The organism is Neobacillus sp. Fa239 (assembly GCF_055395235.1).
Genome location: NZ_AP041611.1, coordinates 3,185,518 through 3,243,188, shown reverse-complemented (window position 1 = coordinate 3,243,188; position 57,671 = coordinate 3,185,518). Strand labels below are relative to the sequence as shown.

General features: G+C 39.8%; 61 protein-coding genes, 1 riboswitch and 1 other annotated feature (2 of these 63 only partly in view). Of the genes, 44 read left to right on the top strand and 17 right to left on the bottom strand.

Translation table 11 applies throughout. The features are described 5' to 3' along the window. The 4 genes from ACZ5XR_RS15745 to ACZ5XR_RS15730 form a co-directional block, all read left to right on the top strand. Positions 1–674, top strand: partial view of an ABC transporter ATP-binding protein gene (locus ACZ5XR_RS15745; RefSeq protein WP_464497239.1) — the 3' portion only. It extends 88 nt beyond the left edge of the window; 674 of the gene's 762 nt are visible here — the last part of the coding sequence; its start codon lies beyond the left edge, outside the window; its stop codon occupies positions 672–674. Next, a complete protein-coding gene (locus ACZ5XR_RS15740; protein ID WP_464497238.1) occupies positions 675–1,424 on the top strand; it encodes an ABC transporter permease in 750 nt (249 codons plus the stop codon). A gap of 360 nt (positions 1,425–1,784) precedes the next feature. After that, positions 1,785–3,239 carry an NADP-dependent glyceraldehyde-3-phosphate dehydrogenase gene (locus ACZ5XR_RS15735; RefSeq protein ID WP_464497237.1) on the top strand — a complete coding sequence of 485 codons (1,455 nt, stop codon included), beginning with the start codon at positions 1,785–1,787 and terminating at the stop codon, positions 3,237–3,239. A gap of 37 nt (positions 3,240–3,276) precedes the next feature. Beyond that, positions 3,277–3,462: a hypothetical protein gene (locus tag ACZ5XR_RS15730; RefSeq protein ID WP_464497236.1), complete on the top strand. Its 186-nt coding sequence runs from the start codon at positions 3,277–3,279 to the stop codon at positions 3,460–3,462. A 228-nt stretch (positions 3,463–3,690) separates the two neighbouring features. Here ACZ5XR_RS15730 and ACZ5XR_RS15725 read toward each other — a convergent pair whose 3' ends face one another. Both ACZ5XR_RS15725 and ACZ5XR_RS15720 read right to left on the bottom strand, forming a co-directional pair. Further along, the gene (locus ACZ5XR_RS15725) at positions 3,691–4,395 is read right to left on the bottom strand and encodes a DUF3298 and DUF4163 domain-containing protein (protein ID WP_464497235.1); all 705 of its coding nucleotides are present in this window, start codon (positions 4,393–4,395) and stop codon (positions 3,691–3,693) included. A gap of 189 nt (positions 4,396–4,584) precedes the next feature. Further along, positions 4,585–5,310: a class I SAM-dependent methyltransferase gene (locus tag ACZ5XR_RS15720; protein WP_464497234.1), complete on the bottom strand. Its 726-nt coding sequence runs from the start codon at positions 5,308–5,310 to the stop codon at positions 4,585–4,587. Positions 5,311–5,630: 320 nt separating this feature from the next. Between ACZ5XR_RS15720 and ACZ5XR_RS15715 the strand changes: the two genes are divergently transcribed. Then, positions 5,631–5,831, top strand: a complete 201-nt coding sequence (locus ACZ5XR_RS15715; protein WP_191273077.1) for a cold-shock protein — start codon at positions 5,631–5,633, stop codon at positions 5,829–5,831. 201 nt (positions 5,832–6,032) lie between these two features. Continuing rightward, complete coding sequence (locus ACZ5XR_RS15710) at positions 6,033–6,170, top strand: DUF3934 domain-containing protein (RefSeq protein ID WP_464497232.1); 138 nt, start codon at positions 6,033–6,035, stop codon at positions 6,168–6,170. A 154-nt stretch (positions 6,171–6,324) separates the two neighbouring features. On the opposite strand, the gene ACZ5XR_RS15705 is transcribed toward ACZ5XR_RS15710, so the two are convergent. The 3 genes from ACZ5XR_RS15705 to ACZ5XR_RS15695 form a co-directional block, all read right to left on the bottom strand. Then, on the bottom strand, positions 6,325–6,765 hold the full coding sequence (locus ACZ5XR_RS15705; protein WP_464497231.1) for a YaiI/YqxD family protein: 441 nt from the start codon (positions 6,763–6,765) through the stop codon (positions 6,325–6,327). Positions 6,766–6,849: 84 nt separating this feature from the next. Then, positions 6,850–7,833 (bottom strand): aldo/keto reductase, encoded by a 984-nt coding sequence (locus tag ACZ5XR_RS15700; protein WP_464497230.1) that lies wholly within the window; start codon positions 7,831–7,833, stop codon positions 6,850–6,852. Between the two features lie 47 nt (positions 7,834–7,880). Then, on the bottom strand, positions 7,881–9,068 hold the full coding sequence (locus ACZ5XR_RS15695; RefSeq protein ID WP_464497229.1) for an MFS transporter: 1,188 nt from the start codon (positions 9,066–9,068) through the stop codon (positions 7,881–7,883). A 167-nt stretch (positions 9,069–9,235) separates the two neighbouring features. Between ACZ5XR_RS15695 and ACZ5XR_RS15690 the strand changes: the two genes are divergently transcribed. From ACZ5XR_RS15690 to ACZ5XR_RS15675, 4 genes are all read left to right on the top strand, one after another. After that, positions 9,236–9,772: a TetR/AcrR family transcriptional regulator gene (locus ACZ5XR_RS15690; protein ID WP_464497228.1), complete on the top strand. Its 537-nt coding sequence runs from the start codon at positions 9,236–9,238 to the stop codon at positions 9,770–9,772. Positions 9,773–9,916: 144 nt separating this feature from the next. Further along, positions 9,917–10,066, top strand: coding sequence for a hypothetical protein (locus ACZ5XR_RS15685; protein WP_464497227.1), 150 nt, complete (start codon positions 9,917–9,919; stop codon positions 10,064–10,066). 131 nt (positions 10,067–10,197) lie between these two features. Continuing rightward, on the top strand, positions 10,198–10,773 hold the full coding sequence (locus tag ACZ5XR_RS15680; RefSeq protein ID WP_464497226.1) for a nucleotidyltransferase family protein: 576 nt from the start codon (positions 10,198–10,200) through the stop codon (positions 10,771–10,773). Between the two features lie 47 nt (positions 10,774–10,820). After that, positions 10,821–11,387 (top strand): GNAT family N-acetyltransferase, encoded by a 567-nt coding sequence (locus tag ACZ5XR_RS15675; protein WP_464497225.1) that lies wholly within the window; start codon positions 10,821–10,823, stop codon positions 11,385–11,387. A 39-nt stretch (positions 11,388–11,426) separates the two neighbouring features. Here ACZ5XR_RS15675 and ACZ5XR_RS15670 read toward each other — a convergent pair whose 3' ends face one another. The 3 genes from ACZ5XR_RS15670 to ACZ5XR_RS15660 form a co-directional block, all read right to left on the bottom strand. Continuing rightward, positions 11,427–11,738: a hypothetical protein gene (locus ACZ5XR_RS15670; RefSeq protein ID WP_464497224.1), complete on the bottom strand. Its 312-nt coding sequence runs from the start codon at positions 11,736–11,738 to the stop codon at positions 11,427–11,429. A gap of 84 nt (positions 11,739–11,822) precedes the next feature. Then, positions 11,823–12,584 carry an SDR family NAD(P)-dependent oxidoreductase gene (locus tag ACZ5XR_RS15665; RefSeq protein WP_464497223.1) on the bottom strand — a complete coding sequence of 254 codons (762 nt, stop codon included), beginning with the start codon at positions 12,582–12,584 and terminating at the stop codon, positions 11,823–11,825. Positions 12,585–12,644: 60 nt separating this feature from the next. After that, positions 12,645–13,562 carry an AraC family transcriptional regulator gene (locus ACZ5XR_RS15660; RefSeq protein ID WP_464497222.1) on the bottom strand — a complete coding sequence of 306 codons (918 nt, stop codon included), beginning with the start codon at positions 13,560–13,562 and terminating at the stop codon, positions 12,645–12,647. A gap of 427 nt (positions 13,563–13,989) precedes the next feature. On the opposite strand from ACZ5XR_RS15660, the gene ACZ5XR_RS15655 reads away from it, so the two are divergent. The 10 genes from ACZ5XR_RS15655 (at position 13,990) to ACZ5XR_RS15610 (ending at position 24,992) form a co-directional block, all read left to right on the top strand. After that, on the top strand, positions 13,990–14,841 hold the full coding sequence (locus ACZ5XR_RS15655) for an aldo/keto reductase (protein WP_464497221.1): 852 nt from the start codon (positions 13,990–13,992) through the stop codon (positions 14,839–14,841). A gap of 92 nt (positions 14,842–14,933) precedes the next feature. After that, positions 14,934–15,806, top strand: a complete 873-nt coding sequence (locus ACZ5XR_RS15650; protein ID WP_464497220.1) for an aminoglycoside 6-adenylyltransferase — start codon at positions 14,934–14,936, stop codon at positions 15,804–15,806. Positions 15,807–15,888: 82 nt separating this feature from the next. Next, a complete protein-coding gene (locus ACZ5XR_RS15645; RefSeq protein ID WP_464497219.1) occupies positions 15,889–16,395 on the top strand; it encodes a YfiT family bacillithiol transferase in 507 nt (168 codons plus the stop codon). 154 nt (positions 16,396–16,549) lie between these two features. Continuing rightward, a complete protein-coding gene (locus ACZ5XR_RS15640; protein ID WP_464497218.1) occupies positions 16,550–17,041 on the top strand; it encodes a hypothetical protein in 492 nt (163 codons plus the stop codon). A 151-nt stretch (positions 17,042–17,192) separates the two neighbouring features. Further along, positions 17,193–17,657 (top strand): VOC family protein, encoded by a 465-nt coding sequence (locus tag ACZ5XR_RS15635; protein WP_464497217.1) that lies wholly within the window; start codon positions 17,193–17,195, stop codon positions 17,655–17,657. 157 nt (positions 17,658–17,814) lie between these two features. Further along, positions 17,815–17,953, top strand: a riboswitch (cyclic di-AMP (ydaO/yuaA leader). Between the two features lie 185 nt (positions 17,954–18,138). After that, positions 18,139–20,046: an APC family permease gene (locus ACZ5XR_RS15630; RefSeq protein ID WP_464497215.1), complete on the top strand. Its 1,908-nt coding sequence runs from the start codon at positions 18,139–18,141 to the stop codon at positions 20,044–20,046. Positions 20,047–20,350: 304 nt separating this feature from the next. After that, entirely contained in the window at positions 20,351–21,094 is a 744-nt protein-coding gene (locus ACZ5XR_RS15625; protein ID WP_464497214.1) for a DUF2161 domain-containing phosphodiesterase, read from the top strand. A gap of 39 nt (positions 21,095–21,133) precedes the next feature. Next, entirely contained in the window at positions 21,134–22,360 is a 1,227-nt protein-coding gene (locus ACZ5XR_RS15620) for a multidrug effflux MFS transporter (protein ID WP_464497213.1), read from the top strand. Between the two features lie 130 nt (positions 22,361–22,490). Beyond that, on the top strand, positions 22,491–23,258 hold the full coding sequence (locus ACZ5XR_RS15615) for a TSUP family transporter (RefSeq protein WP_464497211.1): 768 nt from the start codon (positions 22,491–22,493) through the stop codon (positions 23,256–23,258). 219 nt (positions 23,259–23,477) lie between these two features. Next, positions 23,478–24,992 carry a DHA2 family efflux MFS transporter permease subunit gene (locus tag ACZ5XR_RS15610; protein WP_464497210.1) on the top strand — a complete coding sequence of 505 codons (1,515 nt, stop codon included), beginning with the start codon at positions 23,478–23,480 and terminating at the stop codon, positions 24,990–24,992. Positions 24,993–25,066: 74 nt separating this feature from the next. Here the strand turns inward: ACZ5XR_RS15610 and ACZ5XR_RS15605 are convergent, their stop codons facing one another. After that, positions 25,067–25,834 carry a class I SAM-dependent methyltransferase gene (locus ACZ5XR_RS15605; protein ID WP_464497209.1) on the bottom strand — a complete coding sequence of 256 codons (768 nt, stop codon included), beginning with the start codon at positions 25,832–25,834 and terminating at the stop codon, positions 25,067–25,069. Positions 25,835–25,965: 131 nt separating this feature from the next. After that, positions 25,966–26,808, bottom strand: a complete 843-nt coding sequence (locus ACZ5XR_RS15600) for a COG4705 family protein (RefSeq protein WP_464497208.1) — start codon at positions 26,806–26,808, stop codon at positions 25,966–25,968. A gap of 518 nt (positions 26,809–27,326) precedes the next feature. Here ACZ5XR_RS15600 and ACZ5XR_RS15595 point away from each other — a divergent pair. The 3 genes from ACZ5XR_RS15595 to ACZ5XR_RS15585 all read left to right on the top strand — a co-directional run bounded on the left by ACZ5XR_RS15595 (position 27,327) and on the right by ACZ5XR_RS15585 (position 30,913). After that, entirely contained in the window at positions 27,327–29,492 is a 2,166-nt protein-coding gene (locus tag ACZ5XR_RS15595; protein WP_464497207.1) for a transglycosylase domain-containing protein, read from the top strand. A 203-nt stretch (positions 29,493–29,695) separates the two neighbouring features. Further along, positions 29,696–30,073 carry a hypothetical protein gene (locus ACZ5XR_RS15590; protein WP_464497206.1) on the top strand — a complete coding sequence of 126 codons (378 nt, stop codon included), beginning with the start codon at positions 29,696–29,698 and terminating at the stop codon, positions 30,071–30,073. A gap of 324 nt (positions 30,074–30,397) precedes the next feature. Next, the gene (locus tag ACZ5XR_RS15585) at positions 30,398–30,913 is read left to right on the top strand and encodes a hypothetical protein (protein WP_464497205.1); all 516 of its coding nucleotides are present in this window, start codon (positions 30,398–30,400) and stop codon (positions 30,911–30,913) included. Positions 30,914–30,952: 39 nt separating this feature from the next. On the opposite strand, the gene ACZ5XR_RS15580 is transcribed toward ACZ5XR_RS15585, so the two are convergent. After that, entirely contained in the window at positions 30,953–32,260 is a 1,308-nt protein-coding gene (locus tag ACZ5XR_RS15580; RefSeq protein ID WP_464497204.1) for an ATP-binding protein, read from the bottom strand. Positions 32,261–32,404: 144 nt separating this feature from the next. Between ACZ5XR_RS15580 and ACZ5XR_RS15575 the strand changes: the two genes are divergently transcribed. The 9 genes from ACZ5XR_RS15575 to ACZ5XR_RS15535 all read left to right on the top strand — a co-directional run bounded on the left by ACZ5XR_RS15575 (position 32,405) and on the right by ACZ5XR_RS15535 (position 40,006). After that, a complete protein-coding gene (locus tag ACZ5XR_RS15575) occupies positions 32,405–32,719 on the top strand; it encodes a hypothetical protein (RefSeq protein ID WP_464497203.1) in 315 nt (104 codons plus the stop codon). A gap of 500 nt (positions 32,720–33,219) precedes the next feature. Further along, positions 33,220–33,501, top strand: a complete 282-nt coding sequence (locus ACZ5XR_RS15570) for a hypothetical protein (protein ID WP_464497202.1) — start codon at positions 33,220–33,222, stop codon at positions 33,499–33,501. A gap of 232 nt (positions 33,502–33,733) precedes the next feature. Further along, positions 33,734–35,386 carry an AAA family ATPase gene (locus ACZ5XR_RS15565; protein ID WP_464497201.1) on the top strand — a complete coding sequence of 551 codons (1,653 nt, stop codon included), beginning with the start codon at positions 33,734–33,736 and terminating at the stop codon, positions 35,384–35,386. Between the two features lie 199 nt (positions 35,387–35,585). Next, the gene (locus ACZ5XR_RS15560) at positions 35,586–36,794 is read left to right on the top strand and encodes an MFS transporter (protein WP_464497200.1); all 1,209 of its coding nucleotides are present in this window, start codon (positions 35,586–35,588) and stop codon (positions 36,792–36,794) included. Between the two features lie 193 nt (positions 36,795–36,987). Then, positions 36,988–37,509 carry an NADPH-dependent FMN reductase gene (locus tag ACZ5XR_RS15555; RefSeq protein WP_464497199.1) on the top strand — a complete coding sequence of 174 codons (522 nt, stop codon included), beginning with the start codon at positions 36,988–36,990 and terminating at the stop codon, positions 37,507–37,509. A gap of 28 nt (positions 37,510–37,537) precedes the next feature. After that, positions 37,538–37,990, top strand: coding sequence for a VOC family protein (locus ACZ5XR_RS15550; protein WP_464497198.1), 453 nt, complete (start codon positions 37,538–37,540; stop codon positions 37,988–37,990). 219 nt (positions 37,991–38,209) lie between these two features. Then, a complete protein-coding gene (locus tag ACZ5XR_RS15545) occupies positions 38,210–38,350 on the top strand; it encodes a YrzI family small protein (RefSeq protein ID WP_464497197.1) in 141 nt (46 codons plus the stop codon). Positions 38,351–38,579: 229 nt separating this feature from the next. Continuing rightward, positions 38,580–38,819 carry a Spo0E family sporulation regulatory protein-aspartic acid phosphatase gene (locus tag ACZ5XR_RS15540; protein ID WP_464497196.1) on the top strand — a complete coding sequence of 80 codons (240 nt, stop codon included), beginning with the start codon at positions 38,580–38,582 and terminating at the stop codon, positions 38,817–38,819. 209 nt (positions 38,820–39,028) lie between these two features. After that, entirely contained in the window at positions 39,029–40,006 is a 978-nt protein-coding gene (locus ACZ5XR_RS15535) for a transglutaminase domain-containing protein (protein WP_464497195.1), read from the top strand. 296 nt (positions 40,007–40,302) lie between these two features. Here the strand turns inward: ACZ5XR_RS15535 and ACZ5XR_RS15530 are convergent, their stop codons facing one another. Beyond that, complete coding sequence (locus ACZ5XR_RS15530) at positions 40,303–41,166, bottom strand: processed acidic surface protein (protein WP_464497194.1); 864 nt, start codon at positions 41,164–41,166, stop codon at positions 40,303–40,305. 171 nt (positions 41,167–41,337) lie between these two features. On the opposite strand from ACZ5XR_RS15530, the gene ACZ5XR_RS15525 reads away from it, so the two are divergent. Then, positions 41,338–42,678, top strand: a complete 1,341-nt coding sequence (locus ACZ5XR_RS15525; protein WP_464497193.1) for an MDR family MFS transporter — start codon at positions 41,338–41,340, stop codon at positions 42,676–42,678. 49 nt (positions 42,679–42,727) lie between these two features. Here ACZ5XR_RS15525 and ACZ5XR_RS15520 read toward each other — a convergent pair whose 3' ends face one another. After that, on the bottom strand, positions 42,728–42,985 hold the full coding sequence (locus ACZ5XR_RS15520) for an HPr family phosphocarrier protein (RefSeq protein ID WP_464497192.1): 258 nt from the start codon (positions 42,983–42,985) through the stop codon (positions 42,728–42,730). 116 nt (positions 42,986–43,101) lie between these two features. On the opposite strand from ACZ5XR_RS15520, the gene ACZ5XR_RS15515 reads away from it, so the two are divergent. Together ACZ5XR_RS15515 and ACZ5XR_RS15510 are read left to right on the top strand one after the other, a co-directional pair. Continuing rightward, a complete protein-coding gene (locus tag ACZ5XR_RS15515) occupies positions 43,102–43,971 on the top strand; it encodes a proline iminopeptidase-family hydrolase (RefSeq protein ID WP_464497190.1) in 870 nt (289 codons plus the stop codon). A gap of 187 nt (positions 43,972–44,158) precedes the next feature. Continuing rightward, on the top strand, positions 44,159–45,397 hold the full coding sequence (locus tag ACZ5XR_RS15510) for an ATP-binding protein (protein ID WP_464497189.1): 1,239 nt from the start codon (positions 44,159–44,161) through the stop codon (positions 45,395–45,397). A 71-nt stretch (positions 45,398–45,468) separates the two neighbouring features. Here ACZ5XR_RS15510 and ACZ5XR_RS15505 read toward each other — a convergent pair whose 3' ends face one another. Further along, positions 45,469–45,810 (bottom strand): helix-turn-helix domain-containing protein, encoded by a 342-nt coding sequence (locus ACZ5XR_RS15505; protein ID WP_464497188.1) that lies wholly within the window; start codon positions 45,808–45,810, stop codon positions 45,469–45,471. A 186-nt stretch (positions 45,811–45,996) separates the two neighbouring features. Here ACZ5XR_RS15505 and ACZ5XR_RS15500 point away from each other — a divergent pair, with 186 nt between their 5' ends. Continuing rightward, positions 45,997–47,001, top strand: coding sequence for an asparaginase (locus ACZ5XR_RS15500; protein ID WP_464497187.1), 1,005 nt, complete (start codon positions 45,997–45,999; stop codon positions 46,999–47,001). A 58-nt stretch (positions 47,002–47,059) separates the two neighbouring features. Continuing rightward, positions 47,060–48,499, top strand: a complete 1,440-nt coding sequence (gene aspA / locus ACZ5XR_RS15495) for an aspartate ammonia-lyase (RefSeq protein ID WP_464497186.1) — start codon at positions 47,060–47,062, stop codon at positions 48,497–48,499. Positions 48,500–48,541: 42 nt separating this feature from the next. Here aspA and ACZ5XR_RS15490 read toward each other — a convergent pair whose 3' ends face one another. Beyond that, positions 48,542–49,015 carry a hypothetical protein gene (locus ACZ5XR_RS15490; RefSeq protein WP_464497185.1) on the bottom strand — a complete coding sequence of 158 codons (474 nt, stop codon included), beginning with the start codon at positions 49,013–49,015 and terminating at the stop codon, positions 48,542–48,544. 4 nt (positions 49,016–49,019) lie between these two features. Next, positions 49,020–49,469, bottom strand: a complete 450-nt coding sequence (locus ACZ5XR_RS15485) for a hypothetical protein (protein ID WP_464497184.1) — start codon at positions 49,467–49,469, stop codon at positions 49,020–49,022. 244 nt (positions 49,470–49,713) lie between these two features. Between ACZ5XR_RS15485 and ACZ5XR_RS15480 the strand changes: the two genes are divergently transcribed. The 6 genes from ACZ5XR_RS15480 to ilvA all read left to right on the top strand — a co-directional run bounded on the left by ACZ5XR_RS15480 (position 49,714) and on the right by ilvA (position 55,927). Beyond that, complete coding sequence (locus ACZ5XR_RS15480) at positions 49,714–50,622, top strand: metal ABC transporter substrate-binding protein (RefSeq protein ID WP_464497183.1); 909 nt, start codon at positions 49,714–49,716, stop codon at positions 50,620–50,622. 112 nt (positions 50,623–50,734) lie between these two features. Continuing rightward, positions 50,735–51,202, top strand: coding sequence for a flavin reductase family protein (locus ACZ5XR_RS15475; RefSeq protein WP_464497182.1), 468 nt, complete (start codon positions 50,735–50,737; stop codon positions 51,200–51,202). 146 nt (positions 51,203–51,348) lie between these two features. After that, on the top strand, positions 51,349–52,755 hold the full coding sequence (gene pabB / locus ACZ5XR_RS15470) for an aminodeoxychorismate synthase, component I (protein WP_464497181.1): 1,407 nt from the start codon (positions 51,349–51,351) through the stop codon (positions 52,753–52,755). Beyond that, complete coding sequence (gene pabA, locus ACZ5XR_RS15465) at positions 52,752–53,348, top strand: aminodeoxychorismate/anthranilate synthase component II (protein WP_464497180.1); 597 nt, start codon at positions 52,752–52,754, stop codon at positions 53,346–53,348. Before pabB ends, pabA begins: the two co-directional genes overlap by 4 nt. Position 53,349: 1 nt before the next feature. Then, positions 53,350–54,189, top strand: coding sequence for an aminodeoxychorismate lyase (gene pabC, locus ACZ5XR_RS15460; protein WP_464497179.1), 840 nt, complete (start codon positions 53,350–53,352; stop codon positions 54,187–54,189). A gap of 158 nt (positions 54,190–54,347) precedes the next feature. Next, positions 54,348–54,599 (top strand) — a binding site (T-box leader). Positions 54,600–54,655: 56 nt separating this feature from the next. Next, a complete protein-coding gene (gene ilvA / locus ACZ5XR_RS15455) occupies positions 54,656–55,927 on the top strand; it encodes a threonine ammonia-lyase IlvA (protein WP_464497178.1) in 1,272 nt (423 codons plus the stop codon). 32 nt (positions 55,928–55,959) lie between these two features. On the opposite strand, the gene ACZ5XR_RS15450 is transcribed toward ilvA, so the two are convergent. Beyond that, a complete protein-coding gene (locus ACZ5XR_RS15450; RefSeq protein ID WP_464497177.1) occupies positions 55,960–57,099 on the bottom strand; it encodes an MGDG synthase family glycosyltransferase in 1,140 nt (379 codons plus the stop codon). Positions 57,100–57,266: 167 nt separating this feature from the next. On the opposite strand from ACZ5XR_RS15450, the gene ACZ5XR_RS15445 reads away from it, so the two are divergent. Continuing rightward, positions 57,267–57,671 carry the beginning of an MFS transporter gene (locus tag ACZ5XR_RS15445; RefSeq protein WP_464497176.1) on the top strand. Its footprint extends 993 nt past the window's final position, so 405 of the gene's 1,398 nt are visible here — the first part of the coding sequence; it begins with the start codon at positions 57,267–57,269; its stop codon lies off the right edge, out of view.

Below are 57,671 nucleotides of genomic sequence, written 5' to 3'. Positions count from 1 at the left end.
GAGGCGAAATTTTCGCGCTGCTGGGCTCAAATGGAGCGGGCAAGACGACGACGGTCAACATCCTCTCTACGCTGATGAAGCCCGATAGCGGCGAATTAGGTATTTGCGGCTTTGACGTCCAGCGTCAACCGGATCATGTTCGCCAGAGCATCAGTCTGACAGGGCAGTTCTCTAGCTTAGACGGCATGCTCACAGGAAGGGAAAACTTGATGATGATTGCCAAGTTGCGGGGAGTTTCTAATCCCGCACAAGTCTCTGACAATCTGCTTGCAAGATTCAGCCTGACCGATTCTGCCAACCGCAGGGCGGACAAATATTCCGGGGGGATGAAGCGCCGGCTTGACATTGCCATGAGCCTGATCGGAACGCCAGCTGTCATTTTTCTTGACGAACCGACGACAGGGCTTGACCCTGAAGCGCGGATTGAAGTCTGGGATACCGTTAAGAAGCTTGCCGGTGGAGGCACGACCATCTTGCTGACTACCCAGTACCTGGAGGAAGCTGAACAACTGGCGGACCGTATCGCCATCCTGCATGAGGGAAAAATCATCACGACCGGAACCCTTACCGAACTCAAAGAGATGTTCCCGCCAGCGAAAGTGGAGTACATCGAGAAGCAGCCGACATTAGAGGAAATTTTCCTCGCGATCATCGGCAAAAAGGAGGAGATGTAAATGAAAAGCAATACAGGGGTATTACTTGGGCGTTTACTGCGCAACATCATGCGCAGCCCGGATACGATTATCACGGTGGCGATTACGCCGATTATGATGATGTTGCTGTTTGTCTATGTATTTGGCGGTGCCATAAAGACAGGTACGGACAACTACGTCAATTATTTATTGCCGGGAATCTTGCTGATGGCTATCGCCTCCGGCGTCGCTTACACTTCAGTAAGGCTGTTTACGGATGTAAAGAGCGGACTGATGGCGCGTTTCATTACGATGCCCATCAAGCGATCATCGGTCTTGTGGGCTCACGTGTTGACCTCTCTTGTTTCCAATGCGCTTACTGTCATGGTGGTTATCCTCGTCGCGCTCTTGATAGGCTTCCGTTCCAGCGCTAATATCCTGGATTGGCTAGCTGTAGCTGGAATACTCGGGCTGTTTACGCTGGCGCTGACTTGGTTGGCGGTCATTCCCGGATTGACTGCGGGGTCAATGGAAGGGGCGACAGCCTACTCTTACCCGTTGATTTTCCTTCCTTTTATCAGTTCGGCCTTTGTCCCCACCGAAACCATGCCTAAAATTGTCCGTGTGTTCGCTGAGAACCAGCCCGTAACTTCAATCGTGAATTCGATTCGTGCCCTCTTGTACGAAGGTTCGGTTGGCAACGGTATCTGGATCGCGCTTGCCTGGTGTGTCGGCATCATGGTCATCGCTTACTTCTTCGCCAGTCATGCATTTAAACGCCAATTAGGGTAAGTACATCAAGGGGGCATTCGTGGAACAAAGAGTTGCTGAGGCAGCTCTATTTTTTTTTGGATTAAAGAATTATATATAGGGGATTTTCAAAGGAAAAGGAGGATTTCTAAATCGATGTTCAAATAAGGACTGCCGTTTTTTGATAAAAAGAAAATAATTAATATTTAGAAATTTATGAATTGTTGTTGAGAAACGGATTTAGCTTTGCTAAAATGAAAAAGTATTAAAGGTGAATTTTTTTTGGATCTACCGGGACGTTTTTTGTCACACAGGGACACTATTCGTCCCAAGTAGGTCTTTACAAAATAACAGAATACACATTCTGTTTATATATAATTATTATTAGAGGAGGATTTTTTTATGGCGGCAAATGAAGTAACCTTATCCACTTATCAGTTTTACATGAACGGAGAATGGAAAGAAAGTCAGTCAGGTCAGACCATTGACATTATGTCACCTTACCTTTATGAAGTAATTGGAAAAGTACAGGCCATTACGAAGGAAGAAGTAGATGATGCTATTTGGTCTGCACATGATGCACAAAAAGAATGGGCAGAAACTCCTCTTCAACAACGTGCAAACTATTTATATAAATGGGCAGATGAATTGGTTAGCAGACAAGATGAAATAGCCGACACGATTATGAGAGAAGTGGGTAAAAGTTATAAAGATGCAAAAAATGAAGTGGTACGCACTGCGGATTTTATTCGTTATACCATTGAAGAAGCCTTACATATGCATGGCGAAAGTATGCGGGGAGACAGCTTTCCAGGTGGTTCGAAATCGAAAGTGGCAATTGTTGAGCGAATTCCACTTGGGGTTGTATTAGCAATTTCTCCATTCAACTACCCAGTAAACTTGGCTGCAGCAAAAATTGCACCGGCATTAATGGCAGGAAACGCAGTTATTTTTAAACCTGCTACACAAGGGGCTATCAGCGGTACGAAAATGATTGAAGCACTTGACGAAGCGGGACTGCCCAAAGGTCTTCTCGCCCTTGTAACTGGAAAAGGCTCTGTTATTGGAGATTACTTAGTGGAGCATAAAGGAATTAATATGATCTCCTTTACTGGTGGTACCAATACCGGGGTTCAATTAGCCAAAAAAGCAAATATGATTCCGCTCGTTCTTGAGCTTGGGGGAAAAGACCCTGGCATCGTCTGTGAAGATGCCGATTTGAAAGAAGCTGCAAAACAAATTGTCAGCGGTGCATTCTCATACTCCGGCCAGCGCTGTACAGCGATTAAGCGTGTACTGGTACATGAAAAAGTAGCAGACGAGCTGGTACGACTATTAAGAAAAGAAGTGGAAGATTTGGCTGTAGGTTCTCCTGAAGAGGGCAGTACGATTGTTCCATTAATTGATAATAAATCTGCTGATTTTGTTCAAATTTTGATTGCTGATGCGCTTGGGAAAGATGCTGAAGTTGTGATAGGAAACAAGCGGGAGCATAACTTGATCTATCCTACTCTTCTTGATTATGTTACAGATGATATGCGTGTAGCATGGGAGGAACCGTTTGGACCTGTATTGCCTATTATCCGTGTTTCTTCTGAAGCTGAAGCAGTACAAATTTCAAATGAATCTGAATACGGTCTCCAGGCAAGTATCTTTACAAAAGACGTGAACAGAGCATTTAGAATTGCGGGTAAGCTTGAAGCAGGTTCCGTTCAGATAAATGGACGTACAGAACGTGGTCCGGACCATTTTCCGTTTATCGGTATAAAAGGTTCAGGAATGGGAGTTCAAGGAATTCGCAACAGTATCGAATCAATGACAAGGGAAAAAGTAACAATTTTAAACCTTCAAGGATAATAGGTATGATTTATTTTTTTAAAATGAGGTGCCGTTATTGAAAACTAAAGAGGAAACCCTAGAAGATTTGAAAAAAGAATTGTTTAGAATTGGATCTACGAACCAAGGTAAATATGATTTGTTGAAGAGGAAAGGCCAAGTTTTAAGTACAACTATTTGCCGTCGGTTGAAACTAAGTTGGCCGGAGGTTGTTAATAAAACAGGGTTAAATGTATTAGATTAGTAAATAGAGTTTTACAGTAATAGAAACAACTTGAATCGTTCCGGAGATTTAGCTGGTTAGCACTATAAAAGAACTGCACAGCCATTTTTATAATGGTTGTTTTTTTTGCTGCAGTGTTATTCAAACGTCAGGTTCTGTCTCAATGGGATTTTCAAAAATTTCATCTTTTTCAAGAATAAAACATGGAGTACAAATAAAAAAAGCGTGAGAATCCTCACGCTTTACAGCTTATTTGTAAACCCAAGATGGAATTTTTACAACAGGTGTTCCAGCAGCATAAGCACACACTTCATACTCTTGAAACTGTAAATAAATACCATTTAAACCGAAATAAAATTGTGTGTTTTTAGTAACGAAATTGTCATTTTTTGAAACTAATAAAAACTGATGATAATATTTATTATTCTTTAAAGCATTATAGGAATAGTTTCTCACCTTCGTATAATTAGAAGATGTTCTAAGGATATCGTTAATTTTATATTGTTTTCCAGTAGTAAGACTGAAATTATAAGCGGTTAACGCTGTAGCACCGTGAGCACCACCAGCAAAAGTGTCATCACTATAAAGAATACTTATAAACCCTGTGGATTGATATTTTACTTTATAAGAACTATTCCAATAGTATCGGCATGTTTCCCCTGTGCAATAGCCATGTTTTTTATCGTATCTTTCTTGATTCATAGTCTGAACATATTCTTTGTATGATGTTTTAACAGCAGTTAAAAGGACACCATTAATTTTATTTTGTGCGGTTTTGCTCTTTAATCCAGACACTTGAGGATATTTTAAATTTTTTTTCCCTTTATAATAGTGGGTGAACACAATCACTTTTGTTGTAGCAGCCTCAGACTTTTGGATTGGAGATGCTGATCCGTAAATCCCCAGAGCAATTAAGAAAGCAACCAACACTTTTAAAAAACTACTTTTTACCATAATTCCCCTCCAATTTGTTAAATTCTAATCCATTATAAAAAAGAAAAATTTATAAATAAAGTATTTACTTTCCAAAAATTTCATGTTGTGTTTTAAAATAAATATTTACCAGAAAGTTTTATAAATAAAAAGATAAATGGCTTCCAAGACTGGAGGTAAGAGTAAAAACTGGGATCGCCGCGGGCGGTCCTATTTTGATTTTGTCGCAATTAATATAGATGTGGAAACCCAAGGTCCACTCCACCACCCGTGCCATCCGGCATTTTTTAGAGTGACGTTAACCATTCCTAAATCTTCCATAAAATATTTATATTCTTTTACCTTTCTTATATCAGCAATGATTAATTTTCCACCAATCTTGAGGACTCTATAGGCTTCTTTTAGAGCCTTTTCTCTATCAGATTTAAGTTTTATGTTATGGATGACCAAATTACTTGTAACAAAATCAAAGCTGCTGTCTTTAAAGGGAAGATTTCTAATATCCCCAGTTATTAATTCAACCTGATTATTGACACCTTCAATTTCGGCGTTTTCTTCAGCAATACGAAAGTCATTCCCTGATTGATCTACTTTCCTCCATATGTCGATTCCTGTGCCTCTTACGGATTTGCCCAATTTCTTAATAATTAAATAAAAAATGGCTCCACGGCCACAACCCAAATCTAAAAAATGAGAACTTTGATTTAGATTCAATTCAGAAAGTATTTTATTCCATATTTGATATTTACCCTTTAAGGTAGTATGCATATAGAAAGACAAGCAGACGAAACAAAAGAATCCAAACCACAAAAAGATATACGCCCACTTATATCCCATGGATACCAAAACAATCCCTATTAAAAAGAGGGCAATTGTGTAAATAGAGTAACTCACCGGAACCAAGGGTGCATCAATCCCATATTTAGCCTTGTTCATTTAACTTCACCACTATTCCAATATTTGTATAATTATATAATACTTGATGTAAAGGTGAAATTCTAGAATATAAAAGAAACACTCTGTTATCCCATTTAAGAGTTACAATAAGGAGTAAAGCTTTTTGAAAAATTGCCTAATAGGGGCAAGAGTTAAATAATTAGTCTTTGTTGCAAACCATTTCAAAAAATGCTATTCTAAAGAGGAATTATTTTTGTTCGGTGTAAAGGATAGTATTAGTAAAAACTTTTCGTCTTGATGATCACTGAGAGCAAGGATAGTAATACATTGTGTGCTAATCACACTGGGAGGCAACAAACATGGAAAAAGGTAAAGTAAAATGGTTTAATGGCGAAAAAGGCTTCGGATTCATCGAACGTGACGGTGGAGAAGACGTATTCGTTCATTTCTCAGCGATCCAAGGCGAAGGTTACAAAACATTAGAAGAAGGTCAAGAAGTGACTTTTGATGTTGAGCAAGGTCAACGTGGAGCACAAGCAGCTAACGTTCGTAAAGCTTAATTAAAATGCCAACACATGGACAGACTCTTTTTTAGAGTCTGTTTTTTATTTTTTCTTAGAAAAACAAATAACCCTACTCAAAATGAGCAGGGTACTTGAAAACAGTAAATCAAATGGTAAACCAATTGTAACATATAAATTGTAGATTTCCTAATTTCTTTGGATTTTTTTTACAAAGAGAAATAATAATGGGGTGATTATATGAGTAAAGCTAAAGGAAAAGGTGGAACCGGTAGAGGAACAGACAAGAAGGGTTGGAATCGTTGGCAAGCTGGTGTAAACAAAAAAAAGAGCGCAAAACCTTATATTAGTAAAGGTACAAAAAAAACGGATGTTTAAACTGACTCCACGAACAATAGTTAAAGTCACTGATACAAAATTTAGCGAATGCTGAATAAATGCATTATTTAATGACTCAACGTGTGCGAGCTCCATTAAAGGAGGTCGCTTTTTCTTGTTCAGCTAACGGAGATTAATATTGGACGGTTCTTATTTAACGTGAAATCGCTCTTTTAAAAAGTTCCTTAAATTTCTCCCTATCTTCTGATGTAAATGGCTTCGGCCCTTTTGTTCGCTTCCCGCTTTTTCGAGCCATTGCACTCAGATAACGGGATTGTAATAGTTGGTCAATGTTTTCATTTGTATAGCTAGACCCATTATGATGAAGGACCGCACATCCTTTTGCTAAACCTAGCGATGCAAGACCATAATCTTGCGTAACGATGATATCTCCTTTTTCTGCTAACTTCATAATCCGAAAATCCGCAGCATCTGCTCCAGAATCAACATAAATGGTTTCCACTCCTGATGGTTGTTTCACATTAGAGAAATGAGAAAAGCTAGTAACGAGGATAACAGGAATTCCAGCATTGGTTCCTTCAGAGATAATGATATCTTTTACTGGACAGGCATCGGCATCAACATAAATTTTCATTTTTAATTCTCCTCGTAAATAAGTTCTTTATGAGAAGGGTGCAGGATACTGCACCCTTTTTCTTCTTTCGAGATTAATGGTGTTTTACGACCATTTACCAGTTAATACCTCTGCACGGTCCGTTGCCGGTGCAGGGGTTCTTGATAAACGAGAAATGTCCGCATACATTTCCGGTGACATATTCAAATCGGCAGCTGCTAACGAATCTTCTAACTGATCTAAATTACGCGCGCCAATGATTGGAGCGGTAACAGAGGGATTGGCCTTTACCCACGCTACTGCTAAAGTTGCCGGTTTCACATCATGTTCCCCGGCATATTTGGTGAACTGTTCAGCTGCCACAAAATCCTCATGGGCACCGTAACGATCACCATAGCGTGCATCGTCTACAAGGCGGCCATGTTCAGGACGTTTGTTCACTCCGTATTTGCCGGTAAATAAACCGGCACCTAGTGGACTGTACGTAATAACTCCGATTTGTTCAGACTTTGCCATTGGCAAGATTTCTACTTCCGCTTGGCGTTTCACCAGGTTATACATCGGTTGGATTAATTCAAATCGAGCCAATTGCTCCTTTGCAGCAATTCCTAATGCTTTAGTGATCTGCCAAGCTGCCCAGTTACTAACGGCAGGGTAGAGGATCTTTCCTTGTCGCTGCAAGTCGTCTAGTGTGCGTAGTGTTTCTTCGATTGGTGTTCGTTCATCAAAGTCATGAACAAAATAAAAATCAATATAATCCGTTTTTAAACGGCGCAGGCTTGCTTCTATACCTTGGATGATATGTTTTCGAGATAATCCTTTTGCATTCACATTAGCACTGGTATTCCAAAATACTTTTGTCGTTAAGACAATATTATCACGTTCATGTGCAATGCATTCACCTAGAATTTCTTCAGAACGCCCACCGCTATAGACATCGGCAGTATCGAAGAAATTGATACCAGCTTCCCGGCAGCGTTTATACATGGCTTTAGATGTTTCTTCATCGGCGTTCCCCCCGAAAGACATCGTACCAAAACATAAATTTGAAACTTGAATACCTGTTTTTCCTACTGTGCGATATTCCATAATAAAAATACCTCCTGTTTTATATTTTTTCAATTAATACACATGAATCAAACCACTTTTTCGTACTTTTCTACTTTACTAGTAAGGGTAAATGAGACCATCGCCATAATGGCGGCAATTGCCACTGATGCAGCCCCAATCCAACTGATCGTTACCATCGATGAGCTTTTCACAGCAATGCCCCCAATTCCAGCTGCCGCCGCTATGCCTAGTTGTATACAGGAACCATACAGACTAAGCAGAATTCCTGATGCTTCCGGTGCAAGCCAGACCAGGTGATATTGCAATCCTGGTCCAGACGACCATGCGGAAAAGGACCATAACATCAGTAAGGGAACGGCGACAAAGGTTGATCTGGCAATAGTGGATAACAGCACAAGAGCAATCACATGGACAAGCAATCCACCGACAAGAGTACGAGGGTTACCAATCCGATCTGTCATAGATCCGCCGAACTTCGACCCAATTAAGGTCGCAATCCCGAAGGCAAAGAGGGCAATGCTCACTTGTTGTCCGCTCATGGATGTAACTGTTAGTAGGAAGGGAGCAATATACGAAAAGAGGACCGCATATCCTAATTGCCAAAAAAACGTTACACCAAGGCCCATTACGATTTTCGGGTTTTTCAATAGGCTGAGTTGCTTACTTAAAGGGACGACTGCCTCATTCGTATTTGCAGGAATTGTTCGCATGACTAGAAGGATGGCTATTAGACTAAGAAAACCAATACCCACGAAGATCAGCTTCCAATCGTAGGCAGTGGCAACAACTCGACCGATTGGTACGCCGATAATGATAGCAGCACTAAACCCAATGATAACTGTGCCAATAGCCCCTGCCTGACGGTCCGGTGCTGCCAATTTTGCTGCGGCAGTTTTGGCAGCAATAGCAAAAACACCGCTTCCCAGTGCAAGAATAATGCGAGAGACAATTAGAAATCCAAACCCAGGAAGGGTAATGGTCATTACGCTTCCGAAGACCATGAGAAGGAGAGAAAGCATTAATAACTTGCGCTGATTCATTTTGTTCGTTGCCATCACCACAAGGGGAGAACCGAATGCATTAGCCACTGCAAAAACCGTGATTAGCTGTCCTGCCACCGAAACCGAAACATGATTTGAGGAGGCCACCTTATCTAAAATGCCAGCAATGACATATTCCGATGTACTGACCATGAAAGTAATGACTGCCAGCATGTAAATTTTCCAGGTGTTTCCCAACCCGCAACGATCCATAAATAAACCTCCTGCTTCAAAAATCAATATTGATTGATTAATCAACATCTGTTTATAATTATAAAAAGATGTAGAATACATTCAATGGTTAAATCAACGCAATTCGTTGATTATTCAACAAATCCATCAAAATTGTTGATTATCTTTAAAAAAGGTTGGGGTCAAAAGTGGATAGAAGAATAGCCAAAAGCCAAGAAGCTATTAAAAATGCAGTGATCGAGCTAATGACTGAAAAAAGTTTTGATGACATTACCATCCAGGATATTTCCGACAGAGCAAACGTAAACCGGGGAACCATCTACCTACACTATACGGATAAATATGATCTGTTGGATAAGCTGATGGAAGAACATATTAATAAGCTAAGAGAAACATGTGAATGGGCATGTGAAATGGAGTGGGTAGAGGCGACCCAAATCTTTTTCGAATACTTTAAGAGTAATTATTTATTCTTCTCAACGATGTTAGCGAGTAAAGGAGCCCCGTCATTTCGCAGTAAGTTCCTAGCGTTTCTTATCGAAGAGTTCAAGGATGAGGTTGACACAGCAAAAGGAAAAAATCACGGTTTAAATGAAGATGTTATTGTTAAATTCACCGCAAATGCCTACGTAGGGGTATTGGAATCATGGTTAAAGGATGGAATGCCTTCTCCACCTAATGTTATGGCAAAAGAATTAGGCATTTTATTGGATAGGATTGTATAGGTTCTTTTCAAGTTGAAACACTGACTGCCATTCATAATGGCAGTTTTCTTTTTATACGAAGGGAGGCTTTATATGCCTAATTGAATAAAGTGTTCAATTAAGCACAAAATGAAAGGGAAATGAATATCGAAACAGGGGGAAAGTATGGATAAAAACAAAGAAAAGACACCAAATATTTCCGGAAGCTTTCAAATCATTGAAGATGGGCGAAAAGAAACAATTGAGAAATTGAGAAATGAGAACAAATTAGATGAAGAAACGGAATATTATGCACGAATATTTATGGAAGATTAAAGATTTTTTCATCGATCAGGAGCGTTTTCTGCCAAAGGCAGGAATGCTTTTTTTACGAACTTTTCTCTAGAAGGAAAATAAAATTCAAAGTAAAATAAATTTGGAAACAAAAAAACGTAAGGAGTTTAAATGTGAGTACATATGAAGACTTATTAATTAAGACCATATCGAAGAGTGAACCATTAACTAGAGTTTTTCAAGTTCTAAAAGAAATAAACCTGCCGTTTGAATATTATGTTGGTGCGGGGTGTATCACAAACACGGTTTGGAACGACATTTCAGGCTATCCTCTCGAATATGGTATATCAGACATCGATATCGTTTATTATGACCTTCAAGATTTGAAACTTGAAAGTGAAAATAAGCTTAAAGATATTTTGGTAAGTCGTCTTTCTGATTTGCCATTTAAGCTGGACGTCAAGAATCAAGCAATGGTGCACCTTTGGTATGAGAGCAAGTTTGGTTTTCACATTAAACCTTACCTATCGCTTGAAGCAGCGATAGATAGCTGGCCAACCACCGCAACAGCTTTAGGGGTCCGAAAAGAGCAAAATGGATTATATAAAATATATGCACCTTACTCCTTGGATGATTTGTTTTCAATGATCGTTAGACCAAATAAGCTGATGGTTACGAGAAAGATTTATGAAAATAAAGCTAGCAAATGGAAGGAAAAGTGGCAAAACCTTCAGGTCATTCCTTGGTAACCCTTTCGCTTTTGCTCGAAAATCTTGGACACGGGGAGTGGAGTAAATTGGAAAAATCTGAATCTATTTATGTGCGGTCAAATCGCCTGATTTTGAGACAATTTTCACAACAAGATGTTGAGCCCTTTTATTTGTACCGTTCGAGTCCTGAGGTGGCTAGATTTCAGTCTTGGGAAAATTATCAATATCACGATGCAGAAGTTTTCGTTAGAAAGCAATCGAAGTTTGTGCCAAATCAACCTGGTACCTGGTTTCAGTTTGCGATTGCATTAGTGGAGACTAATCATTTAATTGGAGATTGTGCACTACATACACGCTTGGATGAACCACGAATTGTCGAAATTGGCTTCACCCTCGCCGAAGAGCACCAGGGGAATGGCTGCGCCAGTGAAGCAGTGATATCTTTATTGAGTTATGTATTTAATGAACTTAAAAAACACAAGGTGATAGCCTTTACGGATGTTAGAAACGAAAAATCCATCCGGCTTCTTGAGCGTGTAGGCATGAGGAGAGAGGGACATTTCTTGGAAAATTACATGTCAAAAGGCCAGTGGGTGGATGAGTATCAATATTCTTTACTGCGGTCGGAATGGGAAAACAAATTAAATAAATAAGAAAAAAGTGAAAGACCGTTAAAGACGGTCTCTCGCTTTTTAAATTTTATTACTATATCCGTCATGGATTGCAGCTGTATTGCCGGCAATTTCCATACCACTATTTACATTTGATTCTGGTTCGATGGATCTTACTGAAGTCTGTATCGATGGTTCATCATCTGTATCTAAATACGGACTTCCTCCCGTATTATTAGCCTGAATGGAAGGGTCAGAGCTTTCATCCAAATAGGGACTTCCACCAATATGGTCAGCCTCACTTAAATGATTCCTACTTGTATCTAAATAAGGAGCACCCCCCTCAAAAGCATGATCAGCCATTTCTTCTGTTTTATTATCTTTTATGGACATATAAATTACCTCCTTATTATATTGTATGAGGTAGGAGATATATAAATCTGGAAATATAAGGAAGGAAATAGTCTTAAATTTATACTAATTCTTCTTTAAAGCAGCATAAGGAAAAACAGGGTCCTTCAGTTCAAATTCGTATGTAAGACCACTTACAAGTCCTAAAACCTTGTCACTATCATAAAGCTCAAGCATAAAACCGGCCATTTCTTTAGCGGTATGATACTTTGGTACAATACCCTCTAAACTAAATTCATTTACTCCAAACGCATGTTTTGCAAATTCTGTTTCAGTGGAAGCTGGAGCTAATACTTTAGCTTTCATTTTAGCTCCAAGACCTTTTAGTTCCTGAGCCAGACCTTCCGTAAATGCACTTACATAAAACTTCGTCGCACAGTATGTTACAGAATCTTGAATAATTCGGTATCCCCCTGCAGACGAAACATTAATCAGCTGCGATCCTTCAATATTTGCATAGTCACGAACGTAAAGAGAGGAAAGGATGGTTAGGGCCTCTATATTTAAGTGGAGCATGGTTTCGATCTTATTTAAATTTTGCTCTCCGATGGTAGCAAAATTACCAAAGCCTGCATTATTGATCCATGTTTCAATTTTGTAATCCTTTAGGCTTTCGTATAAGTCATATACATTTTTAGTAATGGATAAATCCGTTGGGAAGATGACAATATCCAAATCTGAGTTGATATTTGCAATTTCTGATTTTAAGTTCTCAAGCTCTTCTTTTCTACGTGCAACAAGGACCAAGTTTTTACCGCGTGAGACAAATGCCAGCGCGGTTTCATAACCAATTCCAGAACTGGCACCTGTAATAACCGTATATTTCATGAGGATCCCTCCTGAATTTGTGTGAGAATTCCTTTTAATCTTTATTCTGACCTCAATGATTTATGCGTTCGCCCTTTGAACGTATTTCTCCTTCATCTGTTTAATATCTTCTCTCGGCGGAAAACCAAACATACGGGAATATTCCCGACTGAATTGTGAAGGACTTTCATAGCCAACACGAAATGCGACATCAGCTGCATCTGTTGACTCGGAAAATAACAGACGGCGGGCTTCCTGAAGTCTCATCTGTTTTTGGAATTGAATAGGGCTCATAGCGGTTACCTCTTTAAAATGCCTGTGAAGAGAAGACACACCCATATTCGCTATTTCCGCAAGCTCCTCAATCCGTAAAGACTTATCAAAATTCTTCATGATATATTCGATCACATCACTTATTTGATGGGTCGAGCTTCCTTCAATGGCCATTTGCCCAAGGGTACCGCCATGTTGCCCTTGCAGAACCCGATAAATGATTTCCTTTGTCACTAGTGGAGCAAGTATTTGAATATCCTTTGGATTTTCTAGCAAACGAGTTAATCTAATTACGGCGTCGAGCAGAGATGGCTCAATCCGGCTGACATACATACCTCGTTTAGCAATTTCTTTTTGATTAACTTCACTCGGAGAATCACGTAACACCTCTAAAATTTGACTTGGCGTAAATTCAAGCTTAAGTGCCAAATACGGAAATTCGGAAGAGGCTTCCGTGACTTGTCCCGTAATGGGCAAGTTAACGGAGGCAACGAGATAATCGGCAGGACCGTACAAAAAGCACTCCTGTGAAAGCAATACTTCCTTCATTCCTTGAACGATAATGCAGAGAGAAGGCTTATAAACTCCGTAATTTGGACCGGTAACATTAGAGTAACGAGAGAAAAATAAAGACGGAATGGCAGTGGCATGAGAACCGTCCTGTTTTGTGTGCCGCTCAATGAGTTTGGCGAGCTCATCCTGCTTTTTAAAAATTTGTTCAGACATAAGAATCTCCTTGAACTTTTTTCTCGGTAGCTCCATTCTAATACTTATCGGTCTCTAGTGTAAGTGGTAGTGAGAGGATTAGGCAATGATTTGATACGAATAGGATAACGGCTTCTTTTTCGTTTGTTGCATAATAAGGTTGCTAAAGCTTATTCAATTACTGCAATGCCGAATATCTCTAGTATGGCTCAGTTGGTTGGGATCCAATATAAAACGTTTTAATGTGAAAAGATTCCCGGCACACGGAAATTGGAGCGATTGGAAGAAAATCTTAGCGCAGCAGTAGTAGTGCTAACTCCGGAGGAACTAATTGATTTGAACGACGCCTATCAAAGATCGAGATTTCAGGAGACCGCTATCCGGCAGAATACGCCAATAGAGTGGGCAAATAACGTACATTTTTAGGGGAAATTGAGGAGGATTTGAAATGCAAAAAGTCATTTTAAACAATGGTGTCGAGATGCCTATTCTCGGCTTTGGAGTTTATCAGATTCAAGATTCACATGAATGTGAACAAAGTGTTTATAACGCTATTAAGGCAGGCTATCGGCTGATTGATACCGCTGCCTCCTATCTAAATGAAGAAGCGGTAGGCAGAGCAATCAAGCGAAGTGGTGTGCCGAGAGAGGAATTGTTTATTACCACAAAACTCTGGGTACAGGATACCGGTTATGAACAGACCAAAAAAGCATTTGCAAATTCTCTGGAAAGATTGCAATTAGATTATTTGGATTTGTATTTAATTCATCAGCCGTATGGCGATATCTATGGTTCCTGGCGTGCAATGGAGGAATTGTATCGTGAGGGTAAGGTCCGGGCCATCGGAGTTAGTAACTTCCAGATGGATCGTTTAGTTGATTTGATGATTCATAATGAAGTTGTTCCTGCCGTAAACCAGGTTGAAACGCATCCATTTTGCCAGCAAATTGAAAGTCATAAACTTATGAAAGAACACAATGTTCAGATTGAGTCCTGGGGGCCTTTTGCAGAAGGTAGAAATAATATGTTCGAGAATGAAGTTTTATTATCAATAGCCGAAAAGCATCATAAATCCGTTGCCCAGGTGATTTTACGGTGGTTGACGCAAAGAGGAGTCGTGGTGATTCCAAAATCTGTTCGCAAAGAAAGAATCATCGAAAACTCCCAAATCTTTGACTTTGAATTAAGTCAAGAGGACATGGAGACGATTGCTAAGTTAGATGCGAAAAAGAGCTTGTTCTTTTCACATAACGATCCTGAAATGGTGAAGTGGATTAGTAATCGGAAACTTGATATTTAATGAAAAAAATTCTTTTTAGAGACAAGTCGGTCAGGCTTGTCTTTTTTATATTAAAATGTTGGAAAGAGATGTCATTTTGCGAGGTGAGGGTCATGAGAATCGAAAAAGAAATGTATGATTTAATAATAGGAGTTGCCCAAAAAGATCCACGAATCCGAGCCGTCTATATGAACGGTTCAAGAACCAATCCCACGGTTCCAAAAGATATTTTTCAAGATTACGATATTGTTTATGTTGTGACAGAAACTGCCTCATTTATTAATGATGAAAATTGGATTCGTATTTTTGGTGAATTACTGATCATTCAGGAACCTGATAAAAATGTTGGTATCGAAATGGATTTTGAACGATCTTATGGTTATTTAATGCTTTTTCAAGATGGAAATCGTATCGATCTTCACATTCAAACAAGAGAAACGATGTTGGAAGAGTATGAAAATGATAAACTTACCATTCCATTATTGGACAAAGACAACATTCTACCGCTTATTACTCCAGCAACAGATATTGATTATCACGTAAAAAAACCAACCGAACCGGGTTTTTTGAGTTGTATCAATGAATTTTGGTGGTGTATGCAAAACGTTGCAAAAGGAATTTGGCGTGATGAATTGCCGTATGCAAAGCAGATGTTTGAACACCCCATCAGGGCAGCTCTGGATGAGATGGTATCCTTGTGGATTGGAATGAACTGCAACTTCCAGGTTTCAACAGGAAAGATGGAGAAGTATTTTAAAAAGTATCTTCCGGAATCCTATTGGGAGATGTATAAAGGAACCTACTCTGATGGTGATTACGAACATTTTTGGGATTCTATTTTTGTGGCATGTGAATTGTTTAGGCTGCTATCCAAAGATATTGCCGAATCTTTTTCTTTTACCTATCCAGTGGAAGAAGATGTAAATATGACGAAATATCTTCAGCGTATAAGAGACTTGCCTGTTGATGCAAAGGAAATATTTTAAAAACTAAAAATATCATTTTAACGGTATAAGTGAAAAGGAAAGATAATAGAATGTAAAATTGATTTTAAAGGAGGCACTTAGGGTGGACCCAAGATATCCAATTGGAAAATTTCAATTTGATGGTGAGATTACGAACCAAGTGAGTAAGAGTTGGATCAACGAGATTGAAGAATTACCTGGTTTATTACGTGATGCTGTTAAAGACCTGAATCATGAGCAGCTTGATACACCATATCGATCAGGAGGGTGGACTGTTCGTCAAGTTATTCATCATCTTGCGGATAGTCATATGAATGCTTATGTTCGTTTTAAATTAGCTCTTACTGAAGAAAATCCTGTTATCAAGACATATGATGAGGGTCTATGGGCAGAACTTTTAGATTACGAATTACCAATTTCTATTTCATTAACTCTTCTTGAAACATTGCATATCCGTTTGGTCAAGCTTTTACGTAGTCTTAATCCTGAACAATTGGAAAAAACATTTCTGCATCCGGAATTAGGACAGGTTTCAGTAGGTAAAAATATTGGCCTATACGCTTGGCATGGACGACATCATCTTGCACATATTACATCATTAGCTAATTAAATCGTACAAACCTCGCGAGTGCGGGGTTTTTTTATATTATTTTCAGACTACCCTTATATGAATTTGAGACCATTTCATACATATAATGCTTTGAGGGATTTAAGCTAATTTGTATTGAAACGATGATTATGACCTGTTTAAGGAGGGGATGAACATGAAATTTACGGTCCAGTATATCCCGCTGAACAAGATCAAACCCGATTTATCGTTGAAAATTACGGAGCACATAAAGAAGCTGCAGAGATTTATGTGGGACTGCATGTTTGTTCTGGTAGTCAGAAAAAGTAAGAAGGATGACAGCTATATCATTGTCAGCGGACAGGATCGCTACGAGAATCTACGAAAGCATACAAAAAGCATCTATGCGCCTTGTATTATTGATAAAAGCCATTCCTCTAGTCTTCCAACCTTGTTCAATCGGTTTCGGAATAAACAACCATTAGATGATTTTCCATTAATGCCGAAAAGCTGGTCCATCGTCCGTTCCTTCTTAAAGCAAGAACCCCGATTTAAAAATTTAACCCGGTCCCAACAAATTAGAGTCCTAATTTTGGCAGCGAAATACAAGAAAACTGTCATTTACTCGATGAAAGCGATGGTGAATGAAATACTGGAAAATGATGATTCAATAAAATCCATTAAATAAAAGGCCAAATCGCATAAGATTTGGCTTTATTTTTTCCATGAATTTTTTTAGTTAAGACTAAAGTTGTAGTAATCTTCCACCTATTTGCGAATAGAAGTTCATTTATTAATCTCTTATGATTAATTTATACTAAATAATGGAGGAATGTTAAATGATAGAAGGCTTGTTTGAAACTCATTTGCCCGTATCAAATTTAGAGAAGTCGATCCTTTTTTATCAAAAATTGGGGCTGAAACTTGCTTGGAGAGAGGAGAGCACTGCCTTTTTCTGGCTGGAAGAAGGAAGGAGCTGGCTTGGTTTATGGCAGGGACAAGAATATCAAACTCTCTATCATCCATCATTACGACATATTGCATTTCGAATTTCTTATGAAAACATGAAAAATTCTTTAAACTGGCTCAATTCTCTACAGATTCAAGCTGTACCATTTGGAAACAGAACTTCCGTTGAACCTTTTGTTCGCCCACATCAAGGGAATGCTTCCGTCTATTTTAAAGACCCTGATGGAAATAGTTTGGAGTTTATGTGTTTTATTGATGTCCCAACGGCATTCAAGCATATTACCGATAAGCTTTCACTTGAAGAATGGGAAAAGTTAGTTCCAACATTCGTGTAAAGTGAAAGGAGGGAATCGCAAAAACAGGGCCTTATGAAGGAAGAGCGGGATGTAAGCGCTTAAATGGTAGAAAAATTAACAATAATAGAGTAATAGGAGCTATTTTGGCGCTTTACATTTCACTGCTGCAGGATTATTATCTTGCCTATAGGAAACAATTTCATATTTGCCTAGTCCCGATAGGGAACGGAGGAACCAATTTCTTGGGGTTAATTCTACAGGTTTGTAGAAGGGATGTTTCACTCTTTCGCCATCCTACCCGTCAGCTAACTTCGTCGGATAAAGCGAAGGAGGTCAAAAGACCGCCTTATGGAAGGTCCTTTTTTTGTGCTTTTTTACAAGAAAAGATCTTTCATGTTAGTGGTCTTTTTTTGTTTGCTGTTAAAAGGGGGACTGCAAAAAGAGGTTTATTATACGTTGAATTCTCAAACACTATGGGGTAAGTAAATTTTTGAAGTTTATCGTCAAAGGGGAATAGGAAGTGACTCATCCATCACATTATATCGAACCGGCTTTAGTCATAATCGCTTTAATCGCGATTTGGCTGGCTTTTTCGAATTTCAACAGTGTTAAGCGTATTTTTATTGGAAGGCCAATGAGAACCGCTGAATTGAATGCCACCCATAATAAATTGATTTGGTATATCGCCTTGCCGATTCTTTCGGCTGACCTCTATTCTTCTGTTGCTTATGGTCCGGAATCGGGCATTACCGAATTAATGAATTTGGGAGCACAGGCGAAGTGGTTTATTGTACCGATTACGATTTCAACCGTTGTTTTGTTGGCGATCTTAATCATTTCCTATATTATGGGAATCATTGCCTATCCAAATGGCGGGGGAGCGTACGCGATTGCCAAGGATAATTTTAACCAACAGTGGGTTGCCTTAATTGCTTCTAGTGCTTTACTTGTCGACTATGTCTTAACGGTGGCCGTTTCGGTCTCTGCTGCATTAGAAGCCGTTACCTCCGCCTATCCGATTGTTGCCCCATACGAAACCGTTTTGGCTATTTTATGTGTGTTTATCTTATTAATGGTTAATCTTCGCGGAGTGGCAGAATCAGCGAAAATTTTCGCCTGGCCAACACTGGGGTTCATGGCCTGTATGCTGTTGCTTGTTGTTACCGGCTTATTCAACGAGGTTCGTCACGGTTTTGTCCAGTCGGTTACACCGCCATTTGGAACGTTTCCAAAGGGGTTATCTATTTTACTCCTATTAAAAGCGTTTAGTTCAGCTTGCTCTGCACTAACAGGGATTGAGACCATTTCGAATGCTGTTCCGATTTTTAGAGAACCGCAGCAAAAAAGTGCGATTAAAACGTATATCGCATTAGGGACGATTACATCTGTTACACTTCTAGGTTTTGCCTACCACTTGTATGTGAGAGGCATAACCCCTGATCCAAACAATACCATGCTTTCTCAATTAACCGAATATTATTTTGGACATGGAATTTTGTATCAAATCATTATCTGGTTTACATTTATTGTCCTTATTCTAGCTGCCAATTCAACCTTTACTGGTTTTTCCCAATTAGCAGCGATTGTTGCGGCTGATGGATTCCTTCCGCGCGGACTTACGAACAGGGGAGACCGTTTAGGTTACTCTAACGGGGTTATGACCTTGGCGGCTACGGCAAGTTTGCTTATCATCGCCTTTCACGCTCATACGAATGCCCTCATTCCACTATATGCCATTGGTGTGTTCTTATCTTTTACGGTTGCGCAATTTGGATTGGTGAAACGATGGAAACGTGTGAAGGGGTCTCAGTGGAAAATAAAAATGACCATTAACACAGTGGGGGCAGTGATTACTACACTAGTAGCTGCCATTTTTGCCTTTACCAAGTTTACGAGTGGGGCTTGGATCGTTCTCATTGTCATCCCAGCCATTATTTTATGTTCTTTGGCCATCCAGCATCATTATCAGGATGTTGCTGGCGAGTTAAAGATTGATCTAAAAACAACACGTCCAGAAACAAGAAGAGTTGTCACCATTGTCCTTGTCTCAGGCGTGCATCGGGTCGTTCAACACACTTTATCATTTGCAAAGAGTATTAGTGAGGAAAATTTATTAGCGCTTTATGTAGGGTTTGACGACAAGTCCATTGAGAAAATGGAGGAAAAGTGGGAGGAATGGGGAAACCCCTGCCGTTTACTTACGTTGAAAAGCAAGTATCGATCTGTGTTAGATCCTGTATCAAGATTGATCAAAATCATTGAGGAAAAGGATGAAAACACACTCATCCAAATTGTGATCCCGCAATTCATTCCGAAAAAATGGTGGCACAATTTATTGCATAATCAGACTGCCTTGCTGCTTAGACTGTGGTTGTTTAGATACAAGGATGTGATCATTTCGACGGTTCCATACCATTTGAAAAAGTGATTATAAGGGAGTGCAATTCTTTGTTGCACTCTCTTACTTTATTTATGTAAGAATTAAACATTACATTTTTTTACAAAAAACGTGGTTGGCTCAAAGTACCACCCTATTATTTTCCACCTGGTTCCCCGAAGCAATAAAAATAGTGGAGTGCATCCATTCTTGCGCTCCACTATTTTTATTTTACCTTAGGATATGGAGTAAGGATGCTTTCTTGCAATTTAATCATCTGGTAATATATCAATAATGTTTATTTTTTGTACGACACTCCCTTTGGTTTTCGTATATGAGGAAGGTGATATGAAAGATGGAAATCAAAAAGCTGCAGGAGAAAGATTTATATAAACCGATTCAAAGATTTTTTTCCCGTGAAGGCTACGAGGTTTATGGTGAAGTCAAAGACTGCGATATGGTAGCCGTGAAAGAGGATGAGTTAATCGTAGTTGAATTAAAACTCACATTAAGTGTGGACCTTTTAATTCAGGCTGCTAAACGGCAGCGGTTGACGAACAAAGTTTATGTGGCGATCCCGAGACCAAAACACCGATTAAATTCGAAGCGTTGGGGGGATAAATGCCACTTACTTCGCCGGCTGGAATTAGGTCTCATTGTTGTCTCGACCTCAGGGAAAGGTTTAAAAGCTGAAATCCTCATTCATCCATCTCCCTTTAAACGTAATCAAAGCACAGGACGAAGCAAGCACAAGAGGGAAGCCATCTTAAAAGAAATATCCGGTCGCAGTGCGGACTATAATATAGGAGGCAGTAACCGCACAAAAATTATGACGGCCTATAAAGAAAACAGTATTCAGGTTGCCTGTTATCTTAAGAATTTTGGTCCGTTATCACCGAAGGCTCTTAAAGAAATGGGAACTGGCAATAAAACCTCCTCGATCTTAACGAAAAACTTTAATGGCTGGTTTGAAAAAATTAAACGAGGAACCTATGCAATCAGTGAGAAGGGGGAACAGGAAGTAAAGGAATATCCTGAGTTAATGGATTATTATTTAAAGACAATAAAGTCAAAAGAATTCGAGCTGAAACATTTTTAAACTGTATCTACGAAACTAGCGAAAAAAAGGTGGTTAGACATGGGAGATTCTTTACAAAATGGTTTGGTGATTTCACGATCCAAAAGGTTACGGATGGCCATTATTCTTGGTTCGCTTGCAGCATTTGGTCCATTGTCCATTGATATGTATTTACCTGCACTTCCTAATATTGCAAGTGACTTTCATACAAGTCCATCTTTTGTGGAACTTAGCTTAACTTTTTTTATCTTTGGTTTAGCCATTGGACAGCTGATTGCTGGTCCCATTAGTGATGTGAATGGGCGCCGAAAACCGCTGTTGTTTGGCTTAATTATGTATTTGATCGTGTCGATTTTGTGTGTATTTAGCCCTTCTATATGGGCGTTAATACTCCTGCGTTTTATTCAAGGATTTGCCGGTTCTGCTGGTATCGTCATTTCAAGGGCAATTGTGCGTGATTTATATTCAGGTACGGAACTCACTAAGTTTTTTGCCCTGCTTGCCTTGGTCAATGGGCTTGCCCCAATTCTTGCGCCTGTCGTGGGTGCCCAGCTGCTTAAACTGGTTCCTTGGCAGGGGGTGTTTGTTGTGTTAAGTGCGATTGGTTTTGTCATGTTTTTTGTTGTTCTTTTTGGATTGCCCGAAACACTTGATGAAGAAAAACGTCGGACTGGCGGCATTAAAAATACATTAACCATCTTTCTTAAGCTATTAACGGATCGTAGCTTTATCGGGTATGCATTGGCACAGGGATTGGTGTTTGCGGCCATGTTTGCCTATATCTCGGGTTCTCCATTTGTGATCCAAACACTTTATGGAGCTTCCCCGCAAATGTTCAGTCTTATTTTTGCCGTCAATGCATTTGGCATCATGATTAATAGTCAAACAGCAGGGAGACTGGCAGGAAGGGTCCATGAGTCAAAATTGCTTGCTTTTGGTTTGGGTTCATCCTCGATAGGGGGAATCCTTTTATTGCTCCTATTACTGATGCAGGCAAAATTAATATTCATCTTAATCCCATTATTTTTTGTTGTATCTAGTGTGGGAATGGTAAGTACGGCAGGATTTTCTCTTGCCATGCAAACACAGGGAAAGAATGCCGGAAGCGCTTCTGCTTTGTTAGGAGTCCTTTCATTAGCTTTAGGTGGTATTGTGGCGCCTCTCGTTGGAATAGGCGGGGGACACACCGCCATCCCAATGGGAATTGTGATTGTTTGCGCAGGGTGTGGAGCCGTATTATCATTTTTAATACTGGTTCCGAGGAAACAGACAAAGCTTGACAGTTAAATCAAGGGAAAGGCCATTCCAATATTGGATGGCCTTTCATATTTCTTTTGAAACTTGGATTGTTCTTTATATATAGAAGAGATAGAATAGTATCATAGTTTTTGTTGTTCAGAATAGAAAGGTTGGTCATATGCTATCTCATCTAGACCCGTCAGTCTTGCTTATTTTAATTGTCTTTGGCTTTTTAGCCGCATTTATCGATTCTGTTGTCGGCGGGGGTGGGCTGATTTCCTTGCCGGCCTTGTTATTTACAGGACTGCCTCCAGCCGCTGCGGTAGCAACCAATAAATTGGCAGGATCCATCGGCTCTTTAACGAGTACGATTATGTTTTATCGTTCAGGAGAATTGGATTTAAAATCTGTTTATAAGTTATTTCCCCTTACGTTTATTGGTTCGATGCTGGGTGCCTATACTGTCCATTTAATGAATCCTGAATTGCTGAAGCCATTGATGCTTATCATGCTTGCTGCGGTTGCGATTTATACGATTTTCAAAAAAAATTGGGGCAGTCATTCTTCCTATAAAAAATTGTCATTCCGCCATCTGTTTATTTTTATGATACTAATCTTTGCCATTGGATTTTATGATGGTTTCATCGGTCCTGGAACTGGATCCTTTTTAATCTTTTCCTTTTTAATGATAGGCTTTGATTTTTTAAAGGCCGCCGGGAATGCGAAGTTTTTAAATTTTGGAAGTAATATTGCGGCACTAATCATGTTCATTTATTTAGGACAAGTCCATTACGCCTATGGAATTCCGATGGGGCTGGCTCAAGTGGCGGGATCCATTTGCGGCTCAAAATTTGCCATTAAACAAGGCAGCGGCTATGTCCGTGTTCTGTTTATAACGGTTACTTTTTTATTGTTAGCAAAAAATACTTTTGATTATTTTCATTAAATCATACCCAGCTGCCAAATTTGGCAGCTTATTTTTTTCTAAGTGTGGCATTTACTTGTAGTAAGCAAGTAGTTTGACAGCACACCATTGTTTCAATATATAATAAACATTGGAAATTTCATGTTTCATTGTTCCTATTTCTTCACATACTAAAATAGTTGTCATCATTTCAAAGCCATCACAAAAAGAATATACATATTTTTTAGGGGGAATTTTTACTTGGACACGACAAATGCAGCAAATGAACCACTTCGAACCACACCGATTTTTACCGTTTTGCTTATCGGGGCGTTTGTAGCCTTTTTAAATCAGACGGTCATTAATGTGGCATTGCCGCAAATTATGGAATCCTTCCAAATTTCAGCTGCAACGGCCAACTGGTTAAGTACCATTTTCTTGTTAACAAACGGGATTGTCATCCCGGTGACTGCCTTTTTAATGCAGCGATATACCACTAGGCAATTATTTTTATTCTCTATGGGGACTTTTGCGATTGGAACTATGGTATGTGCGGTTGCACCAACTTTCCAAGTGATCCTAGTCGGTCGGGTGGTACAGGCAATCGGGGCTGGAATTCTTTTTCCATTAATTACGAATGTTATTTTTACCATTTTTCCAATGGAGCGCCGCGGATTTGCTATGGGCATCTTTGGTGTAGCGATGAACTTTGCTCCAGCAATCGGGCCGACTTGGGCCGGATGGGTGATTGAAACGTATTCCTGGCATGTCATGTTTTATATTATTGCTCCGTTTGCTCTCATTGACTTTTTTCTCGCCATTTATTTTGTGAAAAATGTTTCAGAAACAAGCCGTCCAAAGCTGGATGTACCTGGGGTTATTTTATCAACAATCGGATTTGGCGGTATTCTTTATGCCTTTTCAACAGCCGGAACAAAGGGTTGGGGTAACCTTGAGGTTGTTACTTTGTTCGTGGTTGGAGGCTTGAGTTTGGTTCTATTTGTTTGGCGTCAGCTAACCGTTAGCCATCCTATTTTAGAATTTAGGATTTTTAAATATAAAATGTTTACGTTAACCACGATCATTAACGTCATTGTTACGATGGCCATGTTCTCTGGAATGATCTTAATGCCGATTTATATGCAGAATATTCATGGCTTCAGCCCGCTTGAAGCAGGGTTTATGCTCTTACCTGGCGGGGTCGTGATGGGAATTATGTCGCCGATCACGGGAAAGCTATTTGATAAATATGGTGCAAAATGGTTAGCAATTATCGGGTTGGCAATCACGATTCTAACCACCTACGCCCTAACAAGACTTGAAACGTCTACACCTTTTTCCTATGTTTTGTGGGTTTATACGGTGAGGATGTTCGGAATGTCTATTCTGATGATGCCGATCTTTACAGCCGGTCTTAACGATTTGGGACTAAGCTTAAATAAGTACGGTACGGCGATGGTCAACACGTTTAGAATGGTTGCGGGCGCAGTAGGAATGGCCTTTTTCGTCTCGATTATGACCAATAATGGAGTGAGCCATGTCAAAACCCTCGTGAGACAAACACATGTTGATACAACTGATAAGATACAGATGGCAATGGTCATAAAACAAGGAACCGTAATGGGAATCAACGACGCATTCATGGTCGCCACCTACCTAACCATAGCAGCCTTTATCCTATCCTTCTTTATCCGCTCACGTATACCAGGAAAAACAGAAACAGAAAAAGTACCAAATAAAAGGAAAATAAGAGTACTGGGGTCAGACCCCCAGTGATTTAAAGCTTTAACGTAGCGGGGGACTGACCCCCAGTGATTTAAAGCTTTAACATAACGGGGGGATGACCCCCGTTATTCTTTTATGCCGATAACACGAATTCTTTTGTAGTCTGCAATCCAATTATTGTTTTTATAGTGGCTTGTTTTTAGGTTGTGTTCTACTTTTGTGATGATGCTATCTTTACTATCTGTTGGTATATCTTTGAATAGGTCATTGCAGAACATATCGATCCAGTTTCTTAATCCACGAGCTCCATTTAAGTTTGTTGGTCTATCAAAGTGCTGAGCAAAGGTTACTCTAAATCCGGTTTCTTCCATTAACGATGAATATTCAGCTATACTTGGATAGAACCATGGGAATTGTTCGTTTTTAAAGTCTAATCCTGCTACAGTTATTTGTTTGATGATTTCATCTGTAATGGTTTGAACGTTTCCTTTCCCGCCAAATTCAGCTACAAATCTTCCGCCATGTTTTAAACTTTTGTAAATACAATTTAGAGCTTGATTTGGCGTTTTGACCCAATGGAGAGTCGCGTTCGAGAAAACGGCATCAAATTCGCTCGTATAGGACAATTCTGTCGCATCTCCAACGATAAACTTAATAGAGGGATATTTACTTTTTGCCTGTGCAGCCATATTTTCAGATTTGTCTACCCCTACAACCTCTACTCCAAAATCAGATAATTTCTTAGCTAAATCACCCGTGCCACAACCAAGGTCGAGAATTTTTTCCCCTTTGACTGGAGCTAATAAGTCAACTAAATTATTCCCATACATTGAAACGAATGAATGTTTTACATCATAAAGACTTGCATTCCAATTGTCTTTTGTCCCTTCCATTTTAATCACTCCTTTTGAATTGGATGTCTGTTAATATTATTTATTAATTTAATAGTATAGTAGGGGCTTAGGAGAAAGTCCATGATAAAAAGAGCCTGGTTACCCAAGCTCTTTTTATTATTACTATGAAGTTACTTTTCACCAGAAATGGCAAGTGTGGATACTGGTTCCACAGGCTCATCTTTCACATCTTTACGAGAGATTGTCAGGTATCCTACAAAAATGACGATGATAATGGTTAAGATAAGGCTAACTAGTCCTTCACCGAATCCAAGGCCGCCACGAGCATGTGACGCTGATATCCAGTCCGAAAAGGAGGCTCCTACCGGGCGTGTCATAATGTAAGCGAACCAGAAGGCAAAAATCTCGTTAAATCGGAACAGCCAATAGCCTATCGCCGGGATGATTAGAAAGACTGTAAATAGTACTCCCGATGAGAAGTACCCCATATGAAGGGTGGAAGCTGTCATATCTCCTGCAGCGGTACCCAGTGCGAACGTACATAGTACAGTGATCCAGTAAAATACCTCTCTCTGAACGGTAAATACACTGTGTATGGAAAGCGTATTTTCAACCCTGTACCAGATGATGAAGATAAGGCCCAAGGCAACTGCGAAAAAGGTGGTGGACACAATATACGGGATGCCCAATATAACATGAACCACATCAGCAGCCATGGTGCCGAATACACTGACCATGACGACAACGAACCAATAAATCGATGCAATATACTTGCGCACTTTGAATTGTAAAAAAATCGAAGCGGCCAAACCAATGACCGCGAGAGCGACCGCTATAATTGGATCTATATGGTTAACAAGATAATCCGAGAACACTTCACCCATTCCGGTGGTCAGCACTTTGGTAATCCAGAAGTAAATCGTAATTTCCGGAACCTTGGTAAGAATTTTTTTCATATTCCCCTTAGAGTCCAAAATGGAACCCTTCTTTTTTATTGATAGAGTATTTTTCAATTTAATAATCTCCTTTATCCTTAAAAATCCACGTGTTCTACTATACATAAACCTTTTTAATTTTAAATAAAGAAGATATTAAAATTTTATAAAGTCATTATTAATTTAACGTCCTTTGCGCAAGTTGGAAAGGCTATCCGACAATAGGAGGAGCTTATCCGCCAGTTGAGAAGGGCTATCCGACAGTTGGAAAAGGCCATCCGACAGTTGGCGGTAGCACATGACTTTTAAAAGGCGGCTGACAGGGAATTACCACCATTTTTTTAAGAACTATCATTGTTAAAGTTCTTGATTTGCCGCCTATTAAACTAATAATTTTTGACGGTACACCCAAATATATTTGAATGGAGGCGAATTAATATAGTTGTACGATGTTAAACACATCCATTATAATTAGTACCTTAAATAAGAATTACGCTCAAAACTTTCATGAAGTTCCAAAAAACGCATATAGGACTTCAATTGTAAGTAACCTCTACATGATCAACAATGTAATTCAACAATGGAGGAGAATATCAATGGAAGAAACGTATCGCTATCGTCAGGAACGAAAACAAGCGGAAAAAGAAAAACAGAATGACTCAAAAAATAAGAAGCCATTCAAAAGAGGGTCTCTTTTGAAAAAGGTATTGCTTGCCTGTTTGGTGCTTTTTGTCGTTTTCATCGGAGCAGGCGCCGTAACATTTGCTTCAATGATCAAAGATGCACCTACATTAGATGCTTCGAAACTAGTAGTCCCGCTTTCTACTAAATTTTATGATCGAAACGGCCATTTTCTCTATGAGTACGGGAAGGAAAAGCGCACGAAAATTACCTATGCCCAAGTGCCGAAAGTGTTGGAGCATGCCTTTATTGCAACAGAGGATGCCCATTTCTATGAACATCATGGGATTGACATCAAACGCACGGCTAAAGCGATTTTCGAGAATATTACTGGTAATTTCGGCTCCCAGGGAGGAAGTACGATTACCCAGCAGGTTATTAAAAACTCTTTTTTAACACCGCAGAAAACATTAACGCGTAAATTTCAGGAATGGTATCTGGCTTATAAATTGGAACAAAAATATTCCAAGCACGATATCTTAATGATGTATTTCAACAGGATTTATCTTGGAAACCGCTCTTACGGTGTAGCCGCTGCAGCGGAGAACTACTATGGACTTGATGCCAATCATTTAAATCAATTAACCCTGCCAGAGGCTGCGATGATCGCAGGGCTGCCGCAAAGTCCAAATAATTATGATCCGACCAAACCAGGAAACTTACAAGCGGCAACAGCGCGCCGAAATCTTGTTTTATCCTCTATGAATAAACAGGGGTATATAACGAAGCAGCAAATGCAGGACGCGAAGAAGGTTCCGGTAACGAAGGGACTTATTAAGAGAACAAATCAAGGTATGCCATATGAGGCCTATCTTGATGCAGCAGTGAAAGAAGTGGAAGGTAAACTAAAGGGCGTCGATATTGGGACGGATGGATTATCGATTTATACAAACCTCGATCCAACAGAACAAGATTATGCAGATAAAATCATGAACACGAATCAGTTGATTAACTATCCAAACGCCAGATTCCAAGGGGCATTCGTCTTTTTAGATTCGAAGACAGGTGAAGTACGGGCCATCGGAAGCGGTCGAAATGACTATCAAGCCACCTTCCGCGGAAACAATTTTGCGGTTGATTTAAGGCGTCAGCCAGGCTCAACCTTTAAGCCGATTTTTGATTATGGTCCTGCTATTGAAAATTTACAATGGTCTACCAATCACCAATTGAATGATCAGGCAACTACGTACTCAACGGGTCAATCCCTTTATAACTGGGATCACCAGTACCATGGGATGTTGTCGATTCGAAAAGCACTAGAATGGTCTTATAATATCCCGGCCCTTCTTACACTAAAAGAAGTGGGAATGGACAATGCAAAAAGTTTTGCCAATCAACTTGGAATTTCGTTTGATCATAATCAAGTGTATGAATCTACCGCAATTGGAAGTAATCCAGTCAATCCAGTAGAAATGGCGGGGGCTTACAGCGCATTTGCCAATAATGGTGTTTACAATGCACCTCACTTTGTTCAAAAAGTGGTCTACCCTAATGGCAAAGTCGTAAGCTTTAAGCCGAAACCAAAACAGGTAATGCATGATTACACTGCTTATATGATTACCGATATGCTGCGGACCGTCGTACACGAAGGAACAGGGACGCCAGCGAATATCCCTTGGTTAGATATCGCTGGAAAAACGGGAACCACCAATTTTGACGAACAAACAGCAGCACGATATGGATTTCCATCCGATGCCGTCAATGATAGCTGGTTTGCCGGTTATACGCCGCAATACACGATGGCGGTTTGGACTGGTTATCCAAACAATGGTCCTGGGAACTATATGGAGGGAGAAACGACTGCTATATCCAAGTATATTTTTAAAGCGATGATGCAGAAGTTTGGAACAGATACCTCAAGGTTCCAGCAGCCTAGCGATGTGTACGAGGTGAATAAGGAGCTTTATATTAGAGGTGCAGCCGAGGTCCCGGTTATTCCAAAACCGGTCGAACAAAAACCAAATAAAGATCAAAAACCAAATAAAGATCAAAAACCAAATAAAGATCAAAAACCAAATAAGGATCAAAAACCAAAAGGCGATAATAAGCCTAAAGGCCCTGGGAAGCATAAACATGGCTAATATGGGTTCGTAAAATGAAAAACAGACTAGGGATATATAAACTACCTAGTCTGTTTTTTTTATTATATGCTCAAATTAACGGTTTTTAATAAACATTATTCCATTAAAATATTATTAATATCCTTGTCCTAGTTATTTGCCGTTACCATCTTCTGCAATTTTCATTTATTAAAAATATATGGAGAGAAAGACGGTGGTTTTATTTGACTAATGGGTTTTATCATTCAGAAGTAATTGATATTGTGACAAGTGTAAATGGGGGATCAAGAAGTAGGATGCATTTTCAACTTACCACAGAAAGTATGTCTGGCGGGGGATTGACTACGTTAACCTACACCGTAACGAACTTCCTGGATTCAAATTGCCTAATTTATTACCTTGCTATTGATGAACAACTATTTCCTTTTGATTCGCCAATCAATCCGGGGAATATCGGGACTGTAAAATTCTCAAGAACGGGTTCCTGTGTTCCTGCTGTGGGCAGTGTATATGTGGAGTGCGGAAACCTGGAATTTGAATTTGGCTCATTATGTACGGCGGTCTTGAATGGGACTTGCAGTATTGCCACTGATAAAATTTGAAAAAAGATCCATCTAAAGGGCTGTCAAACGAGAGTCCTTTATGATATTTCTGGTGCTCAAAATATCAGGTAAAAATTAATTTTTTCGACAAAATTTGCAGAGGTCACCTTTCCCAATCGGAACATAATAGTTAATTTACAAGGAATTTTATTCCCAATATTGAATATGAAAGTAAATGATCTTTCCATTTGTCGATAGACGTCGATAAGTTTTTAGCATCCATCCACATGATTAGGAAATGATTAGTAATACTTATGATTGTACGAAAAATAGCTGTGACGATGGTTTATCAGATCATAGGAATTAAGTAAGAAGGTTTTTGAAATGATACGTTTAACTAATCCGGAATATAAAGCTCCGCTTCCAGCCCTTTTATGGTCCATGACATTTCCTGGTTTCGGACAAATTTATAATAAACAATATATTTTGGGGACTCTATTTATCATCCTGGAATTCATCATTAATAATTTTGCCTGCTTAAATTTTGCCATCATGGAGTCCTTTCATGGGGAATTTCAAAAAGCGCACGATCTTCTTAATTACCAATGGGGAATTTATTATCCCTCCATATGGTGCTTTTCCATGTGGCAGGCCTATAATCGGGCACTCACGATCAATTCCAATTTAGAAGGGAAAACCTATAGGGAGTGTAAGCTAATCGGAGCCCTTTTTGGCGTAACTTTTGGGATGAATATGGGCATCTACTTTCACTTTCAATTTAAGCAATCCATTCTCCGATTTTTAGAAAGTCCTGTTTTTTCAGGGTTAATTCTTGGTATTCTATGCGGGATTATTGGCCATCAGGTCGAAACGGCAATCAAAACAAAGGCTAAATCCTAAAACACAAAAAACAAGAAGACGGCTCTTCCTGTTATTGCTTTATCCAGTATTTGTATTTTTTTCGTGTTGATGATCCTTAACTAACTCTTTTGTTGGCAGTGGTAACGTAATTTCAACGGTCGTTCCCATTCCCATTTCACTTTCAAAGCTTATTTGCCCCAAATGGTTTTCAATTATTTTATAGCAGACCATCAGTCCCAGACCCGTTCCTTTTTCTTTTGTTGTATAAAATGGTTCACCAAGAGTTTTAAGGCGTTCTTTTGGAATCCCGCAGCCTTGGTCCTTAAACCTGATGACAACGGAGTTGGTTTCTGTTTGTTTCTTAATTTGAATATATAAAAGTCCTCCGTTTGGCATGGATTCTACTGCATTTTTAATAATATTAATAAATACTTGTTTTAGTTGGTTCTCATCACAGTTGAGACGGGGAATAAATAGATCGAAATCCAGCTTTATTTCAACATTATACATTACCGATTGTGTATGAAAGAGCTTTAATACATTTTGGACTAACGAGAGGAGGTTTTTTTCCTCAAACACAATGGCCTGCGGTTTGGCCAATACTAAAAACTCATTCACGATAAAGTTAATCCGTTCGATTTCCATCATCATAATTTCCACATATTCATTTGTCTTCTCGTTTTGTCCGCGCATTAATTGTAAAAATCCCTTAATGGATGTAAGCGGATTTCTAATTTCATGGGCGATTCCTGCGGCCATTTGGCCTACTAAATGAAGCTTATCCGATTTTTGAATAATTTCTTCGGTAGCTCGTTTTTTGGTTGTGACATCATTGATGACCGTGATTAATGCGGGACGATTATTATAGGTGAAGGCAACCGCGGAACATTCAATATCCATTAATTCTCCATCCAGCCGAAACATTTTGAATTCATTGTTCCGGGAAATTTCATTATTACTCATAACCGTTTCCATTCTATTTATTACATAGTCGTGATAATTCTTATGGATGTATGTTAAAGGATGTTTTCCGATTAAATCTGATTCTTTTTCTGCACCGAGCAGTCTGAAGCCTTCCTTATTGGCATAAAGGCATTCTTTATCATCATGAATATAAACCGGTTCCGGAAATAAGGAGAGAAGGGCATTCGTATCCTCCTGGCTTTTCTTTAATGTTTCATTGCTTTGCGCTAATTTTCTAATAAAGTAAATCAATAAAAAAAAGATGATTCCATTTACGAAGAGTTCAATGATATTTAATTCAAAATAAGTAATTCCCGGTATTTTGTTGTATTGGAATAACAAAGGCATCAAGAAGGCTGAGATTGCTATCGTGTAAAAAGGGTTCGGCAACAGACTTCTTATTTTGTTTATCGTATTTTTCAATCTTTCCACCCATTTGCATTTTGATAACATAAGTATTAACAAGATTATGGAAAACCAACCCAGTATCTCTAGGCATTTGCCGTTTCAGAGCGAAAATGACTTCATAATCTATAGGGTATTCACCCAAAAAGGAGAGATGCCCAGATGTATCCTTATGGAAATTATCAAATTCCGCAAGTTCAATACGATTACACTCCATATGTCCAGGAAGTTCAATACGACTTTACTCCATATGTTCAGCATGCACAATACGACCCCAACAGGCAGTTAACACAGTTGCTGCAGCTTCCCCAATGGCAGCAGCTTGAACGTAGAGTGAACCAGCTGGAGCGGCAAAATGACCGGCAGGAAAGAGAAATTCTTCAGCTTCAACGCCGGCTTCAACGTGTCAATCAGCGGCTTCGTGCAGTGGAAAGGCAATTACACATACCATTTACGCCATTTGACGGAGAGTTTTAAACAAAATCTAAGGACTGGGTCATTACCCGGTTCTTTCTTGTTTGTAAAAATGAAAAATCGAAAAATATCGTAACTTTTCCTATTCGCCCAATTATTTTTCATTTCTCGTGTTACTATATACCAACAGTTCAAATGGCTGAAAAAATCCTGAATAGATTATCCAGAGCTTATTTAATAGAAGGAAAGGATATTTATATTTAACCTAAGGTGTCGAAATCAGTGAACAAATGAATTTCCTTAAAGATTCAGGCTGCAACCTCATCCAAGGGTATTACATTGGTAAGCCTGTCCCAGTCCATGAGATTTAAAAACTGCCACAACTAAACAGTCTAAACCATTCAAGAGCCATGTAATTATGCCGTTAATTGACACTATATGTGAATTAGCGGTTTTTTTATGCGAAATATATTTGATAATAATTTGATAATTCTGATAAAAAGAACGGGCAATTTAGGCTCACACGCATAAAATAAAATAAGAAACAAAGGGAGGTGAACGAAATGTTGGCTTGGACTTTATATCTGTTGTGGGCAGTCTTTGGTCTTTTGATCCTTGATCTTGTTTTTGGTCTTTTTAAATCAGTGGTAACGAAGTCATTTTCTCCAAGTATTATTGTATCGGCTGTGAAGGATGTTCTTTTCTATGTATACCCATTAGTGTTTGTTATCAACATGCTGTCGATTGATCCTACAGGCTGGATATTATTAATCTTTTACTATGTCGGCAGTATCGGTGTCATTTTGCATTATTTAGTCGCCATTAAAAACAAATGGAGTGCTTAGACACTTTATTTTTTTATAATTGCCGGTTGTTCTAATTCTTAGAACGAGGAATATGATTGGTGCAAGGACGATTTTGTCATTTGATATCCTGCACGATCCTAGACCAGTTTCAACGTCACTTTTAATCGTTGATATCCTCATTGCTTTCCTCTATTTTAAAACATCTTCACAAATGGTTTTACCCCTGGAGCTGTCTATTTATCGTTTTTATCCCTTTTAAGGAAGTGAGGCCATGAAGAAATATCAGTGGATCAAATGGCGTAAATTTCTTCTCTGGTTTGTTGTCCTCTTTTTTATTGTAATGGTTTTGTTGACAGGAGGACCGACAGCTTGGAACATTACGTTATATATTTTTAACATTGCATGGCAGCTTTTCTTCGCTATGTTATTTATGATTATCCAATTTGTTGCGCTGTTCTGGTTCCTTGCCAGGGGGAGAACCTATTGGATCTTGCCGGGGGAAACGGGGTCTACATGGGACGATTACCGAGGGAACCCCGAGATTGTCGAAAATGCTAAGCGGATTGTCACCTTGCTGAAGGGCGTTAAAGAGTTCAAGGAGATGGGGGGCGAGGCTATACGCGGCTTACTGCTTTGCGGCCCTCCGGGTACTGGGAAATCCTACCTGGCACAGGTTATTGCAAACGAAGCACAAGTGCCGTTTGCCTATGCCTCCGCTCCCAGCTTTCAAAACATGTTCTTTGGCGTTGGGAACTTAAAGGTAATGGGCATCTATCGCAAGTCTCGGAAACTAGCTAATATATACGGTGCCTGCATCATTTTTATTGATGAAATCGATGCCATCGGGATGAGTCGCCAGGCAGGTGGAGGCATGGGGGGCATGGGCGGAATGTTTGGAATGGGCGGAGGTTCCGGACTCCTAAATGAATTGCTCCTGCAAATGGATCCTCCCAATATGGATACCAAATGGTTTACCAAGCTGCTGCGCTCGCTCGGTTTACGGAAGAAGAAAGCTGAGCGCCCGGCAGTGCTGACAATCGGGGCAACCAATCTGCCTGACGTACTTGACCCTGCATTGCTCCGGCCCGGCCGCTTCGACCGAAAGTTATGGGTCGATTCACCCGACTATGATGGCAGGATTGACGTCTTTCAATATTACCTTAGGAAAATCAAGCTGGACGATTCGCTGACACCGGAGCGGGCAGCACTGGACACAATTGGATATAGTCCGGCACAAATTAAACACATTGTAAATGAGTCTGTGGTCATTGCGCATCAGCGGGGAGCTCAAGAATCCAATTATGAGGACTTCCGTGCTGCCATGGAAACCTATGAGTGGGGCCTCAAACAGCCGCTCCGCTCCATGAGCGAGGACGAGAAGCGAAATGTTGCTTACCATGAGGCCGGCCATGCAGTGGCCCAGTTTCTGTTAAAGCCTCATGAACGGGTTTGGAAGGTGACCATCATCCGCAGGGGTGGTGCACTCGGCCTTGCTGCCACAAAGCCGACCCATGAGCGCTATAACCGAAGTGACAGTGAAATTTTGGCGGAAATTCAAGTTTGTTTGGCAGCCCGGGCCGTGGAAGAAGAGTTTCTCGGGAAGAAATTAAACGGGGTTACGTCTGACCTGAGGCAGGCGACAGAGCTGGCCGGTGCTTATCTTGGCATTGTTGGGATGGGGGATGAGTTGTTTAGTTGGCTGGCGATCGGCTCTCGTGCAGACGGACTACGGGCACTGAGGACAAAAATCAACACCCTTCTGAATGCCGAAATGGCAAAGGTAAAGGAACTCGTTCTGGAACATTCTGATTTCGTCCATGCAATTGCAGGCGAGCTCTTAAAACGGGGCGACCTAACGGGAGAGGAAATTGAACAGATCTATAATCAACTGCAAAATGATGAGGAACCCGAATTAGCTGAATAAAGAAGCATGGCGCCAGTGAATAGCGCCATGCTTTTTTTTGCGTGTGCGTTGGCAAGCTTCAAAACTCCATTCGGGGCAAAAATATTTCTTATACCTAATATTTCGGAAATGAAAATAAATTGATTTTATGATATGATGTTTTTGTCAAATAAAATCATTGGGAATTTATTACACCGAATGATGATTAGGAGAGAGCTGCGTGGAAATCTGGAAAAGAAATTTATGGGTTTTATGGATCGGGGTCTTTTTTACAGCGGCAAGTTTTTCCATGGTCATTCCTTTTTTGCCCATTTTTCTTCTGCAAATAGGTGTCCATCAGCATACCGAAATGTGGTCAGGTATATTATTTAGTGCCGCGTTTTTCGCAGGGGCAATCGCTGCGCCTTTCTGGGGGAGTGTAGCAGATAAATATGGGAGAAAGCCCATGATCATTCGGGCCGGATTTGCACTCTTTGTCATTTACACCTTAATGGCTTTTGTGACCAATCCGTATCAGATATTATTGCTGCGAATCATGCAAGGTTTATTAAGTGGATTTGTTCCAGGAGCGATCGCTTTGATTGGAACGAATACACCAAGCAATAAGGTCGGTTATGCCCTTTCCCTGATCTCGTCGGCATCTGCATCGGGTCAAATTGTCGGACCGCTTTTGGGTGGGGGCATTGCCCAGTTGATCGGAAGCAGGTGGGCATTCGGAAGTGCCGGAATTATCGTATTCATTTCAACCCTTCTCATTATATTTTGGGTAACCGAGGAAAATTTCAAGCCGAGTAAAGAGCGGGGCTCTGTTAAACATGATTTTCAAATCGCTTGGACCAATCGGAATTTAATGCTTGTCCTTGTTTTAACGGTCGTCACTTCCTGCTCGATCTTGACAATTGAACCGGTTCTTCCATTATATATTGTCAATTTGGGCGGCGCTTCGGATAAAGCTTCCTTACTGGCGGGGATCGTATTCTCGCTTCCTGGTATAGCCAGTGCTCTTTTTGCTCCTTACTGGGGAAAATGGGCAGACAAAGTTGGATTTCACCGCGTTCTCTTTATTGGCTTATTAGGCGGGGGACTGGGAACATTAGCGCAAATTCTTTTTACTCATATATGGGGCTTTTCCATCATCCGCTTTATTTTTGGTATCTTTTTCTGTGCGGTATTTCCAGCTTTAAATGGCCTTGTCGTGAAATCTACCCCTGATGATTTCCGAGGCAGAGCATTTGGATTAAACCAAACCGCCAGCCAATTAGGCGGGATGATTGGTCCGATTATCGGCGGCTTTATTGGTGGAATTTTTCCGGTACAAAGTGTCTTTGCGATCACGGGTGTCCTGCTCTTAGTCGCCACGGCCATTGCTTATTGGAATACACACGAACGGAAAACTACCGTGAAAAGTCGAATCATGGCAGGAAAATAAAATGATAAGGTGGATTTCGGGCTGTCAAAATGGACAGCTCTTTTCTTTTATTGAAAAATAATCTACAACCAAAGTCTTAGGAATTTCCTACTTTTTTCAGTCCAATAGGGGGTTATATATCCTCCATCTTCCCGATTTAGAAGTCTGGAATTTTCTCTATACTAAAAATATGAAAACAAAAGGAGAGATTAATATGAAATTAGTCATCATAAATGGTTCGCCAAGAAAAAAAGGAAGAACAGGAATTGCCACTCGTTTTATCGCCAGAAAATATCATGCCGAGATCATTGATTTAGCAGAAGCAACGATCCCCCTGTATAACGGCGAACCTGACCAGGCCGAATTACCGCAAATCCAGCAATTAAAAAGCACCGTGAAAGAAGCAGATGCCATTATTTTGGCTTCGCCTGAATATCATAGCGGCATGAGCGGTGCCTTAAAAAATGCATTGGATTTTTTGGGAAGCGAACAATTTGCCCATAAACCGGTTGCACTTCTAGCTATCGCAGGTGGCGGCAAGGGCGGTATTAATGCCTTAAATAATATGCGCATTGTCGCAAGAGGACTTTATGCGAATGCGATTCCAAAGCAGCTTGTCCTCGATCCGCACTGCTTTGATTATGATGAAAACACTTTAAAGGATGATAGTGCACTTCAAGTAGATGCATTAATAAAAGAACTCACTTTATTTACCAAGCTTTATCAAACCATCTAAATCATTACCTTTGGGAGGGGATGGAGAAATGAGAAATACAAAACTATATGAAACCCATGTGGATACAGTTAACCTGGAGAAAGCTATTGAGTTTTACCAGAGTCTTGACCTGGAACTTGCGTATAAGCTTGAAGAAAGAAGAGTGGCTTTTTTCTGGTTGGGAGACCCGGAAAATAAGGAGCAGATGTTAGGAGTATGGGAGGTCAGTCCAGAGAAATTTACACGAAAGCATTTTGCTTTCCAAGTTGATCTCGAGGTTCTCTTAACCGTACCGGCATACCTGCAGGCTAGAGGGATTGAACTAAGAGAAAGCTTTGGCTTGGAACCTCTCGATCCCGTTGTTCATGCATGGATGCCTGCTGCAGCCTATTATTTCTTGGATCCGGATGGCAATTCACTTGAGTATATCTCCATCCTGAACGATGAACCCAAACCTGAACTAGGAGTTTTATATTTAAGTGAATGGAAAAGGCAAGTATAAGCAAAGCGCTTGAAAAATAATACTTACAAGAAACCAATCTTTTAAAAAGGATTGGTTTTTTTATCTTAGGGGGTCTGACCCTCGGTCTTAAGTCTTAGAAAAATAGCTATTAATCCATAGACTTTTTATGTAGGAAATATCCACCATCTTCATGATTTCTGCTGTTTAAAAACTTTATATACTAAAAGTAGATAATAAAGGATACAGGAGGAATGAAAGATGACTTTAAATGTTTTTTTCTTTACCGTTACTATTCATAAACGCACGGTGGATCTTGATGAAGCAAGACAAAATGAGAGAGTGAACCAGCTTTATGAAAATTACAAGGATCGGCAGGCTTCCATCCATCATTTATTTTAATGAAAATCATAAGGCTGTTTGCAAACACAATGGTTTCAGAATCTTTGTTATGAGACAGCCTTTTATTCATTTTCGGTCGAAAATGAATGATTTTTGTCTCTTTTTATATAGTTTTATCGAAACCATTTACCTTGATTCGGAACGTGCTATAATTCATTTTGTTGTTAAACTTACTTCATAAGTACATCAGAATTAACATATAATTATATTTTCTATGAGGTGCTTTTATATGAAACGAGATCAGTTAGCTGAGGCGATTAGAAAGAAAAGAGAAGAAATGATTAAAAAAGGGTTGGAAAAAGGTTTGTTATGTGAAGAAACGATCATTTGCAGCCAGGAACTGGACAAGCTGTTGAATGCTTATCATCGCTTCCCTTCAAAAGCAGTCCATGCAGATCATATAAATTTATGCTATAAATTTATTGGATACATAAGAAACCGAATCCATAAGTATATGGTTAGTGCTTAGCTTCACTTGGAGCCGAATGGCAGTTATAGATCGGACATTGGCGGCATGTCCGATTTTTTTATTCTTTAAATGAATTCTCCCCCCATAAAAATAATCTATCAACTAAGTATATAGTAATAACACAATATTCCAGGATTAACCGAATATGATTTAATGAGATTTTCATATTTATTCTGTATAGTTTAAATAAAACAAGGAGGTGCCTGGTTTTGAAGAAAATTCTTGTGCTTTTCTTAACGGTATACGCTTTCCTTTATTTATCTAAACAAGGCATGCTTCCATCGATTGGGCAATTGAAAAATGATGTCTATCATTTTCTTTTAGAACAACGAGCGGGTTCTCCGACCAAGAAGTCTGATAGAGAGCAAATTACGATGAAGCAACAAGCGGCGGCTGCGATTCCGACAACGTATAATAAAAAATATACCCCAACGAAGATTCAAACCTATTGGGTGACGATCAAGGATGGCAAATTGGTGGTAACTGGAAAACCAACCCAGTATGGTCAATATTATAATGCGGAAGGGGTCATTTTATATATCGAGGAACCGCGCGCAAATAAAAAAACAACGGTCAAAGTGCCATTTTCAAACGGAACTATCCATTATGCATTCCCGCTTACCTACACGGTTGGGGATGTTGTCCTTAACCTGGATGAATATTACAAAGGAAAAGTGAATGACCCAAACAGGGTATTAGGCTATGCTAAATATCATTTAACCGATGGCGATCCTTACTTACAGCCGAGCTTTATGGTGCAGAGCAATAATGCTACCCTAAGAGCGCTTGCCCAAAAAATAACCTACGGGCTTCACACACAAACGGAAAAATCACGAGCAATTTTTTCTTGGGTAGCTAAAAATGTGGCTTATAATGTGAGTTTAGTAAACAGCAAACAACCACCGATCTATTCGGCCTTGCAAACCTACAACACCCGGCTTGTATTATGTTCAGGATATGCCGATTTGAACGCTGCGCTCCATCGTGCTGTCGGGATTGAAGCAAAGGTTGATTACGGAGAAAATCATGCCTGGAATGAAATCAAGCTTAACGGCAGGTGGCAAACCGAAGACCCTACTTATGGTTCCGGTTTTATCAACGCCAACACAATGGAATTCGTCCACAGTTATCACCCAGACTACTTCTACAAATCTGACAAACATAAAGAAGGCGAATATCATTGGTAAACAAAAGTGACAGGCACTATGTGGAAATTCACATGGTGTCTTTTATTTACGAAATTTCAATTCGCCGATAAAATGCGATAATTCGCTGATAAAAGCTAATAATTCACCGATAAAACTCGTTAATTCGCTGATAAAATCCTAGAATTCGCTGATAAATTAAAAAAGGCTGCGCCCAACGAATCTGGGGCAGCCTTTTTGCGGATGCAAGCTTATTTATTTGCGAATCAAAGCCATTAATTTGCGAATTCATCCCATTTATTTGCGAATCGAAGTTTCCCCACCCCAACAAAATAAATTTATTTAAACTGTTTCAAATCATTATATTTTTCACTATGAAGATAGTCGACAAATTCATTTGCCAGCTCGCCAAGGTGAAGGAGTTCTTCCCATCCGGCAACAACACCTTCGAAGGCTGAAGCTGGAATCGTAAAATCAATTAACGGCTCACCATCCGTACCGTATATGGCCGTATATAAATTTCCGGGAGGCGCCTTCATTTTTAATAAATCATTCATGGTTAAATCCTTGTTATTAGCCTGCAGCTTTAATTGAATTTGATAAAGCTTTAAGGTTTGATTAAAAATTTGGGATAATTCATCTAATTGCTCCGCACTCAGCTGCGTAGGATCAGCCGTTTCGAGGAATTTTTCGATTCGGTAATCAAGGGACTGCATCTGATCGAGCTGAGATTTGTTTGACTCTTCTACTTGGGACAAATAGCCGAAAAACTTTTTAACCTCTTGGTCGGTTATACCGATTTTGGCCATCTCACTTTTCATTTGTTTCATATAGTTAACGTGGTTAGTGTCAAAGGCCAGTGTGTTATCTAAATCCTCGATAAACTTGTATTTATTCTTGGAATCGCCAAATGCGCTTAACAGGGCATTCAGGTTTGCTTGCGTCAGATTATATTTTTTTAATAAAGCCTGTAAATTTTGTGCATTAATTGGCGTTCCTAATGCATTCTTTAAGTCCTCAACAGAATTGAAACCCTCTAACGGCATTTCGTAATAATTTAAATAATTCATTAATTCCTGCTTTGTCCAGCCAATGCTCGCTAAATATTGATCGAGTTCATTCGCGGGAGGGGCTGCCATTGTATTTGGTCCATTGGATAACAGCAGAAAAGAGAGTATGAAAATAAAGATAGCTTTACTCATAAATCAACCTCCGTAGAATATCATTTCTTTATAACATGCCCACAATCTAGATCTTAAGAAATGGGAATATTTATGTAATCCTTTTTTATATATAAATTGGTAAAGTGTTTTTCTTTTCCTTTTTTTTAAAATAGAGTAAAATATGACTTCGAGATTTGAGGGGGGAAATAAATGAAAAATAGAACTTCAGTTATGATTAGTATTGTTCTTGCCATGCTGGTCGCATCGATTGATTCCACGATTATGAACACAACGATGCCCATCATCGCCAAGGAATTAGGGAGATTTGATCTGTACGCATGGGCCTTTGCGTCCTATATGATTACAAGTACCATTCTTTCTCCGATTGCCGGCCGTTTATCTGATTTATTTGGCCGAAAAAGAGTATTCGGATTTGGTATTTTGTTATTTCTTGTGGGATCACTTTTGTGCGGGCTCTCAAGGAATATGATTCAATTAGTCATCTTCCGAGCGATTCAGGGGATTGGCGCAGGATTTATGATGCCCTTTCCGGCCATTATTGCAGGTGATTTGTTTCCAGTGGAACAAAGGGGGAAGATTCAAGCATTATTTACGGGTATGTGGGGGCTTTCAGCCGTCCTTGCACCTTTATTAGGATCCTTTTTTGTAGTGTACGCGACTTGGAGATGGATCTTTTTTGTGAACCTGCCAGTTTGCTTAGTCGCATTTTTGACGCTGTTGCCTTATAAGGAACATTATCAGCCTAAAAAAGCGAGTATCGATTATATTGGTGCGGTGCTTTTTGCAGTGGGAGTCACATTCCTTTTATTAGACACCATCGTGAAGCAAAACAGAGTATTATATATTTTAATAGGACTGATTTTCCTCGTATTCTTTTATTTTTATGAGAAAAAACAAACTTCACCGATTGTACCGCTCTCCTTGTTTAAACATAAAATGATTTCAAGCATTAATCTGAATGCCTTCATTGGAACAGTCGCTCTATTTGGGGCATCGAGTTTTATTCCATTATTTCTTCAGAACATTGCCGGACTTTCGTTATTTATGAGCGGTGTGGCCCTTCTTGGGACAGCGATTGGCTGGATGGCCGTAGCGGTTCCGGCTGGTAAATGGATCTTAAAATATGGATATCGGAATCTGTTAATTATCGGAAATACCCTGCTGTTTGCCTCGGGCTTTTTCCTAACGCTGTTAAATCCGAGCCACGGCTTTTGGTTTGTCTTTTTGGTGATGATTGGCCAAGGATTGGCTTTCGGTTTACTCACCACTGTGGGTGTAATTGGCGTTCAGCAGCTCGTTGGCGGCCATGAAAAAGGAATTTCCACTTCATTCTTTATGTTCTGCCGAAATATGGGTACCGCGATCGGTGTGACCGTTATGGGGGCATTATTAACCGGTGGTGCGAATTTTATGGATGGAATTCACCATTTGTTTATTTTTGGTTTCATTGGAAGTATAGTAGCTTTCCTATCTTCTTTTCTGATTCAAAAGGATACAGCTTCACAAACCATCGTAGCCGAAGTAAAATAAGTAATGAAACGGGGTGCTTCCAGTTGCACCCCGTTTTTTAAAAAAGAAGCTATTTAAAGGCAGCCAGCGTTTCGATTATTTGTTCTAGAGCTTCTTTTTCATCTTGGCCGGAGGCTTCTACTATAATCTCGGCTTGGCGTGGAATGCCAAGTGACATGATACCCAAAACGGATTTTAAATTTACTTTCCTTCCTTTGTGGGTGAGATATAGATCAGAATTGAAGCGGGAAGCGGCCTGGACCAATTGGTTAATGGTTTGTGCATACATACCGTTTTTCTTATTTAGGCTGACAGTTTGCTGAATCATACATAAACCTCCTACTGTTTGTTGATATACTGTTTTATGTATGAATCTACTTTGTGAAAAATGAACAATTTTTCGTTAAACATTTGTAAAAATCAGAGCTTAAGAAGGGGGAAAAAATGATGCATGAAGAAGGATTCATTGAGGTAACCGGGGGAAGAGTTTGGTATGAAATGTATCATAAAGAGGCAAAAGGGACCCCGGTCATTATTTTACACGGAGGACCCGGGTCTTCTTTTTACTCGTTAATAGGACTAAAAGCGCTCGGTGAGGACCGTCCGGTTATCTTTTACGATCAGTTAGGCTGTGGAAAATCCGACAGACCAACGGATCAATCGCTTTGGCAGCTTGACCGGTTTGTCGAGGAATTAGCCCAGGTCAGAAAGGCACTACACCTCGAGAAAGTCCATATTCTTGGTCATTCATGGGGGACAACCTTGGCGGCAGCCTACTGCTTAACAAAGCAGGAAGGAATCCAAAGTATTATTTTTTCAAGTCCATGTCTCAGTGCACCACTATGGGAAAAGGATCAGGAGCGCAATCTTCAAAAGCTGCCAGAAGAGATCCAGGAGACGATCAAAAGATGTGAAGAAGAGGGGAAAACCGATTCCGAGGAGTTTGAAGGAGCCATCAAGGAGTTTAATAAAAATTTTGTCTGCAGGCTCGATCCATACCCTGAATGGTTAAAACAAGGGAAGAAATTTAGAAATCCAGAAGTGTACAATATCATGTGGGGCCCTTCTGAATTTTCGGTAAAAGGCAACCTAAAATATTTTGATTGCACAGATCAATTAAACGAGATCACAGCACCAACTCTTTTCACCTGTGGCCGTTTTGATGAGGCGACACCGGAATCAACAGAATCCTTTAGCCGTCTTACTCCAAATTCAGCGTTCCATGTGTTCGAAGACAGTGCTCATATGCCATACGTCGAGGAACCGGAAGAGTATTTACGCGTTGTAGGAGAATTCTTAAAATCAAACGATTAGAAAAAAATCCACCAACCTGGTGGATTTTTTTCCGGTCAAAGCTATTTTCCATTATTAACAAATTAACGCAATATTTGCTAATATTCGATAAATTTTTAAATTTAAAGAAGGTAAAAAAGTTATTCAAGTAGAATTTAATGGGAGGAGTCAAATACATATCATATTTCATTACTCGGGGGATATTCTTATGTTTTACAATTTTGGTCCGATTTTGTATCATGTTTTAACTGTTCTGTTTCCGATCCTGTTTTATCATTTATTTTTAAATGAGGATCAGGAAAAGCGGCACCATTTATTTTCAAAATTCACCTTGATCAATTTAATTACGTTAGTCCTTACGATGTCTTCTTCACTTGTATATAAATCTGGTTACCATTATGATTATCGAGAAATTCCCTTAATGGTATCGATTCTTTATGGCGGGCTTATGCCAGGCTCTATCACCCTTATTTTCATGTTGATCTATCGATTTATGATGGGTGGGGGTGGCTTTTATGTTACGATCATTTCCTACTCGATTGCCACTTTTCTAACGATTATCGTCTTGCCTAAATATAGAAGCAGTAAATTAAGAGAAAAAATTATCATTATTAGTATTTTGCATTGGATTATTACTTTCATTAAAGTACTGATTCTATGGAAACAAAAGCAAGCAGATATGATTCCATTTATGGTCATCTTTTTCCTCATTCTATGGTTCATTTTAAAAATTGTTGTTTTTGTTATCGAAAATTTGGATAAGCAAATCATCCTTCAAAAGGAATTGCAAAGAGCAGAAAAGCTAAATGTGATTAGTCAGCTTGCCGCCTCCGTTGCCCATGAGGTTAGAAATCCGATGACTTCTGTTCGCGGATTTCTTCAATTAATGGGCGATGCCAGTAATCTGACCGAACCTCAAAAAAAGTATATCGAGATTTCATTAAATGAATTGGAGCATGCCCAGTCGATCATTAATGATTATTTATCTTTGGCGAAACCGAATGACAAAGGCCAAACTGTCATTGATTTAACAAAAGAAATCAAAAGCACGTTAGAGCTGATGACTTCTTATACCAATATCCAGAATATTTTAATTGAGTCTGATATTCAGGATTCATTAGAAATAAAGGGCAACAAGGACGAAGTGAAGCAGGTTCTTGTGAATATTATTAAAAATGGAATTGAATCGATGGAAAAGGGCGGAAAAATCATTGTAAATGCCTTTAAAACGGATCAGTCCATCATGATTGAGATCATTGATAGCGGAAAAGGAATCACGAAACAACAGTTAAAATACTTAGGGACTCCCTTTTATTCAACGAAAGAAAAGGGAACCGGCGTCGGATTAACCGTTTGCTATCAAATCATTCAGTCGATGAAGGGGAAAATTATGGTCGAAAGTGAATTAGGAATCGGCACAAAGTTTACGATACAATTTTTATGTTAAATCGAAACCGCTTTCATGAAGAAAAAGAGGCCGCCCACATACAAAAGGGTCTGCCTCTCTAACATTGACTCTTACTGGCCGCTTTCCTTCAGTTGTCTTTTAGCTCTCACAAAAGCGACAAAGTCGATCATTTCTTCCTGTGACAGGGTGATGCCATCTATCGTCAGTTTTCGGTCCGTATTGTTCATTTGTTCGGTGATTTCAACCGCTTGACCGTTTTGGTCCGTTCTCCCTAATAAATAATCCACCGAAGTTTCAAATAAATCGGCGATTTGGGACAGTGATGGCAACGATGGCAATCGGTAGCAGGACTCATAGCCGGCATAGGTACTTTTGGCAATTCCCAGCTGATCGGCCGTTTCTTGTAACGACCATTTTCGCTCTTTTCTTAATTCGGATAATCGCTCAAGCATACGTCTCAAACTCCACTTTTTTTATTTTGAAAAAATTATATCACAGAGGTTCAAAGATTAGAATAGAAAAAGTACGCGAATTGAATACAAATCCTTGATTTATCGTAATTTAGTTTTATAATAATTAATAGAAATACGCATTCCGCGAATAAATTCCATTATTCACTGCTAAAAGAGGTGGTATATTTGAAGAAAATTTTAATTATTGCAACAGGTGGAACCATTGCTTCCGTCGAAGGAAATGAGGGTCTTGTTCCCGGTTTATCAGCAGAGGAATTAATCCATTATTTTCCGAAAGCACAACAAAACATTGAAATCGATTGTAAAATCTTAATGAACATAGACAGTACAAATATGCAGCCAGAGCACTGGGTGGAAATGGCTCATGCTGTATATCAAGATTACAATCAATATGACGGATTTGTTATTACACATGGAACCGATACATTGGCCTATACGTCGGCAGCGCTTTCCTATATGCTGCAGGGACTTGGAAAGCCAGTCGTCTTAACTGGTTCACAGGTCCCGATCAGCTTTAAAAAAACAGATGCGAAAAAGAATGTAGCTGATGCATTAAGATTTGCTTGCGAGGATATTGGCGGGGTTTTCATTGTGTTTGACGGCCGTGTCATTATCGGAACTAGAGCAGTTAAAATGAGAACCAAGAGCTATGACGCGTTTGAAAGTGTCAATCATCCTTACGTTGCCTTTGTGAATGAAAAAGAAGTGAAATACCAGTGGAAACCAACCACCGAAAACAATCAATTAGCATTAAATACGAATTTATCTACAGATGTTTTCTTGATGAAATTATACCCTGGAACAAAGCCTGAAATATTTGACTGCTTGAAGGGGTTATATAAAGGAATCATCATTGAAAGCTTTGGAAATGGCGGATTACCGTTTGAGGGGCGCAATCTCCTTCTAAAAATCAAGGAGCTGACCGAAGCCGGAATAGCTGTTGTCATCACGACACAGTGTTTGGAGGAAGGGGAGGACCTGCTGCTTTATGAGGTGGGCCGGAAGGTTGCCCAGCACAATGTCATTTTATCTGGAGATATGAACACGGAGGCCATTGTGGCCAAGCTGATGTGGGCTCTGGGACAAACCACTCAAATCGATGAAGTGAAAACCATCCTTGAAACCGCAAAAGCACACGATTTAACAATAAAAAACGATAAAGAAGATTAATGGTTTAACATGACCATAATCGATATATTTTGGCCTAAAATAGAGGAGAGCGATTTTTATGTCAACCATCAATGAAACAAAAGGACAAATGCGCGTCGAAAAGGACTTTCTTGGAACAAAGGAAGTGCCGTTCGATGCCTATTATGGTGTACAAACCCTGCGTGCTGTTGAAAACTTCCCGATCACCGGTTACCGCATTCATGAGGAATTGATCAAAGCGATGGCCATTGTTAAAAAAGCGGCAGCGCTGGCAAACATGGATGTCCAAAGGTTATACTCCGGCATTGGGGAAGTGATCGTAAAGGCAGCTGAAGAAATCATTGAAGGGAAATGGCATGATCATATAATCGTTGATCCGATTCAAGGCGGCGCCGGTACTTCCATCAATATGAATGTGAACGAAGTCATTGCCAATCGGGCAATTGAATTACTCGGAAAAGAAAAGGGCGATTATTATCATGTGAGCCCAAATACGCATGTGAATATGGCGCAATCAACAAATGATTCTTTCCCGACTGCGATCCATATTGCGGTTTTAAACCTTCTCGAAAAATTATTAAAAACGATGGAAGCCATGCATCAAGTGTTTCTTCAGAAGGCACAAGAGTTTAATCCTATCATTAAAATGGGCCGTACTCACCTTCAAGATGCCGTTCCAATCCGCTTGGGGCAGGAATTTGAAGCATATGCACGTGTAGTGGAACGGGATATAAAACGAATTCAACAATCCCGCCAGCATCTTTACGAAGTCAATATGGGTGCTACGGCAGTGGGAACAGGATTAAATGCGGACCCACGTTATATTGAGCAGGTTGTTAAACACTTAGCGGATATCAGTGGTTTACCGCTGGTTGGTGCGGACCATCTTGTAGATGCCACACAAAACACAGATGCCTATACAGAGGTTTCTGCTGCACTGAAGGTTTGTATGATGAATATGTCAAAAGTAGCGAACGATCTGCGTTTGATGGCATCTGGACCTCGTGCCGGATTAGGGGAAATTACCTTACCTGCCCGTCAGCCGGGATCATCCATCATGCCGGGCAAAGTCAATCCGGTTATGGCCGAGCTTATCAACCAAGTGGCGTTCCAAGTGATTGGAAATGATCATACGATTTGCCTTGCATCAGAAGCAGGCCAGCTTGAACTAAATGTCATGGAGCCTGTATTAGTATTCAATCTGCTTCAGTCGATCAGCATCATGAATAATGCTTTCACTGTTTTCACAGAGCACTGTTTAGCAGGTATTGAAGCAAACGAAGCAAGAATGAAGGAATATGTCGAAAAAAGTGTCGGAGTTCTTACGGCTATTAACCCGCATATTGGGTACGAGGTAGCAGCCCGAATTGCGAGGGAGGCTATTCTTAGCGGCGCATCCGTCCGTGAGCTTTGCCGGAAATATGATGTGTTAACCGAAGAAGAGCTGGATTTAATTCTTGACCCATATGAAATGACCCATCCAGGCATCGCTGGTGCGTCTTTACTTGAAAGAGAGTAGATTGAAAAGAGTCTGCAAAATTTGCAGGCTCTTTCCTTTGGCTTAATTCCTTTTCGATTTTCGTATTTGCCATTGCATGCCCATCCACATGAATATGGCCGGGATGAGGACGGATACAGCCAATAGCCATTGTCTCGGACCCATATCGATTGTGCTATTGAACATAGAAACCAATGAATCAAGTGAAACAGGTGGAGCAAACATCCTACTAATAAAAAATCCGCTTCCTTCCTTATGAGGGGAAAGAATGACATTCATTAGAGAATCTAGTAAAGGCATAATGGGTAGGAGGATTAGTGACAGGATGTTTTTAACATTTGACCCCTGATTTTTCAACAGATAAAATCCTGCTGCGGCAAAAAAAATGAGCGAAAGGATAAATCCCATTGAGATGATGATATTTTGTACCGTGATATTGGTCAAAGAAGCAAATTTGTAAATGATTTCAACGATGAAACCAAAAAGGATTTGGGCGATAAAAATAATGCCGAGTCCGATAAAGTTGTTGGATATCAAGGATTCACCCCCTCTTTCGCAATGTACTCATTTGTAATCCGAACCACATGTATAGAACAGGCAGCGGCATCGAGATTAGGTCGAGCCAATACCGCGCCGTTACGTCAAGGGTTACATTCACAGGAAGAAATAATGAACTAAAGGTAATCGGCGGGCGGGTTACGTCGAAGAGAAGAAAGAATGTACTGTCATCTGGAACCGATATTTTAAAAAGGGTAAACAAAAAGGGATATAAAGACATGATGGAAAAGGAAAGTATATTTTTGAGCGAGGTGCCTTGATGTTCGATTAGATAATATCCTGCAGCGACGAATAGAAGGAGGTAAACGATAAATCCAACAATGAAGTATAATTCCGGTTGATCATAATGGGGATAGAACAAACGTCCGAGTACACCTAATAAAAACATGGAAATCATTTGAACCCCTAATACTTTTAAGTTATTTCTGATCATAGTATCTTCCTTTCCATTAGGATAATTTCATTATATGTTATTTAAGTGTAAAATTACACCATAATTTACTTATATATTAAAAGAATCCATATAAAGAAAGATTGACATATTCATAGAAACATTGTAAGATACAATTCGTAATAATTCCGATTTAATTTGTGATTTTTCAAATTTTTATACTCAATTTATCGACTATAAATCGTAATAATTCCAATTTATCAGTTTTTTGGAGGGAATTTCGAACATGAAAAAACTATTAATCATGATGATTATCTTTCTATTTATTATGACCGGGTGCTCGAATGCCGTCCAAACCAGCGGTGAGCAAACTGGCAATAAGATGCGGGTTGTCACCACCTTCTACCCGATGTACTATTTTGCAAAGCAAGTAGCCGGGACAGCTGCAACCGTGGACTTCCTGATCCCAAATGGGGTGGAACCGCATGATTGGGAGCCAACGGTCCAAGATATGGCAAAAATTCAAGATGCGAATGTCTTCATTTACAATAGCCGTTATTTTGAAACTTGGACGGAAAAAGCTTTAAACAGTATGGATACCTCGAAATTAACGGTTGTCGAGGCATCTAAGGGTATTCACCTAATTAATGCCGATGCATCTGAAAGTAACGCCTCCAAGGACCCGCATGTCTGGCTTTCGCCGGTATTAGCAGAACAAGAGGTCGATACAATCGCAAAAGCACTGGAAAAGGCCGATCCAAAGCATAAAACACAATATCAAAAGAATGCTGTAAGCTTTAAAGCGAAACTTGCAAACGTAGATCAATTATATAAACAAACTTTGGAAAAAGCCGCCAATAAAGAGTTCGTTACACAGCATGCCGCTTTCGGTTATTTAGCCAAGCAATATGGCTTAACGCAAATTCCAATTGCCGGACTTTCACCAGATGTGGAGCCATCATTAGGAAAATTAGCTGAATTAGCCGACTTAATGAAAAAGAAAAAAGTGAAAACTATTTATTTTGAGGGTCTTACTTCATCAAAAGTAGCCGAAACCCTTGCCAATGAAATCGGGGCTAAAACAGATGTTTTAAACCCTCTGGAAGGATTAACAAAGGATGAGCAGGCACAGGGTCTGGACTATATTGGCGTCATGAAGAAAAATTTAGCAGCACTTACAAAGACCATTCATTAATTTGCATCCACTCTTGAACAGGGTGGATTTTTTTTGTGCGATAAAGCCATGGAATATCCTGGCCCGATAAAAAGTAGAATTAAGAAAAGTCTTTTATCTGAGGAGTGAGAGAATGGATGACCGTTTTTTTCGGACCGCCATGGGGAAATTTGCGACGGGAATCACTGTCGTAACAACAGAAGTGAAGGGTGAAGCGCATGGGATGACAGCCAATGCCTTCGTTTCAGTTTCGCTTAATCCAAAGCTCGTTTTGGTGTCCATCGATAAGAGGGCTAAAATGCTAAGCTATATCCAGGAATCAAAAAAGTATGCGGTCAGCTTTTTGACGGCTGAGCAACAAGCAGAATCAATGAGGTTTGCCGGGCAAATCAAAGATGAAACGGTTTATAGCTTTGACCAATTCGGCGGCATGCCGGTAATCCAAAATGCTCTTACCACTATGGTTTGTTCCGTTTTTAATGAAGTAGAAGCGGGCGATCATATCTTATTTATTGGAGAGGTGACAGACCTGAAAATAGAAGACGGTGATCCATTGATTTATTTTCAAGGGAAGTATTGTGAAGTCGTACAAAACAAATAATTGAATATAATTTTGTTATGTAAACTGTTAGACCGGGCATACAGAAAGCCCGGTCTTTTTTAGGTTGTAAACTTAAATTTCCACTATGAAAATACTGTTTTCTTCAGTATGATGAAAAGGATAAAGGATATAGGAGGAACTGTCTTTTGATTCAACTTCATTTGTATAGCAAAAAAGTTTCTTTTTCACATGCGAGGTTTTTTTCTCAGTTTCGCAATCTTTCTGGTCATTATCCACATCATGTGTTACTAGAGAGCGGCAGGGATGGCCGGTATAGCATTGCGGCCTTTGAACCTGAAACCATCTTAACAGGCAAAAGCAATCAACTAATCATTCAAAAAGACAATCTCAGGGAAATTTTGGAGGGAAATCCACTCCATTTGCTGCGGGACTGGATGAAACAATATCATCTCGAAAAAATCGAAGACCTGCCTGATTTTCATGGTGGGGCCATCGGATATATCAGCTATGATTATGCCCGCTATATTGAAAAACTGCCAGCCATCGCGGCTGATGACCTGGCATTGCCGGAAATATATTTTTTCATTTTTAAAGAATGGTTTATCTTTGACCATGAGAAGAAAGAACTATGGCTATTATTTTTATATGAAAAGGATGAAGCGATCGAGGACAGGGTTTCATTTTGGGAGAAGAACTGGCTTCAAAACATTCCTGTATTAACAAGCACGATGTCCCAGCCAATCGATCAAGATCATTTAGAAGTTTCCATGAATGAACCGCAGTTTATCACGGCGGTAGAAAAAGTCCAGCAGTACATCGCACAAGGGGATGTTTTTCAAGTGAACCTTTCTGTTCGTCAATCGAAACCGATCGAGGTAGAAGCGATCGAAGTGTATGAACAGCTTAGAGCCATCAATCCATCCCCTTATATGGCCTATTTTCACACCCCGGAATTTCAATTTGTCAGCGGCTCCCCTGAGCTCCTGGTAAAAAAGCAGGGGAATGAGGTAAGCACTCGCCCGATTGCCGGAACACGCTCGAGAGGGAAGGATGAAGCTGAGGATTTAAAGCTCGCCAATGAGCTCATTGAGAATGAGAAGGAGCGGGCGGAGCATGTCATGCTCGTGGATCTTGAACGGAATGATCTTGGAAGAGTATGCGCTTATGGAACGGTTGAAGTAAATGAATTTATGGTGATTGAAAAATACTCTCATGTGATGCATATTGTTTCGAATGTTAGAGGACAGCTGGCGGATGATATGACAAGCTTTGATGTGATCGACGCCGTATTCCCCGGCGGAACCATTACGGGTGCGCCAAAGATTCGTACGATGGAGATTATTGAAGAACTAGAGCCGGTTCAACGGGGGATTTATACAGGTTCCATCGGCTGGATTGATTTTACCGGAGATATGGAATTGAATATCGTGATTCGTACGATGGTGGTGAAGGATGGCAAAGCACATGTACAAGCAGGTGCCGGTATTGTCATTGACTCCAATCCAAGGAATGAATATAAAGAGTCGTTAAAAAAAGCAGCCGCATTATGGAAAGCAAAAGAAATGGCAGAAGGAAATGGTGAGCAGCGATGATTTTCATGATCGATAATTATGATTCTTTTACCTTTAACCTTGTTCAATATTTAGGAGAGCTGGGAGAAGAACTGGTGGTAAGACGGAATGATGAAGTGACCATTGCGGAAATTGCGGAGCTGTCGCCGAAATTCCTGATGGTTTCACCCGGCCCTTGCAGCCCAAATGAAGCCGGAATCAGTTTAGACGCCATTAAAGAATTTGCTGGTGTTATTCCCATTTTTGGTGTTTGTCTCGGGCACCAGTCAATTGCACAGGCTTTCAACGGTGAGGTCGTTCAAGCGGAGCGGCTGATGCATGGCAAAACCTCTGAGATTTTTCATGACGGGGAAACGATATTCAAACATCTTCCTAATCCGTTTCCTGCCACAAGGTATCATTCCTTAATTGTCAAAAAGGAAAGCCTGCCGGATTGCTTTACGGTTTCAGCTTGGACGAGCGAAGGTGAAATTATGGCGATTCGACATAAGGAGCTTCCGATCGAAGGCGTTCAGTTTCATCCTGAATCCATTATGACGACTTCCGGTAAAGAGCTGCTGCAGAATTTTGTCCGTCATTACACGACGAAGAATTTAGTGCTGAAAGGGTCTTAATATGTATATTTACCATAATGGTCAAATCATCAGACAAGAGGAAGCGATGATTTCTCCGTTTGACCATGGATTTTTGTATGGAATGGGGCTATTTGAAACTTTCCGTGTGTATAACGGACATCCCTTTTTACTGGAAGAGCATGTTAAACGGCTCAATGCGGGCTTAGAAGTTTTAAATATTCAGAAGCAATGGACCGTGACAGAAGTGAAGCATGCGTTGCAGGAGTTATTATCCGCCAATTCGTATACCAATGCCTATATTCGTTTTAATGTTTCTGCGGGAATGGGTGAAGTAGGATTGCAGACGGCACCTTACGGAGACCCGAACGTCCTTATTTTTTCAAAACCGCTGCCGGAAGCGGGAGAAATGACCGCGAAAAAGGCGGTCCTCTTAAAGCTGAAACGAAACACGCCAGAAGGAATGGATCGTTTAAAATCCCATCATTATATGAATAATATTTTAGCGAAAAGAGAAATTGGGGATGCACCTGACCAGGAGGGAATTTTTCTAACTGCCGATGGGTTTATCGCAGAGGGGATCGTCTCCAATGTCTTTTGGAAAAAAGGAAATGTTATCTTTACGCCTGCCATTCAAACAGGCATTTTAAATGGAATAACCAGACAGTTTATCATCCGATCCGTTAAGCAAATGGGGATGAATGTAGAAGAGGGATTTTACCCTCTAGAGCAGGCATTTGCGGCAGAAGAAATGTTTGTTACCAACTCCATTCAAGAAATTGTCCCTATCTCACAATTTGAAGGGCAAACCATGCCCGGTATCCAAGGAGAATTTGTCCAGCAGCTCCATCAATATTATAGGGATGTTTGCGAGCAGCTTTAAAGGTGACAGGCACCATTGTGAATATTTCACATGGTGCTTTTCTTTTTGCTTTTTACGAGTAAATTTTTTGTAAGCGCTTTTAATTTAACTAAATAATAAAAATAGTCAAAAAATATTGACGAATACCTCTTCCGGTGGTACCCTAAGTAATAATTTCAAATGAATCTATGAAGAGAAGAGTAGGGTAAGTGCTTGTTCGAAAGAGAGTCGGCATTTGGTGGGAGTCGATGGCAGGTCTATCTGAAGATCATCTCTGAGATGCAGAGCTGAACAATGGTCAGTAAGCTTTGCCGGGTATGTCCGCCCGTTACAAGGGAACGCGTATCGAATGGTACGTTAGTCGAGAGCCGCAATAGAATACTTTCTATGGCGGAAGTAGGGTGGTATCGCGAGGATAACTCGTCCCTATCCATTGGGACGGGTTTTTTTGTGTTTATGAAAAGCGACATTATTGGAGGGAACCAAATTGAAACAATCCGTTGATCAAAAAGAAGCAACCGTAACCGTGGAAGACATCATCATCGCCAGTCATACTATCAAAGATGTGATATCGCCGACTCCTCTGCAATATAACCATCTGTTATCTGAACGGTATGAGTGCAATATTTATTTAAAAAGAGAGGATTTGCAAAGTGTCCGCTCTTTTAAGATCCGCGGTGCCTATAACCGAATTAAAAAGCTATCTGATGAGGAGGTAAAGAACGGAATCATTTGTGCAAGTGCTGGTAACCATGCTCAGGGGGTGGCCTATTCTTGTCATTTATTAAAAATAAATGGAAAAATTTATATGCCAAGCACCACGCCAAAGCAAAAGGTGAACCAGGTGAAATTTTGGGGCCGGGAGAATGTCGAAATTGTCTTAACCGGCGATACTTTTGATGATGCCTATGAGAAAGCAATCGCTTGCAGCCTCGCCGAAAATCGTACCTTTATCCATCCGTTTGATGATCTAGATGTCATCGCTGGTCAAGGCACGGTTGCCGTGGAGCTGTTAAATGACTGTCAGGAAAAGATTGATTATTTATTTGCGGCCATCGGCGGGGGAGGATTGATTTCCGGTGTTGGAACCTATTTGAAGGAATACTCACCCAATACAAAGCTAATCGGGGTGGAGCCGGCAGGGGCTCCTGGAATGAAGGAATCTATTTTAAAAGGAGAAGTAACACCGCTTGAGACCATTGATGCATTTGTCGATGGCGCAGCCGTTAAAAAGGTGGGTACAAAAACATTTCATATTTGTAAGGAACTGGTTGATGAAATTATCGAGGTTCCGGAAGGGAAGGTTTGTACAACACTATTAGCGTTATACAATGAAAATGCGATCGTTGTGGAACCAACAGGGGCCCTGTCAATCGCTGCCCTGGACAGCTATGCAGACAAAATTAAAGGAAAAAACGTGGTCTGTATTGTCAGCGGCGGGAATAATGATATTGGCAGGATGCAGGAGATTAAGGAACGCTCAATGATTTATGAAGGGCTGCAGCATTATTTTATTGTGCAATTCCCGCAGCGGCCAGGCGCGTTGCGTGAGTTTTTAGATGATGTGCTGGGACCAAATGATGATATCAGTCATTTTGAATACACGAAAAAGAACAATCGCGAAACAGGTCCTGCGTTAGTTGGAATTGAACTTAAGGATAAAGAGGATTACAAACCACTGATTGAGCGAATTAAAGCAAAAGGATTTTTATATCGTGAAGTCAATAAAGACAGTACGTTATTCCAAATGCTTGTATAAAAGGGAAGAGGATGACTTTATGTCATCCTCTTTTATAAATAAGACAGCTCACCTGCATGCTGATAGGAAGGATCATTGATTTCCAAAATGAAGCGTAAGATGTCTTCAGCTGCATGGGCGTTGATAAATTTTCTTTGGCTGTTAATAATTTTATTCAGTTTTTCACCATCGTTTTTAAGCAAATCATTAATGGTATCTTTTATATCACTTGTATCTTTACAGACAACACCTAAATTAGCTTTTTCTGCAAAGGCCGGATTTCCTTCTTCCTGACCTGGTAATGCACCTGTAATGATAATGGGTACATTAGCGGCTATCGCTTCAAACATCACATTCGGACTGCCTCTGGTAAAGGCAATATCTGAGGATAGCATGAGATCCTGAATATTTTTCGTGAATCCGTAAATCTCCACTTTATCGCCGTATTTACGAAGAGAGTGCTCTAATTTGGCTTTCAGCTTTTCATTACGGCCCGCGACAATTTTAATTTGGCAATCGAAGTTATCCAGCAGGTTCTCTGCGATATTTTTCATATTGCCAACACCTTCACCACCGCTCATAATTAAGCATTTTAAAGGTGTGCCATCTTCAAAGGATACCTTTTTCCGATTCCCTTTTCGGAAAAATCTTGAGCGGACGGGGAATCCCATTACTTTAATGTTTTCATTTGGAATCCCATATTCGATACATTTATCTTTCGCTTCAACGGTTGGGCTAATGATATAATGGGCCCGTTTATCCGCCCAAAGAGGATAAATGCTAACTAAGTCTGCAATTAGAATAATAAATGGTATTTTTATCTGGTTTTTCTCTAAAATATTTAAGATGGAACCATTAAAATTAGGATGAACAGATAAAATTAAATCCGGCTTAAATTCATCAAGTAATTTTAAAAAGTTATTCCTTATTAATACTTCAATAAAACTGTTCACTATTTCAGGCTTAACAGAAGATAAACTCCATACCATCTTCCATAAATTTTCTGAATTTCTCGTTAGTGGACCATATGATTTCCCAATACCAAGTAGAATTTGTCCGCCCATGGAGAATCCATCCACTACTTTAATTTCTACGTCATGGTTGCTGCCAAGCTTTTCGCACAATGATTCGGTTATGCTTTTATGGCCATGACCAGTATTGTCAGAAGATATTATTAGTACTTTTTTACCCATGTTACCAAGCCCTTCTTGAATATGTATAATCATTATAACAGACTAAAAATGATTTGATGGTGCCCATTTGAATATATTAATACATTTTTAATATATTCGTATATACTTAAGATAGTCGAAAATTGGGCAAAATACGATAAAAAATTATAAAGGGGAATTTATCTTCGTTGAACAGGAATAATTTGAAAATAAAATATACGATTTTTGTTTTTATCGCACTTGCTGCCTTTGATAATATCATAATTGGCTTATTTCCACCACTATTCCAGTATATAGCAAAGGATTTGCAGGTGGATATAGGAAAATTAGGTATTATTTCAGGTATTAATATCTTGGTGACAGCATTATCATCCATTTATTGGGGATACCTGTCAGGGAAATTCAAACGAAAACTTCTGATTATGCTTGGAACCATTATTTGGGTACTATCTGTTTTTTTAACCGCGCACAGCAAATCCTTTATGGAGCTTTTAGCTTATCAAATGTTAACAGGTATCGGGTTAGGCTGTATTGCTTCTATCGGTTTCAGTGTTTTAACCGATTATATTCCATACCGAAAACGGGCCATGATT

Coding starts and splice junctions, on each gene's coding strand:
- ACZ5XR_RS15710 (WP_464497232.1), top strand. CDS start 6,033: ATGAGTAAAGCTAAAGGAAAAGGTGGAACCGGTAGAGGAACAGACAAG.
- ACZ5XR_RS15740 (WP_464497238.1), top strand. CDS start 675: ATGAAAAGCAATACAGGGGTATTACTTGGGCGTTTACTGCGCAACATC.
- pabA (WP_464497180.1), top strand. CDS start 52,752: ATGATTTTCATGATCGATAATTATGATTCTTTTACCTTTAACCTTGTT.
- ACZ5XR_RS15480 (WP_464497183.1), top strand. CDS start 49,714: ATGAAAAAACTATTAATCATGATGATTATCTTTCTATTTATTATGACC.
- ACZ5XR_RS15505 (WP_464497188.1), bottom strand. CDS start 45,810: ATGCTTGAGCGATTATCCGAATTAAGAAAAGAGCGAAAATGGTCGTTA.
- ACZ5XR_RS15725 (WP_464497235.1), bottom strand. CDS start 4,395: ATGGTAAAAAGTAGTTTTTTAAAAGTGTTGGTTGCTTTCTTAATTGCT.
- ACZ5XR_RS15715 (WP_191273077.1), top strand. CDS start 5,631: ATGGAAAAAGGTAAAGTAAAATGGTTTAATGGCGAAAAAGGCTTCGGA.
- ACZ5XR_RS15655 (WP_464497221.1), top strand. CDS start 13,990: ATGCAAAAAGTCATTTTAAACAATGGTGTCGAGATGCCTATTCTCGGC.
- ACZ5XR_RS15735 (WP_464497237.1), top strand. CDS start 1,785: ATGGCGGCAAATGAAGTAACCTTATCCACTTATCAGTTTTACATGAAC.
- ACZ5XR_RS15670 (WP_464497224.1), bottom strand. CDS start 11,738: ATGTCCATAAAAGATAATAAAACAGAAGAAATGGCTGATCATGCTTTT.
- ACZ5XR_RS15555 (WP_464497199.1), top strand. CDS start 36,988: ATGAAATTAGTCATCATAAATGGTTCGCCAAGAAAAAAAGGAAGAACA.
- ACZ5XR_RS15595 (WP_464497207.1), top strand. CDS start 27,327: ATGGAAGAAACGTATCGCTATCGTCAGGAACGAAAACAAGCGGAAAAA.
- ACZ5XR_RS15545 (WP_464497197.1), top strand. CDS start 38,210: ATGACTTTAAATGTTTTTTTCTTTACCGTTACTATTCATAAACGCACG.
- ACZ5XR_RS15685 (WP_464497227.1), top strand. CDS start 9,917: ATGGATAAAAACAAAGAAAAGACACCAAATATTTCCGGAAGCTTTCAA.
- ACZ5XR_RS15605 (WP_464497209.1), bottom strand. CDS start 25,834: ATGGAAGGGACAAAAGACAATTGGAATGCAAGTCTTTATGATGTAAAA.
- ACZ5XR_RS15570 (WP_464497202.1), top strand. CDS start 33,220: ATGTTGGCTTGGACTTTATATCTGTTGTGGGCAGTCTTTGGTCTTTTG.
- aspA (WP_464497186.1), top strand. CDS start 47,060: ATGTCAACCATCAATGAAACAAAAGGACAAATGCGCGTCGAAAAGGAC.
- pabC (WP_464497179.1), top strand. CDS start 53,350: ATGTATATTTACCATAATGGTCAAATCATCAGACAAGAGGAAGCGATG.
- ACZ5XR_RS15515 (WP_464497190.1), top strand. CDS start 43,102: ATGATGCATGAAGAAGGATTCATTGAGGTAACCGGGGGAAGAGTTTGG.
- ACZ5XR_RS15665 (WP_464497223.1), bottom strand. CDS start 12,584: ATGAAATATACGGTTATTACAGGTGCCAGTTCTGGAATTGGTTATGAA.
- ACZ5XR_RS15635 (WP_464497217.1), top strand. CDS start 17,193: ATGATAGAAGGCTTGTTTGAAACTCATTTGCCCGTATCAAATTTAGAG.
- ACZ5XR_RS15525 (WP_464497193.1), top strand. CDS start 41,338: ATGAAAAATAGAACTTCAGTTATGATTAGTATTGTTCTTGCCATGCTG.
- ACZ5XR_RS15695 (WP_464497229.1), bottom strand. CDS start 9,068: ATGGATCGTTGCGGGTTGGGAAACACCTGGAAAATTTACATGCTGGCA.
- ACZ5XR_RS15700 (WP_464497230.1), bottom strand. CDS start 7,833: ATGGAATATCGCACAGTAGGAAAAACAGGTATTCAAGTTTCAAATTTA.
- ACZ5XR_RS15485 (WP_464497184.1), bottom strand. CDS start 49,469: ATGATCAGAAATAACTTAAAAGTATTAGGGGTTCAAATGATTTCCATG.
- ACZ5XR_RS15520 (WP_464497192.1), bottom strand. CDS start 42,985: ATGATTCAGCAAACTGTCAGCCTAAATAAGAAAAACGGTATGTATGCA.
- ACZ5XR_RS15650 (WP_464497220.1), top strand. CDS start 14,934: ATGAGAATCGAAAAAGAAATGTATGATTTAATAATAGGAGTTGCCCAA.
- ACZ5XR_RS15530 (WP_464497194.1), bottom strand. CDS start 41,166: ATGAGTAAAGCTATCTTTATTTTCATACTCTCTTTTCTGCTGTTATCC.
- ACZ5XR_RS15475 (WP_464497182.1), top strand. CDS start 50,735: ATGGATGACCGTTTTTTTCGGACCGCCATGGGGAAATTTGCGACGGGA.
- ACZ5XR_RS15620 (WP_464497213.1), top strand. CDS start 21,134: ATGGGAGATTCTTTACAAAATGGTTTGGTGATTTCACGATCCAAAAGG.
- ACZ5XR_RS15540 (WP_464497196.1), top strand. CDS start 38,580: ATGAAACGAGATCAGTTAGCTGAGGCGATTAGAAAGAAAAGAGAAGAA.
- ACZ5XR_RS15585 (WP_464497205.1), top strand. CDS start 30,398: ATGATACGTTTAACTAATCCGGAATATAAAGCTCCGCTTCCAGCCCTT.
- ACZ5XR_RS15705 (WP_464497231.1), bottom strand. CDS start 6,765: ATGAAAATTTATGTTGATGCCGATGCCTGTCCAGTAAAAGATATCATT.
- ACZ5XR_RS15510 (WP_464497189.1), top strand. CDS start 44,159: ATGTTTTACAATTTTGGTCCGATTTTGTATCATGTTTTAACTGTTCTG.
- ACZ5XR_RS15640 (WP_464497218.1), top strand. CDS start 16,550: ATGAAATTTACGGTCCAGTATATCCCGCTGAACAAGATCAAACCCGAT.
- ACZ5XR_RS15565 (WP_464497201.1), top strand. CDS start 33,734: ATGAAGAAATATCAGTGGATCAAATGGCGTAAATTTCTTCTCTGGTTT.
- ACZ5XR_RS15720 (WP_464497234.1), bottom strand. CDS start 5,310: ATGAACAAGGCTAAATATGGGATTGATGCACCCTTGGTTCCGGTGAGT.
- ACZ5XR_RS15575 (WP_464497203.1), top strand. CDS start 32,405: ATGTATCCTTATGGAAATTATCAAATTCCGCAAGTTCAATACGATTAC.
- ACZ5XR_RS15550 (WP_464497198.1), top strand. CDS start 37,538: ATGAGAAATACAAAACTATATGAAACCCATGTGGATACAGTTAACCTG.
- ACZ5XR_RS15450 (WP_464497177.1), bottom strand. CDS start 57,099: ATGGGTAAAAAAGTACTAATAATATCTTCTGACAATACTGGTCATGGC.
- ACZ5XR_RS15660 (WP_464497222.1), bottom strand. CDS start 13,562: ATGTCTGAACAAATTTTTAAAAAGCAGGATGAGCTCGCCAAACTCATT.
- ACZ5XR_RS15625 (WP_464497214.1), top strand. CDS start 20,351: ATGGAAATCAAAAAGCTGCAGGAGAAAGATTTATATAAACCGATTCAA.
- ACZ5XR_RS15615 (WP_464497211.1), top strand. CDS start 22,491: ATGCTATCTCATCTAGACCCGTCAGTCTTGCTTATTTTAATTGTCTTT.